Source organism: Iodobacter fluviatilis, from assembly GCF_900451195.1.
In the GTDB taxonomy this organism is placed as follows: domain Bacteria; phylum Pseudomonadota; class Gammaproteobacteria; order Burkholderiales; family Chitinibacteraceae; genus Iodobacter; species Iodobacter fluviatilis.
On record NZ_UGHR01000006.1, the window covers coordinates 173,015 to 228,831 of the forward strand.

The 55,817-nt window shown below is 49.2% G+C and carries 60 protein-coding genes, 6 tRNA genes and 1 pseudogene (1 of these 67 cut by a window edge); 55 read left to right on the top strand and 12 right to left on the bottom strand.

Annotation, left to right across the window (positions count from 1 at the left end):
• Nucleotides 1-569 precede the first annotated feature (569 nt).
• The 9 genes and pseudogenes from dusB to pip all read left to right on the top strand — a co-directional run bounded on the left by dusB (nucleotide 570) and on the right by pip (nucleotide 8,847).
• A complete protein-coding gene (dusB, locus tag DYD62_RS22450) occupies nucleotides 570-1,607 on the top strand; it encodes a tRNA dihydrouridine synthase DusB (RefSeq protein ID WP_115230187.1) in 1,038 nt (345 codons plus the stop codon).
• A pseudogene (locus DYD62_RS22455) lies at nucleotides 1,604-1,942 on the top strand (helix-turn-helix domain-containing protein). Before dusB ends, DYD62_RS22455 begins: the two are co-directional and overlap by 4 nt.
• 18 nt (nucleotides 1,943-1,960) lie before the next feature.
• Entirely contained in the window at nucleotides 1,961-2,041 is an 81-nt protein-coding gene (locus DYD62_RS22465) for a helix-turn-helix domain-containing protein (RefSeq protein WP_115230189.1), read from the top strand.
• Nucleotides 2,042-2,105: 64 nt separating this feature from the next.
• The gene (gene purH / locus DYD62_RS22470) at nucleotides 2,106-3,668 is read left to right on the top strand and encodes a bifunctional phosphoribosylaminoimidazolecarboxamide formyltransferase/IMP cyclohydrolase (RefSeq protein WP_115230140.1); all 1,563 of its coding nucleotides are present in this window, start codon (nucleotides 2,106-2,108) and stop codon (nucleotides 3,666-3,668) included.
• A gap of 120 nt (nucleotides 3,669-3,788) precedes the next feature.
• On the top strand, nucleotides 3,789-4,346 hold the full coding sequence (locus DYD62_RS22475) for a hypothetical protein (RefSeq protein WP_115230141.1): 558 nt from the start codon (nucleotides 3,789-3,791) through the stop codon (nucleotides 4,344-4,346).
• Nucleotides 4,347-4,360: 14 nt separating this feature from the next.
• Entirely contained in the window at nucleotides 4,361-5,638 is a 1,278-nt protein-coding gene (gene purD, locus DYD62_RS22480) for a phosphoribosylamine--glycine ligase (protein ID WP_115230142.1), read from the top strand.
• A 127-nt stretch (nucleotides 5,639-5,765) separates the two neighbouring features.
• Nucleotides 5,766-6,062 (top strand): FeoA family protein, encoded by a 297-nt coding sequence (locus tag DYD62_RS22485; RefSeq protein WP_207916712.1) that lies wholly within the window; start codon nucleotides 5,766-5,768, stop codon nucleotides 6,060-6,062.
• The gene (gene feoB, locus DYD62_RS22490; protein WP_115230143.1) at nucleotides 6,059-7,825 is read left to right on the top strand and encodes a ferrous iron transport protein B; all 1,767 of its coding nucleotides are present in this window, start codon (nucleotides 6,059-6,061) and stop codon (nucleotides 7,823-7,825) included. Before DYD62_RS22485 ends, feoB begins: the two co-directional genes overlap by 4 nt.
• Before the next feature lie 65 nt (nucleotides 7,826-7,890).
• Nucleotides 7,891-8,847 (top strand): prolyl aminopeptidase, encoded by a 957-nt coding sequence (pip, locus tag DYD62_RS22495; protein ID WP_115230144.1) that lies wholly within the window; start codon nucleotides 7,891-7,893, stop codon nucleotides 8,845-8,847.
• Nucleotides 8,848-9,290: 443 nt separating this feature from the next.
• On the opposite strand, the gene DYD62_RS22500 is transcribed toward pip, so the two are convergent.
• From DYD62_RS22500 to DYD62_RS22530, 7 genes are all read right to left on the bottom strand, one after another.
• Complete coding sequence (locus DYD62_RS22500) at nucleotides 9,291-10,295, bottom strand: tyrosine recombinase XerC (RefSeq protein ID WP_115230145.1); 1,005 nt, start codon at nucleotides 10,293-10,295, stop codon at nucleotides 9,291-9,293.
• Nucleotides 10,295-10,987: a DUF484 family protein gene (locus DYD62_RS22505; RefSeq protein ID WP_115230146.1), complete on the bottom strand. Its 693-nt coding sequence runs from the start codon at nucleotides 10,985-10,987 to the stop codon at nucleotides 10,295-10,297. Before DYD62_RS22505 ends, DYD62_RS22500 begins: the two co-directional genes overlap by 1 nt.
• Nucleotides 10,977-11,828: a diaminopimelate epimerase gene (gene dapF / locus DYD62_RS22510; protein ID WP_115230147.1), complete on the bottom strand. Its 852-nt coding sequence runs from the start codon at nucleotides 11,826-11,828 to the stop codon at nucleotides 10,977-10,979. Before dapF ends, DYD62_RS22505 begins: the two co-directional genes overlap by 11 nt.
• Nucleotides 11,829-11,954: 126 nt before the next feature.
• On the bottom strand, nucleotides 11,955-12,710 hold the full coding sequence (locus DYD62_RS22515; RefSeq protein ID WP_165928752.1) for a DUF3658 domain-containing protein: 756 nt from the start codon (nucleotides 12,708-12,710) through the stop codon (nucleotides 11,955-11,957).
• A complete protein-coding gene (locus tag DYD62_RS22520) occupies nucleotides 12,707-13,057 on the bottom strand; it encodes a CoA-binding protein (protein ID WP_267896141.1) in 351 nt (116 codons plus the stop codon). The genes DYD62_RS22515 and DYD62_RS22520 overlap by 4 nt, the downstream gene beginning before the upstream one ends.
• Before the next feature lie 316 nt (nucleotides 13,058-13,373).
• A complete protein-coding gene (locus DYD62_RS22525; protein ID WP_115230191.1) occupies nucleotides 13,374-13,757 on the bottom strand; it encodes a Rid family detoxifying hydrolase in 384 nt (127 codons plus the stop codon).
• Between the two features lie 9 nt (nucleotides 13,758-13,766).
• Complete coding sequence (locus tag DYD62_RS22530; protein ID WP_165928751.1) at nucleotides 13,767-14,372, bottom strand: flavin reductase family protein; 606 nt, start codon at nucleotides 14,370-14,372, stop codon at nucleotides 13,767-13,769.
• Nucleotides 14,373-14,529: 157 nt separating this feature from the next.
• Between DYD62_RS22530 and DYD62_RS22535 the strand changes: the two genes are divergently transcribed.
• Nucleotides 14,530-15,795, top strand: coding sequence for an Hsp70 family protein (locus DYD62_RS22535; RefSeq protein WP_115230151.1), 1,266 nt, complete (start codon nucleotides 14,530-14,532; stop codon nucleotides 15,793-15,795).
• Nucleotides 15,796-16,147: 352 nt separating this feature from the next.
• On the opposite strand, the gene DYD62_RS22540 is transcribed toward DYD62_RS22535, so the two are convergent.
• Nucleotides 16,148-17,227: a class I SAM-dependent methyltransferase gene (locus tag DYD62_RS22540; protein ID WP_115230152.1), complete on the bottom strand. Its 1,080-nt coding sequence runs from the start codon at nucleotides 17,225-17,227 to the stop codon at nucleotides 16,148-16,150.
• Nucleotides 17,228-17,634: 407 nt separating this feature from the next.
• On the opposite strand from DYD62_RS22540, the gene DYD62_RS22545 reads away from it, so the two are divergent.
• The 5 genes from DYD62_RS22545 (at nucleotide 17,635) to pdxY (ending at nucleotide 24,712) form a co-directional block, all read left to right on the top strand.
• Entirely contained in the window at nucleotides 17,635-19,116 is a 1,482-nt protein-coding gene (locus DYD62_RS22545; RefSeq protein ID WP_115230153.1) for an APC family permease, read from the top strand.
• A gap of 36 nt (nucleotides 19,117-19,152) precedes the next feature.
• Nucleotides 19,153-21,066: a pyridoxal phosphate-dependent decarboxylase family protein gene (locus tag DYD62_RS22550; protein ID WP_115230154.1), complete on the top strand. Its 1,914-nt coding sequence runs from the start codon at nucleotides 19,153-19,155 to the stop codon at nucleotides 21,064-21,066.
• Nucleotides 21,067-21,186: 120 nt separating this feature from the next.
• Nucleotides 21,187-22,419 carry an amino acid permease gene (locus tag DYD62_RS22555; RefSeq protein WP_207916710.1) on the top strand — a complete coding sequence of 411 codons (1,233 nt, stop codon included), beginning with the start codon at nucleotides 21,187-21,189 and terminating at the stop codon, nucleotides 22,417-22,419.
• Between the two features lie 9 nt (nucleotides 22,420-22,428).
• Nucleotides 22,429-23,706, top strand: coding sequence for a tyrosine--tRNA ligase (tyrS, locus tag DYD62_RS22560; protein WP_115230155.1), 1,278 nt, complete (start codon nucleotides 22,429-22,431; stop codon nucleotides 23,704-23,706).
• Nucleotides 23,707-23,848: 142 nt separating this feature from the next.
• Complete coding sequence (pdxY, locus tag DYD62_RS22565; protein WP_115230193.1) at nucleotides 23,849-24,712, top strand: pyridoxal kinase PdxY; 864 nt, start codon at nucleotides 23,849-23,851, stop codon at nucleotides 24,710-24,712.
• Nucleotides 24,713-24,762: 50 nt separating this feature from the next.
• Here pdxY and DYD62_RS22570 read toward each other — a convergent pair whose 3' ends face one another.
• The 4 genes from DYD62_RS22570 to DYD62_RS22585 form a co-directional block, all read right to left on the bottom strand.
• Entirely contained in the window at nucleotides 24,763-25,128 is a 366-nt protein-coding gene (locus tag DYD62_RS22570; RefSeq protein WP_115230156.1) for a hypothetical protein, read from the bottom strand.
• A gap of 46 nt (nucleotides 25,129-25,174) precedes the next feature.
• Nucleotides 25,175-25,876: a GntR family transcriptional regulator gene (locus tag DYD62_RS22575; RefSeq protein WP_115230157.1), complete on the bottom strand. Its 702-nt coding sequence runs from the start codon at nucleotides 25,874-25,876 to the stop codon at nucleotides 25,175-25,177.
• Between the two features lie 181 nt (nucleotides 25,877-26,057).
• Nucleotides 26,058-26,133 (bottom strand) — tRNA-Phe (locus tag DYD62_RS22580).
• A 54-nt stretch (nucleotides 26,134-26,187) separates the two neighbouring features.
• Nucleotides 26,188-26,263 (bottom strand) — tRNA-Phe (locus tag DYD62_RS22585).
• Nucleotides 26,264-26,700: 437 nt separating this feature from the next.
• Here DYD62_RS22585 and DYD62_RS22590 point away from each other — a divergent pair.
• From DYD62_RS22590 to infA, 40 genes are all read left to right on the top strand, one after another.
• A tRNA-Tyr gene (locus DYD62_RS22590) sits at nucleotides 26,701-26,786 on the top strand.
• Nucleotides 26,787-26,845: 59 nt separating this feature from the next.
• A tRNA-Gly gene (locus DYD62_RS22595) sits at nucleotides 26,846-26,919 on the top strand.
• Nucleotides 26,920-26,933: 14 nt separating this feature from the next.
• Nucleotides 26,934-27,008 (top strand) — tRNA-Thr (locus DYD62_RS22600).
• A gap of 41 nt (nucleotides 27,009-27,049) precedes the next feature.
• Entirely contained in the window at nucleotides 27,050-28,240 is a 1,191-nt protein-coding gene (tuf, locus tag DYD62_RS22605) for an elongation factor Tu (protein WP_115230158.1), read from the top strand.
• Between the two features lie 47 nt (nucleotides 28,241-28,287).
• Nucleotides 28,288-28,363, top strand: a tRNA-Trp gene (locus DYD62_RS22610).
• Nucleotides 28,364-28,431: 68 nt separating this feature from the next.
• Complete coding sequence (gene secE / locus DYD62_RS22615; protein ID WP_099396493.1) at nucleotides 28,432-28,785, top strand: preprotein translocase subunit SecE; 354 nt, start codon at nucleotides 28,432-28,434, stop codon at nucleotides 28,783-28,785.
• A 26-nt stretch (nucleotides 28,786-28,811) separates the two neighbouring features.
• Nucleotides 28,812-29,345 (top strand): transcription termination/antitermination protein NusG, encoded by a 534-nt coding sequence (nusG, locus tag DYD62_RS22620; protein ID WP_046351544.1) that lies wholly within the window; start codon nucleotides 28,812-28,814, stop codon nucleotides 29,343-29,345.
• 82 nt (nucleotides 29,346-29,427) lie between these two features.
• Nucleotides 29,428-29,859, top strand: coding sequence for a 50S ribosomal protein L11 (gene rplK / locus DYD62_RS22625; RefSeq protein WP_046351545.1), 432 nt, complete (start codon nucleotides 29,428-29,430; stop codon nucleotides 29,857-29,859).
• Entirely contained in the window at nucleotides 29,860-30,555 is a 696-nt protein-coding gene (gene rplA, locus DYD62_RS22630; protein ID WP_099396492.1) for a 50S ribosomal protein L1, read from the top strand. It abuts the gene before it with no gap.
• Nucleotides 30,556-30,829: 274 nt separating this feature from the next.
• Entirely contained in the window at nucleotides 30,830-31,372 is a 543-nt protein-coding gene (gene rplJ, locus DYD62_RS22635; RefSeq protein ID WP_115230159.1) for a 50S ribosomal protein L10, read from the top strand.
• Nucleotides 31,373-31,432: 60 nt separating this feature from the next.
• Nucleotides 31,433-31,801, top strand: coding sequence for a 50S ribosomal protein L7/L12 (gene rplL / locus DYD62_RS22640; protein ID WP_046351548.1), 369 nt, complete (start codon nucleotides 31,433-31,435; stop codon nucleotides 31,799-31,801).
• Nucleotides 31,802-32,020: 219 nt separating this feature from the next.
• Nucleotides 32,021-36,199, top strand: coding sequence for a DNA-directed RNA polymerase subunit beta (gene rpoB / locus DYD62_RS22645; protein WP_115230194.1), 4,179 nt, complete (start codon nucleotides 32,021-32,023; stop codon nucleotides 36,197-36,199).
• Between the two features lie 66 nt (nucleotides 36,200-36,265).
• A complete protein-coding gene (rpoC, locus tag DYD62_RS22650) occupies nucleotides 36,266-40,465 on the top strand; it encodes a DNA-directed RNA polymerase subunit beta' (RefSeq protein WP_115230160.1) in 4,200 nt (1,399 codons plus the stop codon).
• Nucleotides 40,466-40,846: 381 nt separating this feature from the next.
• Nucleotides 40,847-41,221, top strand: a complete 375-nt coding sequence (rpsL, locus tag DYD62_RS22655; protein WP_099396489.1) for a 30S ribosomal protein S12 — start codon at nucleotides 40,847-40,849, stop codon at nucleotides 41,219-41,221.
• A 110-nt stretch (nucleotides 41,222-41,331) separates the two neighbouring features.
• Nucleotides 41,332-41,802, top strand: coding sequence for a 30S ribosomal protein S7 (gene rpsG, locus DYD62_RS22660; RefSeq protein WP_046351551.1), 471 nt, complete (start codon nucleotides 41,332-41,334; stop codon nucleotides 41,800-41,802).
• A 27-nt stretch (nucleotides 41,803-41,829) separates the two neighbouring features.
• On the top strand, nucleotides 41,830-43,929 hold the full coding sequence (fusA, locus tag DYD62_RS22665) for an elongation factor G (RefSeq protein ID WP_115230161.1): 2,100 nt from the start codon (nucleotides 41,830-41,832) through the stop codon (nucleotides 43,927-43,929).
• Between the two features lie 26 nt (nucleotides 43,930-43,955).
• The gene (gene tuf / locus DYD62_RS22670) at nucleotides 43,956-45,146 is read left to right on the top strand and encodes an elongation factor Tu (RefSeq protein ID WP_115230162.1); all 1,191 of its coding nucleotides are present in this window, start codon (nucleotides 43,956-43,958) and stop codon (nucleotides 45,144-45,146) included.
• Between the two features lie 12 nt (nucleotides 45,147-45,158).
• A complete protein-coding gene (rpsJ, locus tag DYD62_RS22675) occupies nucleotides 45,159-45,470 on the top strand; it encodes a 30S ribosomal protein S10 (protein WP_046351554.1) in 312 nt (103 codons plus the stop codon).
• Nucleotides 45,471-45,626: 156 nt separating this feature from the next.
• Nucleotides 45,627-46,271, top strand: a complete 645-nt coding sequence (gene rplC, locus DYD62_RS22680; protein WP_099396486.1) for a 50S ribosomal protein L3 — start codon at nucleotides 45,627-45,629, stop codon at nucleotides 46,269-46,271.
• A complete protein-coding gene (rplD, locus tag DYD62_RS22685) occupies nucleotides 46,271-46,891 on the top strand; it encodes a 50S ribosomal protein L4 (protein ID WP_099396485.1) in 621 nt (206 codons plus the stop codon). Before rplC ends, rplD begins: the two co-directional genes overlap by 1 nt.
• On the top strand, nucleotides 46,891-47,193 hold the full coding sequence (gene rplW, locus DYD62_RS22690) for a 50S ribosomal protein L23 (RefSeq protein WP_197433117.1): 303 nt from the start codon (nucleotides 46,891-46,893) through the stop codon (nucleotides 47,191-47,193). Before rplD ends, rplW begins: the two co-directional genes overlap by 1 nt.
• A gap of 12 nt (nucleotides 47,194-47,205) precedes the next feature.
• Nucleotides 47,206-48,042, top strand: a complete 837-nt coding sequence (gene rplB, locus DYD62_RS22695) for a 50S ribosomal protein L2 (protein WP_099396484.1) — start codon at nucleotides 47,206-47,208, stop codon at nucleotides 48,040-48,042.
• 5 nt (nucleotides 48,043-48,047) lie between these two features.
• Nucleotides 48,048-48,323, top strand: a complete 276-nt coding sequence (gene rpsS / locus DYD62_RS22700; RefSeq protein WP_046351559.1) for a 30S ribosomal protein S19 — start codon at nucleotides 48,048-48,050, stop codon at nucleotides 48,321-48,323.
• A 9-nt stretch (nucleotides 48,324-48,332) separates the two neighbouring features.
• On the top strand, nucleotides 48,333-48,662 hold the full coding sequence (gene rplV, locus DYD62_RS22705) for a 50S ribosomal protein L22 (RefSeq protein WP_046351560.1): 330 nt from the start codon (nucleotides 48,333-48,335) through the stop codon (nucleotides 48,660-48,662).
• Nucleotides 48,663-48,671: 9 nt separating this feature from the next.
• The gene (gene rpsC / locus DYD62_RS22710) at nucleotides 48,672-49,379 is read left to right on the top strand and encodes a 30S ribosomal protein S3 (protein ID WP_099396483.1); all 708 of its coding nucleotides are present in this window, start codon (nucleotides 48,672-48,674) and stop codon (nucleotides 49,377-49,379) included.
• On the top strand, nucleotides 49,363-49,782 hold the full coding sequence (rplP, locus tag DYD62_RS22715) for a 50S ribosomal protein L16 (RefSeq protein ID WP_046351562.1): 420 nt from the start codon (nucleotides 49,363-49,365) through the stop codon (nucleotides 49,780-49,782). The genes rpsC and rplP overlap by 17 nt, the downstream gene beginning before the upstream one ends.
• A complete protein-coding gene (gene rpmC / locus DYD62_RS22720) occupies nucleotides 49,779-49,967 on the top strand; it encodes a 50S ribosomal protein L29 (protein ID WP_046351563.1) in 189 nt (62 codons plus the stop codon). Before rplP ends, rpmC begins: the two co-directional genes overlap by 4 nt.
• A gap of 2 nt (nucleotides 49,968-49,969) precedes the next feature.
• A complete protein-coding gene (gene rpsQ / locus DYD62_RS22725; RefSeq protein ID WP_046351564.1) occupies nucleotides 49,970-50,230 on the top strand; it encodes a 30S ribosomal protein S17 in 261 nt (86 codons plus the stop codon).
• Between the two features lie 187 nt (nucleotides 50,231-50,417).
• Nucleotides 50,418-50,786, top strand: coding sequence for a 50S ribosomal protein L14 (rplN, locus tag DYD62_RS22730; protein ID WP_046351565.1), 369 nt, complete (start codon nucleotides 50,418-50,420; stop codon nucleotides 50,784-50,786).
• 10 nt (nucleotides 50,787-50,796) lie between these two features.
• Entirely contained in the window at nucleotides 50,797-51,117 is a 321-nt protein-coding gene (rplX, locus tag DYD62_RS22735; RefSeq protein WP_099396482.1) for a 50S ribosomal protein L24, read from the top strand.
• Between the two features lie 13 nt (nucleotides 51,118-51,130).
• The gene (rplE, locus tag DYD62_RS22740; protein ID WP_099396481.1) at nucleotides 51,131-51,670 is read left to right on the top strand and encodes a 50S ribosomal protein L5; all 540 of its coding nucleotides are present in this window, start codon (nucleotides 51,131-51,133) and stop codon (nucleotides 51,668-51,670) included.
• A gap of 7 nt (nucleotides 51,671-51,677) precedes the next feature.
• Nucleotides 51,678-51,983 (top strand): 30S ribosomal protein S14, encoded by a 306-nt coding sequence (gene rpsN / locus DYD62_RS22745; RefSeq protein WP_046351568.1) that lies wholly within the window; start codon nucleotides 51,678-51,680, stop codon nucleotides 51,981-51,983.
• A gap of 15 nt (nucleotides 51,984-51,998) precedes the next feature.
• On the top strand, nucleotides 51,999-52,391 hold the full coding sequence (gene rpsH / locus DYD62_RS22750) for a 30S ribosomal protein S8 (RefSeq protein WP_046351569.1): 393 nt from the start codon (nucleotides 51,999-52,001) through the stop codon (nucleotides 52,389-52,391).
• 12 nt (nucleotides 52,392-52,403) lie between these two features.
• The gene (rplF, locus tag DYD62_RS22755) at nucleotides 52,404-52,937 is read left to right on the top strand and encodes a 50S ribosomal protein L6 (protein WP_115230163.1); all 534 of its coding nucleotides are present in this window, start codon (nucleotides 52,404-52,406) and stop codon (nucleotides 52,935-52,937) included.
• A 13-nt stretch (nucleotides 52,938-52,950) separates the two neighbouring features.
• The gene (gene rplR, locus DYD62_RS22760) at nucleotides 52,951-53,304 is read left to right on the top strand and encodes a 50S ribosomal protein L18 (RefSeq protein ID WP_046351571.1); all 354 of its coding nucleotides are present in this window, start codon (nucleotides 52,951-52,953) and stop codon (nucleotides 53,302-53,304) included.
• 20 nt (nucleotides 53,305-53,324) lie between these two features.
• The gene (gene rpsE, locus DYD62_RS22765; RefSeq protein ID WP_046351572.1) at nucleotides 53,325-53,840 is read left to right on the top strand and encodes a 30S ribosomal protein S5; all 516 of its coding nucleotides are present in this window, start codon (nucleotides 53,325-53,327) and stop codon (nucleotides 53,838-53,840) included.
• A complete protein-coding gene (gene rpmD, locus DYD62_RS22770) occupies nucleotides 53,837-54,022 on the top strand; it encodes a 50S ribosomal protein L30 (protein WP_046351573.1) in 186 nt (61 codons plus the stop codon). Before rpsE ends, rpmD begins: the two co-directional genes overlap by 4 nt.
• Complete coding sequence (gene rplO, locus DYD62_RS22775) at nucleotides 54,022-54,456, top strand: 50S ribosomal protein L15 (RefSeq protein ID WP_115230164.1); 435 nt, start codon at nucleotides 54,022-54,024, stop codon at nucleotides 54,454-54,456. The genes rpmD and rplO overlap by 1 nt, the downstream gene beginning before the upstream one ends.
• A 26-nt stretch (nucleotides 54,457-54,482) precedes the next feature.
• Nucleotides 54,483-55,787 carry a preprotein translocase subunit SecY gene (gene secY, locus DYD62_RS22780; protein ID WP_099396477.1) on the top strand — a complete coding sequence of 435 codons (1,305 nt, stop codon included), beginning with the start codon at nucleotides 54,483-54,485 and terminating at the stop codon, nucleotides 55,785-55,787.
• Nucleotides 55,788-55,799: 12 nt separating this feature from the next.
• Nucleotides 55,800-55,817, top strand: partial view of a translation initiation factor IF-1 gene (infA, locus tag DYD62_RS22785; RefSeq protein ID WP_046351576.1) — the 5' end (the start) only. It continues 201 nt past the right edge of the window; the window shows 18 of its 219 coding nt (coding positions 1-18); the start codon lies at nucleotides 55,800-55,802; the stop codon falls past the right edge of the window.

Below are 55,817 nucleotides of genomic sequence, written 5' to 3' on the forward strand. Positions count from 1 at the left end.
AATCCCATAGGCGTTGACCAATTTATTTTTTATTAGCAAACAACGAAAAAATACAACAATCACGCTCTCTGCATAGGGCTTAAAAATCCCCTTGAAGCACGCCGACGCGAGGAATAAGCGGATCGGGGTTTCGGAAAAGGGGTAGCGCGGGCTTGCTCCCGAGCAGCCTCTACGCCGAGCCGATTATCCGCAGTGACTTCGTGTTTTGAGGTTGTGGCTTGGCTTCGTTTCTTGGCCGCGCAAGAAAGGAAGGTCCAGCGGGACGCCCGCACCTAAATCAACGTGCCGAAGGCACTAAAACTTTGCTTAGCGCACATGGAGTACAACCCGCGTATTTTGCAGGTTGCACCCAGCCTACGAATGATGCAATGCTTGTAAAGCATCAACGATCACCAAAGCGTTGTATGCCGACTTTGTTATAACTCGCGGTTTCTTCGTGTTCTGCTTTTAAACTCCGTGTTCTCTGTGCTTACAGATTTAAGCTTTTTTCATAAAAATCCGCCTGAAGGTTGTTGCTTAAAAATTAGGCAGGCGTTAGAATGCGCGGCCTTTTACTGCGCCAGCAGCATATGCATATCGGCCCCTATCCCCTTGTAAATAATCTGATTGTCGCCCCCATGGCGGGTGTGACCGATCGTCCTTTCCGTATGCTTTGCAAGCGTTTTGGCGCAGGGCATGCGGTGAGCGAGATGATTACGGCCGACAGCAGCATGCGCTCGCACCAAAAAACCCTGCAGCGCGCAAATTTTGAGGGTGAGTTGGCACCGGTTTCCGCACAGATTGCCGGCTCTGATCCGGAGTTACTCGCAGCTGCAGCACGGCATAATGTGGCGCACGGCGCGCAAATCATTGATATCAATATGGGTTGCCCGGTTAAAAAGGTGTGCAACAAGCTGGCTGGCTCCGCCTTGTTGCAAAATGAAGACTTAGTTGCAAAGATTCTGCATGCCGTGGTGCGTGCCGTAGACGTGCCGGTTACACTGAAAACCCGCTTGGGCTTTGCCAATGGCGAAGAAAATATTATGCGTGTGGCCAAAATAGCTGAAGAGGCAGGGATTGCCGCGCTGGCTATTCATGGCCGAACGCGTGAAGATATGTACTTGGGTCATGCGCGCTATGCCTTGATTGCTCAGGTAAAACAATCGATTCAGATTCCTGTGATCGCTAATGGCGATATTGACAGCCCGCAAAAAGCCGCGCTGGTTCTTAAAGAAACCGGAGCAGATGCGATTATGATTGGGCGGGCTGCACAGGGCAGGCCGTGGATTTTCCGTGAAATTGCCCACTATCTGGCCAGCGGTGAGTTACTTCCCCCGCCGGAAGTGGTAGAAGTTCGCGATGTATTGCTCGGCCATCTGGATGATCTCTACGCCTTCTATGGTGAGTATTCTGGTTGCCGTATCGCTCGCAAGCATATCGCTTGGTATAGCAAGGGCTTACGTGGCAGTAATGAGTTTCGTCAGGCTATGTATGCTCAGGAATCTACGGCAGGGCAAGCGGATACTACCCGCCAGTATTTTGATGGTTTGCTCACTTTAGGTGAGCGGCTGCAGTACGAAGATATGTCAAAACAAAAAGAAAACCACAATGAATCGGGAGATTTATGAGTACTCAAACCGATCTGATCGCCGAGGCGATTTACGCTTCTCTCGACCAGTATTTCCAAGACTTGGACGGCGAACCGCCGTGTGCTATGTACGATATGGTCTTGGCTCGTGTTGAAAAGCCACTGTTGGAATTAGTTTTAGAGCGCGTAGAGGGCAATCAGACCCGAGCAGCCGATATGCTGGGTATTAACCGCAATACCCTGCGTAAGAAATTACAGATTTATGATTTGCTGTAATAGAACGCGCAGAGGGTAATTAAGACCCGAGCAGCCGATATGCTGGGTATTAACCGCAGTACCTTGCATCAGAAATTACAGATTTATGATTTGCTGTAATAGAGGGCGTAGAGGGTAATTAAGAACCGAACAGCCGATATGCTGGGTATTAACCGCAATACCCTGCGTACGAAATTACAGATTTACGATTTGCTGTAATGCGCAGATGCGCAGTTTTCACAAGAAACGAGTTTGTATCTTTATATACAGGGAAGCTGAAATCATGACCAAAATTACCCGTGCGCTAATCAGCGTATCCGATAAAACCGGTGTACTCGATTTTGCCAAAGCACTGGCAGCGCAAGGCGTCGAAATTTTGTCGACCGGAGGGACCGCTAAATTGTTTGCGGACAATGGCGTGCCAGTGATCGAAGTGGCTGATTACACCGGCTTTCCTGAAATGCTTGATGGGCGTGTAAAAACGCTGCATCCAAAAATCCATGGCGGTATTTTGGGCCGCCGCGATTTACCAGCACACGTTGCCACTATGGCAGAACACCAAATCGGCAATATTGATCTGGTCTGTGTGAATCTCTACCCATTTGAAGCCACTATTGCCCGCCCTGATTGCAATTATGAAGATGCAATCGAAAACATCGATATCGGTGGCCCGGCTATGGTGCGTTCTGCCGCAAAAAATCATGCTCATGTGGCGATTGTGACCGATGCCAGTGATTACGCAGATCTGATCAAAGAAATGCAAGCCAATGATGGCGCCCTATTACTGGCCACACGCAAAGTGCTGGCGAAAAAAGCCTTCAGCCACACCGCGGCTTACGATGGTGCAATTTCTAACTACCTGACTGCACTGACCGCAGACGGCGAGAAAAAAGCTTATCCAGACCGCCTGAATATGCAATTCGTTAAAGTGCAAGATATGCGCTACGGCGAAAACCCGCATCAAAGTGCTGCTTTTTACCGTGATATCGATCCGGCCATGGGTAGCCTTGCTGCTTATAAGCAATTGCAGGGTAAGGAATTAAGCTACAACAATGTGGCCGATTCTGATGCGGCTTGGGAATGTGTAAAACAGTTTGCTGAGCCAGCATGCGTGATTGTAAAACACGCTAATCCTTGCGGTGTGGCCGTAGGTACAGATAGCTACTCGGCTTATCGCCTAGCTTTTGCAACAGACACCACCAGCGCCTTTGGCGGCATTATTGCGTTTAACCAGACTGTTGATGTGGATACCGCCGAAGCGGTTTCCAAGCAATTTATGGAAGTACTGATTGCCCCTGCCTATACCGCCGAAGCCTTGGCATTGCTGGCTAAAAAGCAAAATGTCCGCGTACTGGAAGTCCCGGTTGAGCAGGGCGCAAATCGTTTTGATGTGAAGCGTGTAGGCGGCGGTTTATTGGTGCAAACACCTGATTCACACATTCTTACATTGAATGATCTGAAAGTGGTAACCAAACTGCAGCCAACCGAAACTCAGCTTAAAGATCTGCTGTTTGCCTGGAATGTGGCTAAATTTGTTAAATCAAATGCCATTGTATTCTGCGGCAAGGGTCAGACTTTGGGCGTGGGTGCAGGACAAATGAGCCGCGTGGATTCCACTAAAATTGCGGCAATTAAAGCTAAGGCTGCGGGCCTAGATTTACGTGGCTCGGTGGCGGCATCAGATGCCTTCTTCCCATTCCGCGATGGCGTGGATGTGATTGCAGAAAACGGTGTTTCAGCCATTATTCAGCCAGGTGGTTCGGTGCGTGATGATGAAGTGATTGCAGCAGCAGATGAGCATGGTATTGCGATGGTGGTGACAGGGATTCGTCATTTCCGTCATTAATCAAGTGATTTGATTATTTAAAAGCGGGGAAGAGATTCCCCGCTTATTGTGTTTATGGTGCTGTGTTTAATTGAGAGGCTGGCTGAGTTGCCGGTGCTTTGAAATATTTTGGTTGAGATAATGAAAAAACTGTTTGCCACCCTTTGCTTGCTGATGGCTTTACCCGCCTCTGCAATGGATTGCTCCAATATGTGGGATTGGGCGACGGCTGCTTGTCAGCGCGTGGATAAAATAAACCGGGAAGGTAAGAGTGATTTGCTGGTTTCGGGATATTCTTGGCACGATCGCTCAACCTATACCGCTGAAAAACTCGAAGACTTTCAAGAGTTTGCTTATGGTGGTGGCTTGGGTAAGCGCATTAGTGATGAAAACAATAATCAGGAATTTATCTACGGAATGATTTTTGCTGATTCGCATAATCAGCCGCAGTTGCAGGTCGGGTATATGCATCTTTGGTATTGGCCGATTATTGGGGAGTTATCAGCCGGCCTTGGCGTGTCATTGCAGCTTATTTCACGCCAAGATGTCATTGGTGGCGTTCCTTTTCCTGCTCCTTTGCCTATTGCGTCGGTTCGCTATGGCAAGGCATCTTTGATTGGTACCTTTATCCCAAGGCTGAATGGTCAGTTAAATAATGGCAATGTGGCTTATGTGTTTGGCCGCTACGAATTCGATTAACAGGAAACAGATTCATGAATATTTTGGTGATTGGTTCGGGTGGTCGTGAGCATGCACTGGCTTGGAAAATTGCCCAGTCAGAGCGCGTGGGCAAAGTGTTTGTGGCGCCGGGTAATGCGGGTACAGCACTGGAAAAAGATTTAATTAATATTGATATCTCGGCCATTGATGAGCTGATCGAGTTTGCAAAAGCCGAAAATATTGCCATTACCGTAGTAGGTCCGGAAGCGCCTTTGTCGCAAGGCGTAGTCGATGCATTTCGCGAAGCAGGTTTAAAAATCTTTGGACCAACTCGCGCAGCGGCACAGTTGGAATGGTCTAAAGACTTCGCTAAAGCGTTTATGCTGCGCCATGGTATTCCTACAGCGGCTTATCAGACCTTTGCCAATGCGGATGAAGCGCATGCATATATCAAGGCTCAAGGCGCACCGATTGTGATTAAGGCCGATGGTTTGGCGGCAGGCAAGGGTGTGGTGGTAGCGATGACGCTGGATGAAGCGCACGCCGCGGTTGACTCCATGCTATCGGACAATAAATTTGGCGATGCGGGCGCTCGGGTGGTGATTGAAGAGTGCTTGCTTGGCGAGGAAGCCAGTTTCATCGTAATGGTCGATGGCAAAAATGTACTGGCCATGGCATCCAGCCAGGATCATAAACGCCTCTTGGATGGCGATGAAGGCCCGAATACTGGCGGCATGGGCGCGTATAGCCCTGCACCCGTAGTGACGCCAGATGTACACGCCAAAGTGATGCGCGAAGTGATTTTGCCAACCGTGCAAGGCATGGCAAAAGACGGCACGGTATTCACGGGCTTTTTGTACGCGGGCCTGATGATCGATGCTTTGGGCAACCCAAAGGTTATCGAATACAACTGCCGCTTTGGCGATCCTGAAACTCAGCCAATTATGCTGCGTTTAAAGAGCGATTTTGTCACCCTGCTTGAGCATGGTGTGAATGGAACGCTGGATCAGATCGAAGCCGAATGGGACCGCCGTGTGGCCATGGGCGTGGTGATGGCTGCGGCCAATTACCCAGAAACCCCGCGTAAAGGCGATTTAATCTCGGGCTTGCCAACAGCGGCTTTAGAAGATGGCCATGTCTTTCATGCGGGCACAACGCTGAACGAGCAAGGTGAAGCCATCACCGCCGGCGGCCGTGTGCTCTGTGTGACCGCTTTTGGCGACAGCTTTAAAATGGCACAAAAACGCGCTTATCAAATATTGGCAGGCGTTTCATTTGCTGGCGCACAATACCGCAGTGATATCGGTTGGCGAGCAATTAGCCGCAAGTAAAGCCTGATGGGCTGCAAAAAAGCCATGCATTAGATTGCATGGCTTTTTTATTGCGTGAAAATAGTGTGCTGATGTAAGTCAATAAACCAAAGGGCTCGCATTGACTCTTGTTGATGTAAGGTAGATTATGAAGTTAACAAAAACCGTTCTCATTGCTAAAACCATGACTCTCGCCGATCTTCCGCTCAATACTTCCGCCAGAATTCTCTCTGCTCAGCTTGATGCTGATTTATGCCAACGCCTTGCTGCGCTTGGCTTGCATGTGCAGCGCGATATAGAGGTGATCCGCCGTGGCATGCTGGGCGGGCCTTTGCAGCTGCGGGTGGGCAGTACCGAATTTATGCTGCGTCGTAAAGATGCTAGGCAGATTTTGGTCGATATTTTGCCTCAAGCGGATAGCAGCCTGATCGCGGTGACAGCATGAAGCGTGTTGCCCTGGTGGGCATGCCCAATACCGGTAAATCGACCTTATTTAATCGTATTACTGGCGGCACAGCGCGTACCGCCAATTGGCCGGGGCTGACGGTGGAGCTGGCTTCCAGCCGTATCTTGCTGGGCGGATCTATGGTGCAGATGGTCGATCTGCCGGGGATTTATGATTTAAGTGGCGGGGCTGAAGACGAGCGTATTACTCAGGAATTTCTGAATAAAACTGAGTTGGATGCCGTTCTCCTAGTGCTGAATGCCACGCAGCTGGACAGGCAGCTGGTGCTGGCTTTACAGCTAAAGGCTCTGGGGGCACCGCTGATTATTGCACTCAATATGGGCGATGAAGCAAAGCAGGCCGGGGTGCAAATTAATCTGGAAGGGCTGGCTGCAGAGCTTGCCTGCCCGGTGCTGAAAATAAGTGCCAAGCATGGCCAGGGTGTGCCTGAGTTAAAAGAGGCACTCAATCGTCTGATCCGCCAGCAAGCGCCTAAGCAAATTGCACTGGCCCATGCGCCTGCATCAAACGCCCTGCATCAGGACGAGGCACGGCTGTATAGCCGCTTTATTCAGCGCCCCTCGGTTTTGCCTCCTGGGCCAACCGCCATGCTGGATCGCTGGGTTTTGCATCCGGTACTGGGTTTGCCTCTGTTTGTACTGATGATGTTTTGCTTGTTTCAGCTGACCTACGCCATTGGCGTGCCTTTGCAAGATTTAGCAAAAGATGGGCTGGAATGGTTTAAAACCGATATTTTAAAAATGGCCGCTGCTTCTTGGCCGCCATTTTGGTCAGGTTTTTTGGTCGATGGTGTGTTTGATGGCCTGAGTACGGTACTCACGTTTATCCCGATTATTTTTCTGTTTTTTTGCCTGATGGCCATTATCGAAGACTCGGGTTATTTCTCGCGTGCGGCTTTTATGATGGACGGGCTGATGGCGCGGCTAGGCATGGATGGCCGTGGCTTTGTGATGCTGATGATGGGCTTTGGCTGCAATGTGCCAGCGCTGATGGGCACGCGAGTGATTCGGGATAGAAAGGCGCGTTTATTGACTATGCTGGCGATTCCTTTCTCGCTTTGTTCGGCGCGTTTACAGATTTTTCTCTTTTTAACCGGCGCGTTGTTTAGCCCGCTGCAAGCACCCTGGGTGCTGTTGTCACTCTATTTTGCGAGTATTTTTATTTCTATGGGCACGGCGCTTTTGCTGCGTGGACGCTTTAAATCGACTGAGCCCTTTACGCTGGAGCTGCCGCCTTATCGCTTCCCTGTGCTGCGGCAAATCTTTTTACGTGGCTGGGGTGAGGCAGCGGGTTTTGTGCGGTTGGCATCTACCATGATTGTGATTGGTGTGGTCTTGGTTTGGCTGTTGAGCAATTACCCAAACCCACAACACAGTTATTCCACCATGATTGCCGGATTCTTTCAGCCGGTGCTATCCCCAATTGGTATTCAGGCCGAGCTATCAATCGCTTTGATGTTTGGCTTTGTGGCCAAAGAAGTGGTGCTTGGTGCTCTGGCGGTGATTGCCGGGCAGGATGGCCCCGCCTTGGCGCATCATTTATCTATTGTGCTTGATCCGGTATCGGCCTATAGCTTTATGTTGTTTTCATTGACCTATGTGCCCTGCGTTTCTACTATTGCGGCCATGCGCAAGGAATCTAACAGCGTAGCGCTGACTACTTTTTCTGTGGTCTATTCTTTATTACTTGCCTGGTTGCTGTCGTTTATCTTTTACCAGGGGGCCAGAGCTTTAGGTTTTTGATTGCAGTTGGCGTATGCAGGGGCAGCAATGCCCCTGTTTTGCATCCATCTTACAAAGGTTAATGAATGAGCGATTTATTGTTTCCTGAAATTCAGCCCCACCGCAGCGGCCGTTTGGCCGTAGATGATGTGCATACGCTTTATTGGGAAGAATGTGGCAATCCGGATGGCGTGCCGGTGCTATTTTTGCATGGCGGCCCCGGTGGCGGTATTTCGCCCATGCATCGACGCTTTTTTGACCCCGCCTATTACCGTATTGTGTTATTTGATCAGCGCGGCGCGGGGCAGTCGACGCCCTTGGGTGAGTATCGCAATAACTCCACCGCTCATTTAATCGCAGATATTGAAGTCTTGCGTCAGATGCTGGATATAAAGCAATGGCTGGTATTTGGCGGCTCATGGGGCTCTACGCTCGCACTGGCTTATGGCGAGGCGCACCCTGAGGCGTGTTCAGGCTTTATCCTGCGTGGGATTTTCCTGTGTACCAAGGCTGAGGTGGATTGGTTTGTAAATGGCATAGGTCATTTTTATCCTGAAGTCCACGCCGAATTTGCCGCGCATATTCCAGCGCCTGAGCGGGGTAATTTGCTCGAAGCCTATAGCCAGCGCTTGTTTAATGATGATCCGGAAGTCTATCTGCCCGCCGCCCGCCGCTGGAGCCGCTATGAAGGCAGTTGTCTGTTTTTAGAGCCACAAAGCAGCGCCATTGCCCAGTTTGAAACCGATGCTGTTTGCACCAGCTTAGGCCGCTTAGAGGCGCACTATATGCGCTACGGTGCTTTTATGGATGAAGACCAGTTGGTGCAGAATGTGGGCAAGATTCGCCATCTGCCCGCGGTGATTATCCAGGGCCGCTACGATGTGATTTGCCCGCCAAAATCGGCTTATCGCCTGCATCAGGCCTGGCCTGAATCCGCCTTACATATCATCCCAGATGCGGGCCATGCGGCGATGGAGCCGGGGATTGCTGCGGCTTTAATTAAAGCGACTGAGGAATTTAAATTGCAGGGGAAGTTTTCTTAAGTTCTGGTCGGGCGGGGGAATATCATGTGTGCTAAGCAATGTGGTTCTTTGTAGCAAACAAAGAAAGAAGATAACGACTACGCTCTTTGCACGGGGCTTTAAAGTCCCCTTGAAATACGCCGGAGTGAGGAACAAGCGGGGCGGGGTTTCGGCAAGGGAGCGAGGCAGCGAGCCAATCCCGCCCGCCGCCGACTCGATTGTCCGCAGCGCAGGGGCCTTCGTGTTTCGTGGGGTGGCCTTCTTTGGCTTCGTTTCTTGGCCACACAAGAAAGGAAGGTCCAGCGGGACGCCCGCACCTAAATCAACGTGCCAAAGGCACTCAAAAGACCTTTTTTGACTTTACTTAGCACTCATGCTTAATCTCCACTCCTGTTTTCCTCAGTGAAACTCCGCGTTCTCTGTGCCCTCCGTGTTTCAGGATGTGGGTTCACCCAGCAACAAAACTACTTCCCCTCTTCATTCTCTGGCTTTTTAGCCCTTGGATGAGTTCGGTCGTATTCTTGTGCTAGGTGTTGGTAATCAAGGTGGGTATAGACTTGGGTGGTGGCGATGCTGGCGTGGCCGAGCAGTTCTTGCACCGCACGCAGATCGTGTGAGCTTTGGAGTAAGTGGCTGGCACAGCTGTGGCGTAATTTGTGCGGGTAGAGTGGTTCGGCGATATTGAGTTTGGTTTCCCAGTATTTGATGCGCAGCTGCACCGCGCGAGTGCTGAGCGAGCTGCCGTTTTTGCCGATAAATACTGTGTTATCTCTCGGTGCTAGTTTGGGACGTTCTACCAGCCAGCGGCGGATGGCTTCACAGGCCACACTGCCAACGGGCAGTTGCCGCGTTTTGCCGCCCTTACCTGTAACCACTGCCATCCCGAGGTTAAGGTCTAAATCCGGCAGGGTAATTGAAACTAACTCTGCCACGCGCAGGCCCGAAGAGTAAGCGAGCTCAAAAATCGCTTTATCGCGGCAGCCCAGAATTTCGTCGTCGGGCATGTTTTCTAAGAAGCCGCTGGCATCATCAATGGTCATTGCTGCCGGCAGCTTTTTACTGGATTTAGGTGGCTTTACCCCATCAGCGGGGTTCATTGGCCAGTGATAATCACGGCACATCAGGCGGTAAAAGGTACGCCAGGTAGAAAGTGTGCGGGCGATGGTTCTGGCCGACAGGCTTTGGCCGGTGAGCTTTCGCACATAACCGCGAATCTCTTTGGGCGTGAGTGCAGATAAATCGAGGCCGGTAGCGCATTCCAGCAGGGTGGCCATATCGCGGGCATAAGCTGCACGAGTATGTTCACCTGCGCCTTTTTCGCCTTCCAGATATTGCACAAAATGGGCAAGCATGGCGTTTTTTGCACTGATTTGCTCCGGGCTGTCGCCTGCATCTGCTGCGGCCAGTTTTTTACTGGCCGCTTTTTCATCCCCGCTCAGAGAAATTAAACGCTCTGTTGCTGCTTGCATCACACTTCTTCGGTGAGCAGCATGGGCTCGTCATCGGGCGCGAATTGGGGTACGGCGCGGCGAATTGATGCGGAGACTAAATCAGACAAACGCTGCAAATAGAGCGTACCCATATCGGGATAGAAGCGCTCGATATCTTCGCTGGCCATGACCAACACACCAAAGGGCTCGCCCCCGGTGCGTAGGGCAAATTGGGCAAAGGATTTCAGCGTGTTGGCTTCAACATCAAACCAAGACAGCACTTCATCGGTGACATAAGGGCCGCAGTAAGGGGATACTAAATTTTGGGCCAGTTTTTGTACTGCTTCACCCACGGGGGCAAATTCGCGCAGATTACAATCGCTGTCCAGCCATAGCCTTAATGCGATATGCGGCACGCCAAAGCGATGCTGCAAATGGTATTCCAGAGTACCAATCATGCTGGCTAAGTCGTCTGCCTGCATCAGGCTGACACTCAGTTGGTGTAGTTTTTCCGAGATATGGTCGTTTTCTTCGCCAAATTGCAGCAAATCGCCTAAGCGCAGCTCCAGCGAGCGGTTTTTTTCGCGCAGGGTCAGCAATTGCCGCTCTGCGAGTGAAATAGCCTGGCCTCGATGTGTGTGCGGTACATAAATTTCGGCTAGCTCGTCAGCATATTGCTCAAAAAAGTCTGGGTTGTTCTTAAGCCAGGTAACGATTTCATCAGGCTGCATATTCTTCTCCCTGGAGGTTGATAGTGCCGTCAAATACGCTGACAGCCGGGCCGGTCATCCAAACTGCGGCTGAGCCACCTGCCCAGGCAATGGTCAGCTCTCCGCCATGTGTGTGCACACGAACACGTGGGTTAAGTAAGCCACGGCGAATCCCCGCGACAACCGCTGCACAAGCACCGGTGCCACACGCCAGTGTTTCACCCGCAGCACGTTCAAACACGCGCAGCCTGATTTCATCACGGCTGATGATTTGCATAAAGCCAGCATTCACTTTAGCCGGAAAGCGCGGGTGGGTTTCAATTTTTGGCCCGATACTGGCAACAGGTGCGACATCAACATCGGCAACAACTTGTACGGCGTGGGGGTTGCCCATTGATACCACGCTGATTGCAAAGCTTACGCCATCAATATCCAGTGGGTGAATAATGAGGTCGCTGTCAGCAATAAATGGGATTTCCTGCGGGGCAAATTGCGGCACGCCCATATTTACGCTGACATTGCCATCGTCTTCCAGCCGGGGGTAAATCACGCCTCTTGCTGTTTCAACGGCAATCTCTTTTTTAAGACTCAGTCCTTTATCGTGCACAAAGCGTGCAAAGCAGCGTGCGCCATTGCCGCATTGCTCAACCTCGCCACCATCATTATTAAAAATACGGTAGCTGAAATCGATATCGGCCCGCGAGGCGGGCTCTACCAGCAAAAGCTGGTCAAAACCAATACCAAAATACCGGTCCCCAAGCTGGCGTATGGTGCTGGTGCTCAGCCTGACCTGCTGATTTACCCCATCAATCACCATAAAATCATTACCCAAGCCTTGCATCTTTGTGAATTGAAGTTTCATATATCTGGCGCCGCTGAAGAGTTTGACTAAAGGTAAACGTAGCTACAGTTTAAGGCAATGCGTTAGCCCATATTTTCTGTGTTTTTGGGTTAAATTCCTCATTCGGGCGCTGAGGAGGGAAGGGGCCTATTTTCTTCGTACTTTAAACGCAAATAATTCGTGCTGATCCGGGTGGCTTTCCATTTCGATTTTGTCTTGTGCTGCTAAGCTGCGTAAGCGCCACATCGCTAAGACATCACTGCGAAAAAAGCCTTTGGCAGACTGCATCCAAAGCAGTGCAATCTGGCGGCAAGGTAAGTAATTAGTGGAGATTAAAGCCAGCATTTCGCTGTCAAGCGTGCTTGCATCCAGATGCTGGAATGTCTCTCCATTCCAGCCGCGAAACATGCTGGTTTGCTGGGTGAACTCTTGCCATTCTTGGGCTAATTTGTGTAATTGGGCTGGGGGAATTAGTTCGCTGCTGGCCGATTCGATTTGTTCTGGGCTAATCAGGCTGAGTGGCACCTGGCCTGCAATATAGCTGTCAGCCCCGGTGGTGTTGGGCATAGCCAGTTTAAAACTTTGTCCTTTTTGATAGCGCCACCACGCTAGGCGGCGCAGCAATAGCGCTTCGCCGCAGGAAGTGCCAGCCCAGAAAGTAAGATCTTCCGGCAGCGCCGCAAGCTGGGCATTGCCCGCGGGCAGTGCATCACTAAAGTCAAAGCTGGAGAGCGGGAAGACGTCATTCCAAAAATGGATTCTGGCTGCGGGATAAACGTGGTCGATATCGTTGAGCGGGCCAAGTGCTAAGTCGTCCTGGTGAATGCGGATATCGGCATAGGGGCCAAGTGCTTGGCGTAACAGATCCGCCGCAAAGTCCCCTAAAACCAGATGGCAGCTCACAGACAAAGCCTCAGATAATCAATCTTGATACATCTGTCCATTACTACAAACAGCCCTGCCGCCTTGGCGCGCTCTGCCGCGGCCTCATTAATAATGCCTTGCTGAATCCAGATTGCCGGAATATTCAGTGCAATCGCTTCATCCACAATAGCGTCGATCTGATCGGCGGCCCGGAACACATTGACCAAATCCACCTTGCCCGGCACATCGTTCAGGCGGGCAAAGGCCGGCTCGCCGAGTACGCTTTCGGTAAACGGGCGCACCGGTACAATTTGCATGCCCGCCTGCTGCATCACCTTCGCTACTGCAAAGCTGGGCCGGTCGGGCTTTGGAGAGAGGCCAAGCACCGCGATGCGGTGGATGCTGAGCAGAAACTGGCGAATGGCTTGGTCATTAGGATTTTGAAAAATAGCGGTTCTCCGAAGGCGTATTGATTGTGATGTTATGTAGAAACGATTAGTGCCTCTGGCAGGTTGATTGAGCTGTCGGAGCCCCTGCGGGGTATAAGTATTTACACAACTTAGGCGGTGTTTCTGATGGAGCTTCCCCCTTTGTGAAAGGGGGGAACAAGTACATCAAAGTTTTATAGGGTTTCCTCTGTAAAACTCCGCGTTCTCTGTGGCCCCCGTGTTTCAAGATTTGGGTTTTACTGCGCGGTATCAGTTACAAATCTAAAACCATCACTCCATCCGCCTCAACCAGCGCGCCCTTTGGTAGCGCTGCGGCCTGAATGGCGGCTCGGGCGGGGTAGGGCTCGGTAAAATATTGCCCCATGATGTCGTTGAGAGTGGCAAAGTTGCTCAGGTCGGTAACAAATACACCTAGCTTAGCTATGTTTTGCAAGTCACCACCTGCTGCCTGACATACCGCGCGCAGGTTTTGAAAGACTTGATGCGCTTGGGCATTAAAGCCCTCGGCCAGAATACCCGTGCTTGGGTCTAAGCCAATCTGGCCGGATAAATACACGGTACTGCCGATTTTGACGGCTTGCGAGTAAGTGCCGACGGCTTTAGGCGCGTGATCACTATGGATGATCGATTTGTTTATTGTGCTCATTTATTTAGGCCTTTGAATAATAAAACGCTCGCCAACAACGGCGTAATCTGGCCCGCCAAGGCGGGAGAGCGGATCGAGAGGCTCGGGGTGGACGCGGCCGTCTCTGAGTAAATCGTCCGCCACACCAAGGTGGATGACTTCCAGCAAAATTAAATCAGCGACTACAGGATCACCTACTTCTACATGCATATGCAGGCGGCACTCCAGCGCAATGCCGCAGTCTGCAAGGCGGGGCGGTTTGACTGCGGTAGAGGGCGTCAGTGCCAGCCCAAGTGCCGTGGCTTCACTTTCATTGGGAGCAAAAGATGCTGCAGAAGCGTTAACTTGCGGGGCATGCCCGCGTGAGGGCAGATGCACAACGCATTCGCCAGTTTGCAAAATATTGCGCGCAGTATCTTTAAGCAGGGCATTATCGTGGCGGCGATTAATGCTCACCGACACAATCATGGGCTCATTCGAAACAATATTGAAATAAGAAAAAGGCGCTACATTGACAATGCCGCTGGTGCTTTGGGTGTTAATCCATGCAATCGGGCGTGGTACAACACAATCGCTAATCAGCGCGTATTTTTCGTCGGGCGAGAGCGCCGAGATTGTTAATTCCATGCTTGTGCTGCCCATTCTGGCTTTAGTATGAATCGTAAATGGGGGCAAAACTGATTAACTCAATACAAATAAGCAAAGATAAGATAATGATTCAAAATTGTTTTGTTTGCCTTTGGCGGGTAGAATTACGCCCCTTTTTGCCGCCCGGAACAGGCCTGTGACTACTCCTAATTTTGCTCGTGCCTGCGGCATCGATTTTGGTACCTCCAATTCTACGGTGGGCTGGGTTCGCCCCGGCCACAGTACGCTGATTTCCTTGGAAGATGGCAAGGCCACATTGCCTTCTATGGTGTTTTTTAATGCCGAAGAAGATTCGGTCTGCTTTGGCCGCGCGGCCATGGGGGAGTATCTGGAAGGCTATGAAGGCCGCCTGATGCGATCCTTAAAAAGTCTTTTGGGCAGCAGCTTGATTGACGCACAAACCGAAGTAAATGGCCGTGCTTTGCCACTACGCGGCCTATTAGCTAAATATATTGGCGAATTAAAACTGCGTGCAGAGCACGCTGCTGGCCGGCCTTTCGAGCAGGCGGTATTTGGCCGTCCCGTACATTTTGTTGATGATGATACGGCGGCCGATGCGCAAGCCGAGAAAACGCTGGCCGAGATTGCCTATCAGGTTGGCTTTAAAGAAATTAGCTTTCAGTTTGAGCCGATTGCCGCTGCTTTTCATTATGAGTGCAGCATTCAAAAAGAAGAGCTGGTGCTGATTGTGGATATTGGCGGCGGTACTTCCGACTTCTCACTGGTACGTTTATCGCCAGAGCGCGCTAAGGTTTTAGACCGCCGGGAAGATTTATTAGCCAGCGCCGGTGTGCATATTGGTGGCACGGATTTTGATAAAGCCTTAAGCCTTGCGGGTGTAATGCCTTTACTGGGCTATAAAACGCGGCTGAAGAATAACTCGGAAGTCCCATCGGGCACCTTTTTTAATCTGGCCACATGGCACACGATTAACTTTGCCTACACCCGCCGCTCTTGGAGTGATCTGGCCGATGTTTACCGCGATGCCATGGAGCGCGATAAGCTGGATCGCTTAATGAGCCTGATCGAGCAGCGAGCCGGGCACTGGCTGGCACTGCAAGTTGAAGACGCCAAAATTGCGCTCTCTGCTAGCGATAAAACCACCATCTCTTTGGAGCGATTAGAAGACGATCTGACCCACGATCTGACCCGCGCCGATTTTGATAATTCAATCTCACGTCTTGTAGATACAGTAGAAAAAACCGTGACCGGGCTGTTAAACACGGCAGGCATCGGTGTTGAGCAAGTCGACACCGTATTCTTTACCGGCGGCTCCAGCGGCGTGCCGCTGCTGCGCGCCCAAGTCGGCGCACTATTGCCCAATGCACGTCATGTAGAAGGCGATTTATTTGGCAGTATTGGTACAGGTTTGGCGGTGGAAGCGGCAAGACGGTTTGGCTGATCAGTCTTTGCTGCGTGGACACAGCCAGATCGTGCCTATGTGTGCGGGTGTGGTGTTATTCGCAGGGCGGGTGAAACCCGCCGGGTTTCACCTATAGGCGCTAAGCAAAGTCAAAAAGACCTTTTTAGTGCCTTCGGCCCGTTGATTTTGGAGCGGTTGGCCACCGCGGGGGCCTTCCTTTCTTGAACGGCCAAGAAACGAAGCCAAAGAAGGCCGCCCCAAACAGCACGAAGGCCCCTCATCTGCGGACAGCGGCGGCTGCGGAACTCGCTTCGCTCAAACAGGCATCAAAGAAACCCCGCCCGCTTGTTCCTCGCTTTTAAGGTTTTCTCCGTGTCTACAGATCTTAGGTTTACCGCTTCGCTTTGATAATCACAAATTTGGCGTTCTGGGCGATTAACTCAATCTGCCTGAAGTTTTTCTTTAGCGCGGCCTGATAGTTTAAGTGCCGGTTTGCCACGATCCATAATTCGCTGTTGGCGCTCATACATTGTTTGGCTTGGGCAAACATGCTGAGGGCAATATCGGTGGTGATAGTATTCTGCTGGTGAAATGGCGGGTTGATGAGGATTAGGTCAAAAGTTTGTCCGTCTGCCACCGCGCTAGCGAGGCCATCACCGTGCTGAATCTGGCGGCTAGCATCTGGGAAATTGGCTGCAAAGCTAAGCTGGGCCGATTCAACCGCTGCCAAAGATTCATCAAATAAATGCAAATCGCTCTTGGGGTGCAGGCGATGATAGGCAAGGGACAGCAGGCCATTGCCGCAGCCCACGTCGGCCACGGTCTCTGCGCTTGGCAAGCGATCAAAATGTTCGATAAAAAAGCGCGAGCCTATATCTATTTTTTGCTCGGCAAATACTCCTGGCGCATTGTGGAGTGTAAGGTTCAGCTCAGGCACCGCTTGCAGATAGGGTGTGGCGATCTGTTGGCCTGGCCGCAGGCGGGCGGCGTACATGCGCGCTTTTCGCTGCGTGGGCAAGTATTCAACTTCATCACAGCAAGATTTAATCATCTCCAAATGCCCGCTGCTGACATGCTTTTGCATCCCTGAGAAATATAAGGGGAGTGGTTCGCTTAAATGCCGCGCCACCTCTTGTAGCTGGGCTTCAAATAAAGACAAAGACTTGGGCAGTTTAACGAGGCCATAAGCCAGCGCTTGGCCGGAGTAGGGCGTATAGCTTTGCTGGCTGTTGATTTCTATCGCGTGACGCGAGCACCAGGAATCATTGATATGAAACGCGTTTACACCCACGGCACAGTGCAGCGCGCCAAAAGCATCGTTGATAAGTAAGACGGATGCATCTGTGCGGATAAACTCTGCAAGGTATTCATCGCTCGCATCCCATGCACGTAAATCTTTAGCGTGCTTTGCCGGGTAGCGCAGTAAATTCAGCGCGGCAAAATCAATCAAATTTTTCGGGCTTGCAGACATATATTCTTTATTTGATAAGGCCAAAGCTTTGGCTAAGGGGGCGATTCTAGCAGTTGCCCGCTTGCCTGTGACAGCGCAGACACTCCGCACCCTCTTGATGAGGGTTTTTTTACGCCCGCTGGTTTGGATGCAATCGCTGGCCCGGCAATTTTTTGGAGTGGATTCTTACAAATAAAGCGCAGTGTTTCTATGATTTGCTTTTTGGAGTTTTTTTGTAATTCATTGTATTTAAATTGATTTATTTATTTTTGGAAGGAGGAATAAGCGATCTCGCGCCTGATACGCCGATTTAATCAGCACGGCAAGGCATTAGTTGCTTACAGCATATTGATCTTTATCAAGCCTCTTTTTAGTCGAAAATATACAATATTTCGAAATTATTTAAATATTCGACAAAGAGGCCGAGCATGTCTGGTAGTGAAGCTAGCCCCAAAATTGGGGTGTCAACTTTTGTCATGATCACCGCTGCCGTTGTAGTGAGCGTACGTACGCTGCCTATGACAGCGCAGCCTGGGATGATGACAATTTTCCTAACTCTGGCTGCGGCCTTGTTATTTTTAGTTCCTACCGCCTTGGTGGCGGCCGAGCTGGCCACCGCTTGGCCACAGGATGGCGGGATTTTTATTTGGGTGCGTGAGGCATTTGGCGAGCGTTTAGGTTTTGTCGCCGTGTGGATGCAGTGGATTCAAATGGTGTTCGGGATGACTTCTATCATCATGATCATCGCCGCAACCATCGCCTATGTGGTTGATCCGGCACTGGCAACCAATAAGTACTTTATGTTGGGAATGATTCTGGCGGTGTGGTGGGGTTGCACACTGGTGAATCTGCAAGGGGTTAAAACCCTAGGCTGGGTTTCTACGATTTGTGTGAGCTTGGGTGTGTTCTTGCCAGGTATTGTGCTGATTGTAGCTGGTGTTGCTTATGTATTAGGTGGCAATCCGATCATGACCGATGTGTCTTTCAGCATGTCGAATATGATTCCGCATTTTAGCGATGCCGGTACTTTAGGTCTGTTTATTGGCTTTATCTTCGTCGTAATGGGGATGGAAGTCTCTGCTTCAAATGTGTCTTCTATTAAAGACGCAAAACGTAATTATCCGATTGCCATCGTTCTGGTGTCGATCATCATGGTTTTCCTTTCTGTTGTTGGCTCTGCCGCCATCTTCGTGGCGATTCCTAAAGAAGAAATCTCCATGACTGCCGGTTTGATGCAGGCCTTTGAGCTGTATTTCAGCAAATGGGGCATGCCTTGGCTTGCACCTGTGATGGGTTTATCCATTGCCCTTGGCTTGATTGGTCAGGTGAATTCTTGGGTGTTGGGTCCGGTGCGTGGCCTGCAAGCGACGGCTAACTCCGGTGTTTTGCCAGAGATTATGCAAAAAACCAATAAACATGGTGTGCCCGTTACTTTGGTCATGATCCAAGCCGTTGCCATTAGCTTGGTAGGCATTCTGATTACCGTGATTCCAGACGTCGATAACTTCTACTTCATGTTGATGGGTCTGACGGGGCTGGTTTATCTGGTGGCCTATCTGTTTATGTTTGCTGCGGCTATTTGGCTTCGTTACAAGCATCCGGAAGTAGAACGCAGCTTCAAAGTTCCTGGCGGCAATTTTGGTATGTGGCTTGTGTCCGGAATGGGTTTTGCGATGTCTTTACTCGCCGCTTACCTCGCTTTTGTTCCACCAGGCAGCTTTAAAGGTTCGGCATCAGGTTACTTCATGTTCCAACTGATGGGGCTGATTGTGATGTTTGTGATTCCTTTCTTTGTGTATGCCTACGGCCAGAAAGATAAAGCACGCCAAGCCAAGAAAGCAAAGCTTGCCCCTAAGGCAACTCGTGTCGAGCTGGATGCTCATCAGGATAACGCAGCTGCTGCGCACTAAGCGCCGGCTAATAAATTTCAATATCAGGAGTTTAAAATGTTTAAGACCACTATGAATGTTGATGCGCTGTTTCTGGGCCCTAAATCAGAAAATCGTGAATTCTTTAAAGAAATGGTTGATTACGCAGTAGATGAGCACATCCACTGGCGTGCAGATTTTCACCCGGAAGATGCCCCATTATTGTCGCCAATGGATCAGCATCAGCCTGATTTCCGTAATACGCTTTATCGCACTGAAGGCATTTTGCGTCAGTTGTCTTCCAAGCTGAAAACCACATCCGTGCCTTGGTTCTCGCCGCGTTATTTGGGTCATATGAATGCCGATACGCTGATGGTTTCAAATATCGCGTATGTAATGACCATGCTTTATAACCCAAACAATTGTGCGCATGAAGCATCTCCAACCACCACCGAGCTTGAATTGGAAGCAGGCCGCGATCTATGTGCGATGTTTGGTTACGACGTGCAAAAATCATGGGGCCATATTACTTCTGGCGGTACGGTTGCTAATTACGAAGGCGTTTGGGTTGCCCGTAATCTGAAATCTCTGCCTTTAGCCATTGCTCAACACGAAAAAGCCAAAGATTTAGTGGCTGGCATGAGCGAAAAGCAATTGCTGAATATGTCGCCCACAGCCATTCTGGATTTATCTGATGAGCTGAAAAAACGCGAGTTGTTTGAAGAAGTGCGTGCGCTGACTGTACGTGGTGTGGGTGTTAAACAAGGCCAGCTGGGTAAATTCCTTGTGCCGATGTCCAAGCATTACTCATGGATGAAAGCCATGGATGTGATGGGTATTGGTCAAGAGCATATTGTTCCGCTGCCAGTGGATGAAAACTACCGCACCGACGTTGAAACAATGCGTGCCATTACCTTTAAATTGATCGAAGAGGGTACGCCTATCCTCGGTATGGTGGCCGTAGTGGGCACAACCGAAGAAGGCTCGATCGATCATGTGGATGAAGTGATCAAGCTGCGCCGTGAATGCGAAGAAAAATACGGCGTGTCTTTCTATGTACACGTGGATGCAGCTTACGGTGGTTATGTGCGTTCGATGTTCCTTGATGAAAACAGCAAATTCATGGAATACGATGCTCTGATCGCCCGTTATCGCGCCGAAGATATTATCCCTGAAGGCGTAACTTGGCCTAAGCGTGCGGTGTATGAAGGCTTTAAAGCGATGTCTGAAGCCGATTCTATTACGGTTGATCCGCACAAAGCTGGCTTTATTCAATACGCTGCCGGTGCGGTATGTATGAAAGACAAGCGCATTGTTGATCTGATCTCCTACCACGCGGCCTATGTATTTGAAGAAGCCGATGATGCGGGTGAAGAGCAAAATGTGGTGCTGGGCTCGTCTATTATGGAAGGCTCTAAAGCCGGTGCAACGGCTGCCGCAGTATGGGCAGCGCATCGCTTAGTGCCGCTCAATGTTTCAGGCTACGGCAAGGTCATTGGTCGCGGTATTGTGACGGCCGATTGGTTTGCACAAAAGCTATCGATGGCAAAACCGATTGTGGTGGGTAATCGCCGCTTTGAATTGCGCCCATTGATGCACCCAGATTTCCATATGGTGAACTTCACCTTTAAGGAAATCGGCAATCCAAGCTTGGAAGACCATAACCGTCTGAATCAACGCATGTACGAAGTGTGCTCTTACTCATCGGGCCGCACTTACAGCAATGATTTCCTGACTTCATCCACTTCGCTCGCCTTTGACGAATACGGTGATACCCCTTGGATTTACGCTGAAAGCCGTGGTTTCAGCCGCAGAGAGTGGGATAAAACCCAAAGCGTTTACATCTTGCGTGCTGCGGTGATGACTCACTTCCTGCGTGATCCACAAGGCTTTGAAGACTACTGGACTAATTTGCGCGCCATTTTTGCAGAAAAACTAGGCCATATCATCGATATGGAAGCCAAAGAAGCCAATCAATTAAAAGCTGCTTAATGCAAAAAAACCCGCCTCAGCCGAGGTGGGTTTTTTGCTATCGAAGAGATCAATGTTTCTATTTAAGTTAATTATCAGATCAATCCGCTTATTTGTGCGGGATGATTAAAAGGTTGGGCTATGTTTGCGATTAACTACAAAGCGGTGGGTGCTACTTTGCTGATTTCCGGCACCATGCTGGGAGCAGGAATGCTGGCTTTGCCCCTAGTTTCCTCTGGAATGGGCTATACCTACGCCAGTCTTGCGCTCGTTTGTATCTGGCTGCTGATGACCTATACCGCGCTGATGCTATTGGAAGTTTCGCTGGCTTTTCCGGCAGGCAGCGGTTTTGATGTAATGGCACAAAGTTTGTTTGGCAACAAAGGTTTGTGGATTATCAACGCCTCCTTGTTACTGCTTTTATATGCACTGTCTGGTGCTTATATCTCTGGTGCGGCTTCGTCTTATACCTCAAATATTAAACAGTATTTGGGAATAGACGTTCCTTCTGCCGTGGTTGCGGCAATCTTTACCCTGCTGATCGGCTCTATTGTTTATATGAGCACGGGAGCCGTGGACCGCGTTAATCGCGTGTTGTTTAGTTTGAATGTTTTTATCTTCTTTGCAATGGCCATCACCATTCAGCCCTATGTGAATCAGGGTAATTTAAATAGCACACAAGACTCCAGCCGCTATATCTATGCGGCATTTCCGGTGTTTATTACGGCATTTGGTTTTCATGGCAGCATTCCCAGCATGGTGAAATATATTGGCCGCGATAAGCCACAAACGCTGCGCAATATTTTTATCCTTGGCGGCTTAATTCCGCTCCTGGTGTACGCGATTTGGGAATATTGCAGTCTCGGTCTTGTGCCCAGAATAGGGGAGAATAGCTTTTTGACCCTTGCAGAAAACCAGGGCTCGGTGGGAATGTTTCTTGATTATATCCATGCCAGCACCAGCAATCATTGGATACCCAGTCTGATTAGCTTGTTTTCATCGATCGCATTATTTACCTCCTATTTATGTGTGTCCTTAGGATTATTTGATTCGGTGGCAAGCAGCATAGGCTGGAAAGATTCTAAGCATGATCGCTTAATTACGGCGCTGGCTACTTATCTACCCCCCTTTGTATTTGCGTGGATATACCCGGAAGGTTTTGTTTTAGCCCTTGGGGCGGCGGCTATTTTCTTATCGATTCTGGCGATTTTATTTCCCGCTCTGGCGCTTTATAAATTACGCGCCCGGGACAGCTATCAGGCTGGCTGGCGCGTTCCATGCAATACCTGCTCGTTTTGTACCGTAACGATGATGGGCGCTTGCATTATCGTTTTCCAAATTATGAAAATGCAGAATTTATTACCGATTTGCTAGGAGCACGTAATGAAAGAAAAAAATTTAATCAGTCAGCTGCAAGAGCGCGGGCTGATTGCTCAAGTCACCGACGCTGCGGCGCTGGATGCCATCCTCGCGCAGAAATCCGTTACGCTCTATTGTGGTTTTGATCCGACTGCAGACAGCTTGCATCTGGGCCATCTTGTCCCATTATTGGCTTTAAAGCGTTTTCAAATGGCAGGCCATCGCCCCTTGGCTTTGGTGGGCGGTGCCACCGGTATGATTGGCGATCCTAGCTTTAAAGCCACTGAGCGCTCACTCAATACCCCTGATGTGGTTGCTGGCTGGGTAGATAAAATTCGCAAGCAAGTCTCTCCATTTCTGGATTTTGACTGTGGCGCTAATAGCGCAGCTATGGTGAACAATAACGACTGGTTTGCGGGCATGGACGTGCTGAGTTTCTTGCGCGATATCGGCAAGCATTTCTCAGTGAATGCCATGATTAATAAAGAATCGGTCAAGCAAAGACTGAACCGCGATGAAGTGGGTATTTCGTTTACTGAGTTTGCCTACAGCCTGCTGCAAAGTTATGACTTTGCCGTATTAAATAAGAGCCATGATTGCCAGCTGCAATTGGGCGGCTCGGATCAATGGGGCAATATTACGGCAGGGGTCGATCTGACCCGCCGCATGAACCAGCAGCAGGTGTTTGGTATTACCATGCCGCTGATTACTAAATCTGACGGCACTAAGTTTGGTAAGAGCGAAGGCAATGCGATCTGGCTGGATCCAAGCAAATGCTCGCCTTATAAGTTTTACCAGTTCTGGCTAAGCACATCGGATGACGATGTTTACCGCTTTATGAAGTACTTTACCTTTATGACTTTGGCTGAAATCGATGCGATTGAAGCGGCAGACCGTGCCAGCGGCGCAGCGCCAAGTGCACAGCGTATCTTGGCTGATCATGCGACTGAATTAGTGCATGGCAAGGCTGCTTTGGAAGCCGCTAAACGCATCAGCCAGAATCTATTTGCAGAAGATCAAAGTGCACTGACCGAAAGTGATTTCCAGCAATTAGCGCTGGATGGCGTGCATCATATTGAGCTGGATTATACCGAAACGAGCCTTGTAGATGCGCTGGTTCAATCTGCATTAGCCAGCTCAAAAAGCCAGGCGCGTGGCTTTATTGAGAGTGATGCGGTGAGTATAAATGGCCAGAAGGTCAGTGATCTTACTTACCATATGGGCACAGTGGATCACCGTTTCAGCCGATATACTCTGCTAAGACGCGGCAAAAGAAATCATTGCCTGATTATCTGGAAGTAATCGTTTTCAGAAGGTCCGTGCTGGGCAGAGGGTAATGCAGGTTTATTTCTGTGTTACTGCTGACTGGCCCATTAAATCATCACTTTCACTGAGCTCGGAAGTGGTGATTTTTTTATGCAGCTATTTCACTATTGGATCTCATATGAATATTTTATCTATTCAATCACATGTGGTATTTGGCCATGCAGGAAATAGTGCTGCAGTGTTCCCTATGCAATGCATGGGTGCGAATGTCTGGCCATTGCATACCGTACAGTTTTCTAATCACACGCAATACGGGCATTGGGCAGGCATGGTGATGCCAGAGGCGCAAATCAGCGAGCTAACAGCAGGCATTGCCCAAACCGGGCAGCTGGCTCAATGTAATGCGTTGTTGTCTGGTTATATTGGCAGCGCGGCTCAGGGTGAGCATATTCTGGCTGCTTTGCAGATGCTCAGAGCCGCCAACCCTTTGGCGATCTATCACTGCGATCCCGTGATGGGCCACCCGCTTAAAGGCTGCATTGTGGCGCCGGGTGTGGCGGAGTTCCTGATTGAAAAAGCGATACCAGAGGCAAATATTGTGTCGCCCAATCAGCTTGAGCTTGAAATGATCGTGGGCCGCTCATTAAGCAGCCTGTCTGAGATTGTAGTGGCTTGCCATGAGGTGCTGGCCAGAGGGCCGCAAACCATCCTGATTAAACATTTGCATTATCAGAGCAAGGATCCAGCCTGCTTTGAAATGCTGGCGCTTAGCAACGATGAGGCTTGGTTGATTCGCCGCCCAATTCTTGCTTTTGATAAAGAGCCGGTCGGGGTAGGGGATATGACTTCGGCGCTGTTTTTAGCCAGCTTGCTGACAGGCAAGTCTATATCTGCTGCGCTGGAGCACACCACTGCAGCGGTGTACGGCGTGCTGCTGGAAACCGCCAGCCAGTCGCGTTATGAGCTGGCCGTGGTTGACGCAAGACAGGAATACACAAAGCCAAGCCATGCTCTGCAGGCTATCAGGCTCTGGCCTGAGTAATCTATCTTGAGCAGAAGCTTCTTGTGGCGGGAAGCTTCTGGCACTGATGTTTAGTTGAACGAGTTAATTTTTCTAAGCATGACTAAAGCGTTTTCTTCTTCCTTGCCGCCCGCTGCAATGCAGTTCTCCAGCCCACCATTTTCCTGCCAGTGATTGCTGCCGTCTTCCGTGTAAAACGACACATATTTGCACTCGTCTATTACATCGTTAAATCCATTCATTGCGGTGTATTTAACTTTAACGATAAACGCGGTTTGTTTGCCCCTCAGCTTACCTTGCCAGATGACGTCACCTGTTTTGAGTGTGAAGCTTTCAGGTTTTTTGAGTGTCTGTTTAATGATGGCGCTGGCGTCATCTACTTCAGATGAGCCACAGGCAGACAAAAATAAAGCCAGGCATAAAGCAATCTTTCTCATTTCTAATCTTTATATTCGTGTAGACAAATAGCGTGTGTGCTAAAGCTTAAACGCTGGATGGGCTGTGTTTAACGCGCTCCGAAAACTTTTCCGGGCTTAAAGTCTCTGCTAAATCAATCACGTGCTGGTAGTGTGCTTCAATCAGGACCAATGCTTTTTGCAAGTCTCTGGCAAGCACGGCATCCATGATTGCTTTGTGCTCGCCGTGATCGTGATAGCGCGTGACCTCGTCTAATTCAACATTGAGCCAGATATGGCGATAGCGTTCCAGCTGGTTATAAATATTTTCTAAAGTGGAAAGCATCATCGGCGAGTTGCACGCTTTGATGAGGGCCATATGAAAATCCATATGGCGCTCGCCCCATTCTTCGTAATCGACGCCAGGCTGATCTAACTGAATACGCTCCATGCGGTGGAAGGCTGTAATAATGCTCAGCTCCCATTCTTCACTGCCCCGCTGCATGGCTTTTTCCAGAGCAAGGCCTGCGATAGCCCGCCGGGTAGCCAGAATATCGCGTAACTCATTCAGAGATACGGGCGCAACCCTAAACCCTTTTTGTGGCTCCATTACCACAAAATGCTGCCAGACCAATTGTACTAAAGCTTCACGAATAGGTGTGCCGCCTACCTGATAATGCTGCTTTAATTCATTCATTTGCAGCTTTTCACCGGGTAAAAAAGTACCCAGTAAAATATCACGGCGTATGGCCTTAACCATCTGATCTGAAAGGGTTGTACTGTTTGACATGGGGATTTATGACTTCGCTCTTTGCATTAAGACAGCGCAATGACAGCCATTGCAAGCAGCGAACATGATAGCGTAATCACGGGGCCTGCCACAGGCAATAACCACAAATAAAAGAGGGGAACTATTTAAAAGCGGAAATGAAAAACGGCCCCAATTTTCATTGGAGCCGTTCTTTTTAAACTGGTGGCCCGTCTCGGAATCGAACCAAGGACACGCGGATTTTCAATCCGCTGCTCTACCAACTGAGCTAACGGGCCGCATAAAGCGGTTTTAAAGCCAACCAGACGATAAAATCTGATCTTAAAAAAACTTGGTGGCCTGTCTCGGAATCGAACCAAGGACACGCGGATTTTCAATCCGCTGCTCTACCAACTGAGCTAACAGGCCGCTGAGAGGTCGCTATTAAAGCCCATTTGTAATGAGTCGTCAACCTTTATTATGAATAATATTCGAAAATAGCTTAATTTTTATATTTCGCTATATAAGATTAGTTTACTTGAAATAGGGGTGTTTTTAGCGTGCATTTGGCGCGCGCGCCTAGCAGTGTGCTCGAGATGTTGGGTGGGGAGGCTATTGCACAGAATTAAAAGTCAGGATTTTTGGTTTTTAACATCAATGTGACCATGTTTCTGCTTTGTTTGACGTATGAGTTATCCATTTTATAAAAAATCAAAATAAAAAACGGTCATTCTGAAATTGCTTAATCTATGTTTTTAAAAGAAATTAGTCTTTTTACATAAAAAAATTAGCGATAAATTTTGAAAATTTTCTACTGCTGGGCTTGACGCAAGGAAGAACCTTGCCTAGAATGCGCTTCTCTTGTCGGGGGGGTTACCCCAGCGGTCAACGGGTCCGGACTGTAAATCCGGCGGCTTAGCCTTCGAAGGTTCGAATCCTTCCCCCCCCACCAGAATAATGTATGCGTAGTGAAGAATCTGCGTAGAGGTTGTAAGGTTGGATTAAAATAATGCGGGTGTAGCTCAATGGTAGAGCAGAAGCCTTCCAAGCTTACGACGAGGGTTCGATTCCCTTCACCCGCTCCAAAAAAGATTAGTGTGCCGTTGTAGCTCAGGGGTAGAGCACTCCCTTGGTAAGGGAGAGGTCGCGGGTTCAATTCCCGCCAACGGCTCCAATCGCTTGGTATATTTTCAAGTTCTCGAGATAGGAAATATCATGGCAAAAGAAAAATTTACGCGCACGAAGCCACACGTAAACGTTGGTACAATTGGTCACGTTGACCATGGTAAAACCACTTTGACTGCGGCTATTTCGACTATCTTGTCGAAAAAATTCGGCGGCGAAGCGAAAGATTATTCGCAAATTGATAGTGCGCCTGAAGAAAAGGCTCGTGGTATTACGATTAATACCTCGCACGTTGAGTACGAAACAGAAACTCGTCACTACGCACACGTAGATTGCCCGGGTCACGCAGATTACATTAAGAACATGATTACCGGTGCTGCGCAGATGGATGGCGCGATCTTGGTTTGTTCGGCTGCTGATGGTCCTATGCCGCAAACACGTGAGCACATCTTGTTGGCTCGTCAGGTTGGTGTTCCATACATCGTTGTTTACCTGAATAAGGCTGACTTGGTTGACGATGCAGAATTGCTTGAATTAGTAGACATGGAGGTTCGTGAGCTGCTAAGTAAATATGATTTCCCAGGTGATGATACGCCGATTGTTGTTGGTTCTGCTCGTTTGGCGCTGGAAGGCGACCAATCAGAACACGGCGAGCCATCTATCTACCGTCTTGCTGAAGCACTTGATTCGTACATTCCATTGCCAGAGCGTGCTGTAGATGGCGCGTTCCTGATGCCAGTTGAAGATGTTTTCTCGATCTCTGGTCGCGGTACTGTGGTAACTGGTCGCGTAGAGCGCGGTGTAGTTAAAGTTGGTGAAGAAATCGAAATCGTTGGTATCACTACAACTGTTAAGACAACATGTACTGGTGTTGAAATGTTCCGTAAGCTGCTGGACCAAGGTCAAGCTGGCGATAATATCGGTGCGTTGCTGCGTGGTACTAAGCGTGAAGATGTTCAGCGTGGTCAAGTTCTGGCAAAACCAGGTTCGATCACTCCGCACACTAAGTTCGAAGGTTCTGTTTACGTTCTGTCGAAAGATGAAGGTGGTCGTCACACTCCATTCTTTAACGGCTACCGTCCACAGTTCTTCTTCCGCACGACTGACGTAACAGGTTCGGTTGATTTGCCTGCAGGTACCGAAATGGTGATGCCAGGTGATAACGTTGAAGTTACCGTTAGTCTGATTGCTCCGGTTGCGATGGAGCAGGGTCTGCGCTTCGCGATTCGCGAAGGTGGCCGTACTGTTGGTGCTGGTGTTGTTGCAAAAGTTATTGAATAAATAGGTTTACAAAAGAGGGTTGAATTGTTATAGTTCTGCCCTCCCGTAGGTGAGTAGCTCAATTGGTAGAGCACCGGTCTCCAAAACCGGGGGTTGGGGGTTCGACACCCTCCTCGCCTGCCACGGTTTAGACATCAGAGCCGTTTCCATAGGGAACGGCTCTGTTTTATCCAAGTTTCCGAATCGGACAAATGGTTAGCATCGACAAAATCAAGATCGCAGCATCATTGCTGTTGGTTGCATTGGGCGTTACTGGGTTTTACCTGGTTCCGGCTGATCAAGGAATTGTTCGCTCATTGCCTGTAGTGCTTAGTTTGGCGCTTGCAGGCTTTGTGCTATGGTTTTCGAATCCTGGTCGTGCGTTTGTAGATTACGCGCGTGACTCGATTAAAGAAGCGCAGAAGGTTGTGTTTCCTACTCGAAAAGAAACCTGGCAGATGACGGGCGTTGTGTTCCTGTTCGTTGGGGTGTTGTCCCTCTTTATGTGGGGCGTTGACTCCGGTCTGACATGGGTGTTCTATGATCTGATCTTAGGTCGTGGCTAAAGTAAACAGGAATGCGGAGTATCTGAATGTCTATGCGTTGGTATGTGGTACACGCCTATTCCGGCTTTGAAAAAAGTGTGCAAAAGGCGCTGATTGAGCGGATTGAACGTGCTGATATGCAGCATTTGTTTGGTCAGATCTTAGTGCCTGTTGAAGAAGTGATGGAAGTGAAGGCCGGCACTCGTAAGCTGACCGAGCGGAAACTCTTCCCGGGTTATGTATTTGTTGAAATGGAAATGGGTGATGAAACTTGGCACTTAGTTAAGAGTACAGCTAAGGTGAGTGGTTTCATTGGTGGTGTGGGTAATCGTCCTACACCTTTGCCTGAGCGTGAAGTTAAATCTATGCTGCAACAGGTTCAAGAAGGGGTTGAAAAACCTCGTCCGAAAATCTTGTTTGAGGTGGGTGAAGAGCTTCGTGTTACAGAAGGCCCGTTTGCTGATTTCAATGCAACTGTTGTTGATGTTGATTACGACAAAAGCCGGATTAAAGTGTCTGTGCTTATTTTTGGTCGCGCAACACCAGTTGAAGTCGATTTTGCACAGGTCGAAAAAACCTGATCTGTGTAGTGTAATGCCCTAGGGCATTTTGGTAGGGGAGCGAGTGTTTTGCTCGCGTTTGACCCGAATTTAGGAGTTTTAAATGGCTAAGAAAATTATTGGCTATATCAAGCTGCAAGTGCCAGCTGGTAAAGCAAATCCATCGCCACCGATTGGTCCAGCTCTGGGTCAACGTGGTCTGAATATTATGAATTTTTGTAAGGAATTCAACGCGGCTACTCAAGGTATCGAGCCAGGTCTGCCAATTCCTGTAGTTATCACTGCTTTTGCAGATAAATCATTCACCTTTGTGATGAAGAGCCCACCAGCAACGATCTTGCTGAAAAAAGCTGCTGGTATCACTAAGGGTAGCGCTAAGCCACATACTGACAAAGTTGGTGTTGTGACTCGTGCTCAGCTTGAAGAAATCGTTAAGACCAAGAATGCTGACTTGACTGGCTCTGATATCGACGCAGCAGTGCGCACTATCGCTGGTTCCGCTCGTTCGATGGGTCTGACCGTGGAGGGTGTGTAAATGGCTAAGCTATCTAAACGCCTGAAGGCTCTGAACGCAACTGTTGATTCTAACAAGCTGTACGCTATTGACGAAGCCATCGCGCTGGTTAAAGCGGCTGCAACTGCTAAATTCAACGAATCAATTGATGTATCTGTAAATTTAGGTATTGACGCACGTAAGTCGGACCAAGTGGTTCGCGGCGCTGTTGTATTGCCTAAAGGTACTGGTAAGTCAGTTCGCGTAGCTGTTTTTGCACAAGGTGCAAATGCTGAAGCTGCTCGTGCTGCTGGTGCAGAAATCGTTGGTTTCGATGATTTAGCTGAATCCATCAAAGCCGGTAATATGGACTTCGACGTTGTTATTGCTTCTCCTGATGCAATGCGCGTTGTTGGTCAGTTAGGTCAGATTCTGGGTCCACGCGGCTTGATGCCTAACCCGAAAGTGGGTACTGTGACTCCTAACGTTGCTGAAGCAGTTAAAAATGCTAAAGCTGGTCAGGTTCAATACCGTACTGATAAAGGTGGCATCGTTCACGCTACATTAGGTCGTGCAACTTTCGAAGCTGCTGATCTGAAAGAAAACTTGTTAGCGCTGGTTGATGCGCTGCAAAAAGCTAAACCAGCTTCTTCAAAAGGTGTATACCTTAAGAAGATCGCTGTATCGAGCACAATGGGTGTCGGCGTTCGCGTTGAAACCGCTTCGGTAGTAGCTTAAGTATTTAATGGAGTCAGCCTTTGGGCTGACTCAGTCGACTTTGGGCTTGGCGGAATATTGCCAAGGTTGTCAAAGACCGTAGGTGCCATAAGATTTCTTGTGGCTTAATCCGGCTCCCAAAAGCCAGCCTACGCAGACGGTGCGCCCGAATCTATAGGCTCTAGTAGCATCACCATTATGGTGTTGTTGTTTTAAGTCTCCTGAAGCAAAGGTCGCCGTTTGATTGGGTGGTGTGATTTATTCGCACTGAACTACTAACCAATGGAGGTAGACCTTGAGTCTCAATCTTGAAGACAAAAAGGCGGTAGTCGCTGAGATTACAGCAGAAGTTGCTAAAGCTCAGACGGTTATTATCGCTGAATACCGAGGTATCGGCGTTGCAAGCATGACTACACTGCGCAAACAAGCGCGTGAGTCAGGTGTGTACCTGCGTGTTCTGAAGAACACACTGGCACGCCGTGCGGTTGCAGGAACTCCGTTCGCTGAGTTGGCTGACCAAATGGTTGGCCCGCTGGTGTACGGCATTTCCGAAGACCCAGTTGCTGCGGCAAAGGTCTTGAACACATTCTCTAAGAAAGACGAGAAAATCGTGATCAAGGCTGGTTCTTATGATGGTAAGGTAATGAATGCAGAAGAAGTAGCTGTTCTTGCATCCATTCCAGGCCGTGAAGAACTGTTGTCCAAGCTGCTGTACGTTATGCAAGCACCGATGGCTGGTTTCGCACGTGGCCTTGCCGCGCTGGCAGAGAAGAAGTCCGAAGGCGTTGCCGCACCGGTGGAGGCTGCAGAAGCCCCAGCCGAAGAAGCAACCGCATAAACGATTACTTAAACACGATTGTTGTATTAAAACAGACAAGATTTTCAGGAGTATTAATAAATGGCTCTGACTAAAGACGATATCCTCGAAGCAGTATCTGCTTTAACCGTAATGGAATTGAATGAGCTGGTTAAGGCATTCGAAGAAAAGTTTGGCGTTTCTGCTGCTGCTGTTGCAGTTGCTGGCCCAGCTGCAGCTGGTGCTGCTGTTGAAGAAAAAACAGAATTCGACGTAATTCTGACTGGCGCTGGCGCTAACAAAGTTGGCACGATCAAGATCGTTCGCGAACTGACAGGTCTTGGCCTGAAAGAAGCGAAGGACCTGGTTGACGGCGCTCCTAAGTCTCTGAAAGAAGGCATTTCTAAGGCTGATGCAGAAGCTATGGTTAAGAAACTCGTTGAAGCTGGTGCAACAGCTGAGATGAAGTAAGCATCCTTTAGGATGTAGTGAAGGCAGGCGGAGGAATCCGCCTGCCCTTTTGCGTTTGTGTCTATTGCTTAGCTTACAGCTGATCCCGATATTTGTCGGTTAGCGGAATCCAGCTTGTGTTCTTTGCAAGCAGTTGTCAAACCGGAAACCGCTCACAAACACGTTGGCGGGCGTTTGCGGTTTGTCCTTTGCGCCCCACTCCATGGAGAGTTTATGAGTATGAAATACTCGTTCACTGAGAAAAAACGCATTCGTAAAAGTTTTGCGAAACGGAAGAGCGTCCTTGAGGTGCCGTTCCTGCTCGCAACACAGATCGATTCTTATAGCGAATACCTGCAATTAGGGGTTCCGGCCGATTCGCGCCGGATGATCGGTTTACAGGCAGCGTTTAATTCGATTTTCCCTATCGTCTCTCATAACGAAAACGCTCGATTGGAGTTTGTGCATTACTCCCTCGGCGATCCTGCTTTTGATGTGCTTGAGTGTCAGCAGCGAGGTATTACCTTCGCCGCTCCACTGCGCGCGCGCGTACGTCTCGTGATCATGGATCGCGAAGCGTCTAAGCCAACGATCAAAGAAGTAAAAGAACAAGATGTGTACTTTGGCGAAGTGCCATTGATGACACGTACCGGTTCTTTTGTGATCAATGGTACAGAGCGGGTTATTGTTAGCCAGTTGCATCGCTCTCCTGGCGTATTCTTTGAACACGACAAGGGCAAGACTCATTCTTCAGGCAAGCTTCTGTTCTCGGCACGGATTATTCCGTACCGTGGCTCTTGGCTGGATTTCGAGTTTGATCCAAAAGATCTGTTGTTCTTCCGTATCGACCGTCGTCGCAAGATGCCGGTAACCACCCTGCTGAAAGCACTGGGCTATAACCCAGAACAAATCTTGGCTGGTTTCTTCGATACCGATACTTTCCTGATGGACGAAGATGGCCTGTGCTTAGAGCTAGTGTCAGAGCGCCTAAAAGGTGAAGTTGCGAAGTTCGACATCATTGCAGATGATGGCAAAGTACTCGTTCAAAAAGATAAGCGTATTACAGCTAAAACCATTCGCGATATTAATGCGTCTGGTCTGCAAAAGATTCCAGTGCCACTGGACTTCTTCTACGGCCGTATTCTGGCGCACAACGTTGTTGACCCTATTACCGGCGAAGTGCTGGCTAAGGCTAATGAAGAAGTGACCGAAGATCTGGCTGTTAAGCTGGATATGGCAGATGTGAAGTCTGTGAAAGTGCTGTACGTGAATGATCTGGATCAAGGCGCGTTCCTGTCCCAGACATTGCGCTCAGACGATGTAGCTGATCAGTATGGTGCTCGCGTTGCAATCTATCGCATGATGCGCCCTGGTGAGCCGCCAACCGAAGATTCAGTTGAAGCGTTGTTTAAGGGCCTGTTCTTCGCCCCTGAGCGTTACGATCTGTCTGCTGTTGGCCGTATGAAGTTTAACCGCCGTGCTTATCCTGATCGCTTAGAAGAAAAAGCACCGGGCTGGCAACGTCGTTTCTACGAAGAAGCGGGTCCGCGTGGTGTTGAAGGTGCAGGTATTCTGTGCACAGAAGACATCATCGCTGTGATCGGTATCCTCTTAGAATTGCGTAACGGCCGTGGCGATATCGATGATATCGATCACTTGGGTAATCGTCGTGTGCGCTCGGTAGGTGAATTGGCAGAAAACCAATTCCGCGCTGGTTTGGTTCGTGTAGAACGTGCTGTTAAAGAGCGTTTGTCACAAGCAGAATCAGATAACCTGATGCCGCATGATTTGATTAATGCCAAACCTGTTTCGGCTGCAATCAAAGAATTCTTTGGTTCATCCCAGTTGTCGCAGTTTATGGATCAAACCAACCCATTATCAGAAATCACGCACAAGCGTCGTGTTTCTGCCCTTGGGCCAGGCGGTTTGACTCGTGAGCGCGCTGGCTTTGAAGTTCGTGACGTGCACCCGACGCATTACGGTCGTGTTTGCCCGATCGAAACGCCGGAAGGTCCAAACATTGGTCTGATCAACTCGCTCTCTTGCTATGCGCGTACCAACAGCTACGGCTTCTTGGAAACGCCTTACCGCAAAGTGATCGATTGTAAGGTTACTGATGAAATTGAATACTTGTCCGCGATTGAAGAGGGTAAGTACGTTGTAGCTCAGGCGAATGCCGAGTTCGACGAAGAAGGTCGTTTGACTGACGAGCTCGTAACTTGTCGTTCGAATGGCGACACGATCGTGGCTACGCCGGATCGCGTACAGTACATGGATGTGGCGCCTAGCCAGATCGTATCGGTTGCGGCTTCCTTGATTCCATTCTTGGAACACGATGACGCCAACCGTGCGTTGATGGGTGCCAACATGCAGCGTCAGGCTGTTCCTTGCTTACGTGCACAAGCACCGTATGTAGGTACAGGTATTGAGCGTACATGTGCCACTGACTCGGGTACTGCAGTGACTGCATTGCGCGGCGGTGTGGTTGATTATGTTGATGCAGCGCGTGTTGTTATTCGTGTAAACGATGACGAAGCGATTGCGGGTGAAACAGGTGTAGATATTTACAACCTGATTAAATTTACTCGTTCTAACCAGAACACCAACACCAACCAGAAGCCAGTCGTTGTTCGTGGCAGCATTATTGCCAAGGGCGATGTCATTGCGGATGGCGCATCAACTGACTTGGGCGAAATGGCTCTGGGTCAGAACATGACTATCGCGTTTATGCCATGGAACGGTTTCAACTTCGAAGATTCGATTTTGATCTCTGAAGACGTGGTTGCCAACGATCGCTACACTTCGATTCACATCGAAGAGCTGAACGTGATGGCGCGTGACACCAAGCTGGGTGCTGAAGAAATTACCCGTGATATTTCCAATCTGTCAGAGCGCATGCTGGGCCGTCTGGATGAATCTGGCGTGGTTTACATTGGTGCTGAAGTAGAAGCGGGCGATGTATTGTGCGGTAAGGTAACACCTAAGGGTGAAACTCAGCTGACTCCTGAAGAAAAGCTCTTACGTGCGATCTTCGGTGAAAAAGCATCCGACGTTAAAGATACTTCACTGCGCGTGCCGTCAGGCATGGTCGGTACAGTTATCGACGTACAAGTGTTTACTCGTGAAGGCGTGGAGCGCGATCGTCGCGCCCAGTCCATCATTGATGATCAATTACGTCGCTATCGCCAAGATCTGAACGATCAATTACGTATTGTACAAAGCGATTTGTTTGAACGTATTGAACGTATGATCGTGGGTAAAGTAGCAAACGGTGGCCCAATGCGCCTTGCTAAGGGCGTTGAAATCACCAAAGAATATTTGCTTGGTTTACCAGCAAAAATTGATTGGTTTGATATCCGCTTGGCAGACGAAGAAGCCGCTCGCCAGCTAGAAGCCATGAAAGACCTGATTGGCCAAATGCGCACTGAGTTTGACCTGCGTTTCGAAGATAAAAAACGCAAGCTGACTCAAGGTGACGAATTGCCACCTGGCGTGATCAAAATGGTTAAGGTGTATGTGGCCGTTAAACGCCGCCTGCAGCCTGGCGATAAGATGGCCGGCCGTCACGGTAACAAGGGTGTGGTTTCCAAGATTCTACCGATCGAAGATTTGCCATATATGGCAGATGGTAAAACAGTAGACATCGTTCTGAACCCATTGGGCGTACCTTCGCGTATGAACATTGGTCAGATTCTGGAAATGCACTTGGGTTGGGCAGCTAAGGGTATTGGTCAGCGTATTGATGCGATGCTCCGCGAGCAACGCAACGGTATGTTGGTTGATATGCGTGCTTACTTGAACAAGATCTATAACACCAGTGGTAAGACCGAAGATATCGACGGCCTCTCTGATGAAGAACTGATCGAGTTGGCCAACGGCCTGCGCAACGGTATGACTTTTGCAAGCCCGGTATTTGACGGTGCGAAAGAGTCTGAAATTTATCAGATGTTGGACTTAGCTTACCCAAGCGAAGATCCACACACCCAGTTACTGGATTTCAATAGCAGCAAGACACAGATGCAGCTATTTGATGGTCGTAACGGTGAGCCATTTGAGCGCAAGGTAACGGTTGGTGTAATGCACTACTTGAAACTGCATCACTTGGTTGACGATAAGATGCATGCTCGTTCCACGGGTCCTTACTCACTCGTTACGCAACAACCACTGGGCGGTAAAGCTCAGTTTGGTGGTCAGCGCTTCGGGGAGATGGAAGTTTGGGCGTTGGAAGCATACGGTGCAGCTTACACCTTGCAAGAAATGCTGACTGTGAAGTCAGATGATGTAAATGGTCGTACTAAGGTGTATGAAAACATCGTGAAGGGCGATCACCGGATTGATGCGGGCATGCCGGAATCCTTCAATGTGCTTGTGAAGGAAATCCGCTCACTCGGTATCGATATCGATCTGGAAACGTATTGATTCGTGGGGTAGTAGATGGCGGGCAGAGTGCCCGCCATACCCCGAACGCCTCACTGGAGTCAAAGAATGAAAGGCTTACTCGAACTCTTCAAGCAAGTTGCTGCAAATGAAGAATTTGATGCGATTAAGATCGGTCTGGCATCGCCAGAAAAAATCCGCTCTTGGTCGTTCGGCGAAGTAAAAAAGCCGGAAACCATTAACTACCGTACATTTAAGCCAGAACGTGATGGCTTATTTTGCGCGCGTATTTTTGGCCCAATCAAAGATTACGAATGCCTGTGCGGTAAGTACAAACGCCTGAAGCACCGTGGTGTGATCTGCGAGAAGTGCGGTGTGGAAGTGACCCTGTCTAAGGTTCGTCGCGACCGCATGGGGCACATCGAGCTGGCTAGCCCGGTTGCACACATCTGGTTCTTGAAATCCCTGCCATCGCGCTTGGGTATGGTGCTTGATATTCCATTGCGTGATATCGAACGCGTACTTTACTTCGAAGGTTTTGTGGTGATCGAGCCAGGCATGACGCCGCTGACCCGTGGCCAATTGCTGACTGAAGAAGATTACTTCAATAAAGTTGAAGAGTATGGTGACGAATTCGTAGCCCTGATGGGCGCGGAAGCGGTGCGTGAACTCTTGAAGAGCATGGATGTAGAAGACCAAATCACCACCTTGCGTGCTGAATTGTCCTCCACCGGCTCCGAAACCAAAATCAAGAAGATTTCCAAGCGCCTGAAAGTGCTGGAAGCCTTCCAACGTTCCGGTATCAAGCCAGAATGGATGGTTCTGGAAGTTCTGCCTGTATTGCCGCCTGAATTACGTCCTTTAGTACCATTGGATGGTGGTCGTTTCGCGACTTCAGATCTGAACGATTTGTATCGCCGCGTGATTAACCGTAATAATCGTCTGAAACGTCTTTTAGAATTGCGCGCGCCAGAAATTATCGTGCGTAATGAAAAACGTATGTTGCAAGAAGCGGTTGATTCCTTGCTCGATAACGGCCGTCGCGGTAAAGCGATGACTGGTGCGAACAAGCGTCCTCTTAAATCCTTGGCCGATATGATCAAGGGTAAGGGCGGTCGTTTCCGTCAGAACTTGTTGGGTAAGCGCGTAGATTATTCTGGTCGTTCGGTTATTACCGTGGGCCCGACACTGCGTCTGCATCAGTGCGGCTTGCCAAAACTGATGGGTCTGGAGCTGTTCAAGCCATTTATTTTCCACAAGCTTGAAGTGCTTGGTCTTGCGACCACCATTAAAGCGGCCAAGAAAATGGTTGAAGCCCAGGATCCAGTGGTTTGGGACATCTTGGAAGACGTGATTCGCGAACATCCGATTCTCTTGAATCGTGCGCCAACACTGCACCGCTTGGGTATTCAAGCGTTTGAGCCTGTGTTGATCGAAGGTAAAGCGATTCAACTGCACCCACTCGTCTGCGCGGCATTCAATGCCGACTTCGACGGTGACCAGATGGCTGTTCACGTTCCGCTGAGCCTTGAGGCACAGATGGAAGCACGCACGCTGATGCTGGCTTCTAACAACGTATTGTCGCCAGCTAACGGCGAGCCAATTATCGTTCCTTCGCAGGATATCGTGCTGGGTCTGTATTACATGACTCGTGAACGTATCAATGCCAAGGGCGAGGGCATGAACCTGATCGACGTAAGCGAGGCAATGCGTGCTTATGCGAGCAAGGAAGTGACCTTGCAAACACGCGTTGATATCCGTTTGAAAGAATGGGTAAAAGACGAAGACGGCGAATGGCAAGCTCAGATGGTGCGTCGTAGCACTACTGTTGGCCGTGCGATCTTGTCTGAAATCCTGCCTAAGGGCCTCGATTTCAGCCATATCGACAAAGCCTTGAAAAAGAAAGAAATTGGTAAGCTGATTAACGCTTCATTCCGCCGTTGTGGTCTGAAAGATACCGTTATTTTTGCTGACCAACTGATGTACACCGGTTTTGCTTATTCGACACGCGGTGGTATCTCGATTTGTGTTGATGATATGGTTGTGCCGGATAAGAAGGTTCAGCTCTTGGCTGAATCCTACGCTGAAGTACGTGAGATCGAGCATCAGTACAGCTCCGGTCTGGTAACTCAGGGTGAACGTTACAATAAGGTTGTGGATATCTGGGGCCGTGCCGGTGACCAGATTGCCAAGGCGATGATGGATCAGCTCGGTAAAGAGAAGGTCATCAACCGCGAAGGCAAGGAAGTTGATCAAGACTCGTTCAACTCGGTGTTTATGATGGCCGATTCCGGTGCCCGCGGTTCTGCAGCGCAGATTCGCCAGCTGGCCGGTATGCGGGGTTTGATGGCTAAACCGGACGGTTCGATTATTGAAACGCCGATTACCACTAACTTCCGTGAAGGTCTGACCGTTCTTCAGTACTTTATCTCGACTCACGGTGCACGTAAGGGTCTGGCAGATACGGCGCTGAAAACAGCGAACTCCGGTTACCTGACACGTCGTCTGGTTGACGTTACACAAGACTTGGTTGTGATCGAAGACGATTGCGGCACTAAGAACGGTGTAGTGATGAAGGCGGTTGTACAGGGTGGTGATGTAATTGAAGCCCTGCGTGATCGTATTCTGGGCCGCGTTGTTGTGCTTGATGTGATCGATCCTGTTACTCACGAAACAGTGTTCCCGGTGGGTACATTGCTAGGTGAAGACGAAGTAGACGAAATCGAACACCTTGGTGTTGATGAAGTTAAAGTTCGCACTCCACTGTCTTGCGAGACGCGCTATGGCCTGTGCGCCAAGTGTTACGGTCGTGACTTAGGTCGTGGTCACCTGGTCAATACAGGTGAAGCTGTGGGTGTTATTGCAGCCCAGTCGATTGGTGAGCCGGGTACCCAGCTGACCATGCGTACTTTCCACATCGGGGGTGCGGCTTCTCGTGCTGCTGCTGCAACGCAAGTTGAAGCGAAGTCCAGCGGTAATATCGCGTACAGCCCTAATATGCGCTACGTGACCAATGCCAAGGGCGATCCAGTTGTGATTGCACGTTCTGCTGAAGTGATTGTTGTCGATGACAACGGTCGTGAGCGTGAACGTCATAAAGTACCGTACGGTGCAACACTGACTGTTAAAGATGGCGATAGCATCAAAGCAGGTGGCGTACTGGGTACGTGGGATCCGCACACTCGTCCAATTATTTCGGAATACGCCGGTCAGGTGAAGTTCGATAATGTGGAAGAGGGTATTACCGTAATGAAGCAGGTCGATGATGTGACCGGTCTTTCGACCCTGGTTGTTATCGATCCTAAGCGTAAAGGCGGTAAGGCGACTGGCGTACGTCCAATGGTTAAGTTGTTGGATGAGCGCGGCGGCGAAGTTAAAATGGCGGGTACTGATACCACCGTTATGATCGGTTTCCAAGTGGGTTGTATTATCACGGTGAAAGACGGTCAAGTGGTTGGTGTGGGTGATGTATTGGCACGTATTCCACAAGAATCTGCTAAGACTCGCGATATTACCGGGGGTCTTCCACGCGTTGCTGAGTTGTTTGAAGCGCGTATTCCGAAAGATCCAGGTATGCTGGCTGAAATTACCGGTACAGTTTCCTTCGGTAAAGAAACCAAGGGTAAACAGCGTTTAGTCTTAACAGATCTGGAAGGTGCACCGCACGAATACCTGATCTTGAAAGAAAAACACGTACTGGTTCACGATGGTCAAGTTGTTAACCGTGGTGAAAGTATTGTTGACGGTGCGATTGATCCGCACGACATCTTGCGTCTGCAAGGTATCGAAGCATTGTCTCGCTACGTTGTACAAGAAGTGCAGGAAGTTTACCGTCTGCAGGGTGTGAAGATTAACGATAAGCACATTGAAGTAATTCTTCGCCAAATGTTGCGTCGTGTTGTGATCACTGATTCTGCTGATTCTGCCTTCATCCAAGGTGAGCAAGTTGAGCGTGCTGAAGTACTGACAGTGAACGATAGGTTGATTGCTGAGGGTAAGTTACCAGCAAGCTATGATAATGTTCTGTTGGGTATTACTAAGGCATCTCTGTCGACTGATTCGTTTATTTCAGCGGCTTCCTTCCAGGAAACCACGCGGGTACTGACTGAAGCAGCCATTATGGGCAAAGTTGATGACTTGCGCGGTCTGAAAGAAAACGTCATTGTTGGTCGCTTGATCCCAGCAGGTACTGGTTTAGCTTACCACCGTAGTCGTAAGCGTCAGGCACCGGTGAGTGATCAGTTGTCTGATATTTTTGCACCAGCTGCAGAGGCTGAAACCGCTGCAAGTGGTGAAGTTGGGGTCTAACGATCATCGGCTTGTCTTGACGACAAGCACTTGATTTCAATAGAATCCTGTACTTTTACACAACGCTCAGCTTAGCTGGGCGTTGTGTACTTCTTTTACGCAGTCAGTATTGAAGTTTTTTTTCGCACTAAAAAAGAAGAAACAAGCCGGTGGTGGTCGGCAAAAGCCTGACTGATAATTGGCTTAATGTTTTGATTTTATTGTGAAAATTTATTTTCGCTGGCTATTTGAAAGAAGTGGTTGTGAGTAGTGCCGCAGTAAAACAAAGAAACAAACATGTGGTGGTCAGCGTAAGCAGGACTGATAATGTGTTTAATGCTTTGTATGAAATGATAAGACGCAAGTGCCCCAAAGGGGCTTTTTAACCTAAGGAAGTAATCAATGCCAACGATTAACCAGCTCGTCCGTAAAGGTCGTGTGCAGGAAAAAGCAAAGAGCAAGGTTCCCGCTCTTGAGTCTTGCCCGCAAAAACGTGGCGTATGCACTCGTGTATACACAACCACTCCTAAGAAGCCTAACTCCGCGCTTCGTAAAGTTTGTAAAGTTCGCTTAACTAATGGTTTCGAAGTGATTTCGTACATTGGTGGTGAAGGCCATAACCTGCAGGAACACAGCGTTGTGCTGATCCGCGGCGGTCGTGTTAAGGATTTGCCGGGTGTGCGTTACCACACAGTACGCGGCTCTCTGGATACAGCCGGCGTTAAAGATCGCAAACAATCGCGCTCCAAGTATGGTACTAAGCGTCCTAAGGCTTAATTGCCACTGGACGGTCGGCGAGACCCATTCGGGCCGTCGAGTAAGTGGTCGTCTTGATGGGCGGCCGAGGGGGAAACCCCGACTGAATGAAATATTAAGGATAGAGAATTATGCCTAGACGCAGAGAAGTACCGAAACGTGACGTTTTACCGGATCCAAAATTCGGTAGCCAAGAACTGACCAAGTTCATGAACGTTGTCATGATGGATGGCAAGAAAGCGGTTGCAGAGCGTATTGTTTACGGTGCACTTGTGCAGATCGAGAAAAAAACTGGCAAATCACCGCTGGAAGTGTTCTCCGCTGCAATCGGTAACGCCAAGCCAATGGTTGAAGTTAAAAGCCGTCGTGTTGGTGGTGCAAACTATCAAGTACCAGTCGAAGTCCGTCCTAGCCGTCGTTTGGCATTGGCGATGCGTTGGGTTCGTGATGCGGCTCGTAAACGTGGTGAAAAATCGATGGATCTGCGTCTGGCAGGCGAACTCCTCGATGCGGCTGAAGGCCGCGGTGGCGCGATGAAGAAGCGCGACGAAGTACACCGTATGGCAGAAGCGAATAAAGCATTCGCTCACTACCGCTTCTAATCGCGTAACCCGGATAAGGAATCTCCCGTGGCACGTAAGACTTCTATTGAGCGCTACCGTAATATTGGTATTTCTGCTCACATCGACGCCGGTAAAACGACGACGACCGAACGCGTTCTGTTCTACACCGGTGTAAACCACAAGATCGGTGAAGTGCATGATGGCGCCGCAACAATGGACTGGATGGAGCAAGAGCAGGAACGTGGTATTACCATTACTTCTGCCGCTACAACTACGTTCTGGAAAGGCATGGCGCAACAGTACCCAGAACACCGCATTAACATCATTGACACCCCAGGCCACGTTGACTTCACTATTGAAGTTGAGCGCTCAATGCGCGTTCTGGACGGTGCATGTATGGTTTATTGCGCTGTGGGTGGTGTTCAGCCTCAGTCTGAAACCGTATGGCGTCAAGCTAATAAATACAAAGTTCCACGTCTTGCTTTCGTAAACAAGATGGACCGTCAAGGCGCTAACTTCTTCCGCGTTGTAGAGCAGATGAAGATTCGCCTGAAAGCAAATCCAGTACCAGTTGTAATTCCAGTTGGCGCTGAAGATGGCTTTACCGGTGTGGTTGATCTGATCAAGATGAAATCCATCTTGTGGGATGAAGCATCGCAAGGTATGAAGTTTGAGTATGGTGATATCCCTGCTGAATTAGTAGAGATCGCTCAAACTTGGCGCGAAAACATGGTTGAAGCCGCTGCTGAATCATCTGAAGAGATGATGAACAAATACCTTGAAGAAGGTGATTTGAGCGAAGCTGAAATCATTGAAGGTTTGCGCATCCGTACTTTAGCGTGCGAAATTCAGCCTATGCTGTGTGGCAGTGCGTTCAAGAACAAGGGCGTACAACGTATGCTCGACGCTGTAATCGACTTTATGCCTTCACCGGTTGAAGTTGCTGCGATTACTGGCGTGGATGAAAAAGAACAACCTATTACTCGTGAAGCTTCAGATACTGCTCCGTTCTCGGCGCTGGCATTTAAGCTGATGAGCGATCCTTATGTTGGTCAATTGACCTTCTTCCGTGTTTACTCTGGTGTTGTGAAGTCTGGCGATACCGTACTGAACTCGGTTAAGGATAAGAAAGAGCGTATCGGCCGTATCGTGCAAATGCACGCAAACGATCGTCAGGAAATTGATGAAGTTTATGCTGGCGATATCGCTGCTGCGATTGGCTTGAAAGAAGTTACAACAGGTGAAACATTGTGTGCACCAAGTGACTTCATTATCTTGGAACGCATGATATTCCCAGAGCCAGTAATTCACGTTGCTGTTGAGCCAAAAACAAAGCAAGACCAAGAAAAAATGGGTATTGCTCTGAATCGTCTTGCTAAGGAAGATCCATCTTTCCGCGTGCGTACAGACGAAGAAACCGGCCAGACAATTATGTCTGGTATGGGTGAGCTGCACTTGGAAATTCTGGTTGACCGTATGCGCCGTGAGTTTGGCGTTGAAGCAAATGTGGGTGCTCCGCAAGTTGCATACCGCGAAACAATTACCCGTATCGCTACCGATATCGAAGGTAAGCATGCTAAACAGTCTGGCGGTAAAGGTCAGTACGGTCACTGCGTGATTACTGTAGAGCCTTCGGGTGAAGGTAATGGTTATGCGTTCATCGACGAAATCAAGGGTGGTACAATTCCTCGTGAATTTATCCCTTCGGTGGATAAGGGTATCCAGAACACATTGAAAGCAGGTGTGTTGGCGGGCTTCCCGGTTGTTGACGTTAAGGTTCGCCTGACGTTTGGTTCGTACCACGATGTTGACTCTTCACAAATTGCGTTTGAGCTTGCGGGTTCGATTGCGTTTAAAGAAGCGATGCGTCGTGCTGGTGCCGTTATTCTTGAGCCTATGATGGCCGTAGAAGTCGAAACACCAGAAGAGTACATGGGTGACATCATGGGCGATATCTCGTCCCGCCGTGGTATCTTGCAAGGTATGGATGATAATCCTGCTGGTGGCAAGATGGTTAAGGCAGAGTTACCTCTTTCCGAGATGTTTGGTTACTCGACTCGTTTGCGTTCTATGTCGCAAGGTCGTGCAACTTACTCTATGGAATTCAAGCATTACTCCGAAGCGCCGAAGCATGTGGCTGACGCGATTATTGCGAACAAAAAATAATCAAATAATTTAAAGGATATATAGCAATGGCAAAAGAAAAATTTACGCGCACAAAGCCACACGTTAACGTTGGTACAATTGGTCACGTTGACCATGGTAAGACCACTTTGACAGCGGCTATTTCGACTATCTTGTCGAAAAAATTCGGTGGCGAAGCGAAAGATTACTCACAAATCGACAGCGCTCCTGAAGAAAAAGCACGTGGTATTACTATTAATACTTCACACGTTGAGTATGAGACAGAGACTCGTCACTACGCTCACGTTGACTGCCCAGGTCACGCGGATTACATCAAGAACATGATTACTGGTGCTGCGCAGATGGATGGCGCGATCTTGGTATGTTCAGCTGCTGATGGTCCTATGCCACAAACGCGTGAGCACATCTTGTTGGCTCGTCAAGTTGGCGTTCCATACATCATTGTTTACCTGAACAAAGCTGACTTGGTTGATGATGCTGAGTTGCTTGAGCTGGTTGACATGGAAGTTCGTGAATTGCTAAGCAAGTACGATTTCCCTGGTGACGATACTCCAATCGTTGTTGGTTCTGCTCGTTTGGCGCTGGAAGGCGATCAATCAGAACACGGCGAGCCATCGATTTTCCGTTTGGCTGAAGCGCTTGATTCATACATTCCGTTGCCAGAGCGTGCTGTAGATGGCGCGTTCCTGATGCCAGTTGAAGATGTGTTCTCGATCTCTGGTCGCGGTACTGTGGTAACTGGTCGCGTAGAGCGCGGTGTAGTTAAAGTTGGTGAAGAAATCGAAATCGTTGGTATCACTACAACAGTTAAGACAACATGTACTGGTGTTGAGATGTTCCGTAAGCTGCTGGACCAAGGTCAAGCTGGCGATAACATCGGTGCGTTGCTTCGTGGTACTAAGCGTGAAGATGTTCAGCGTGGTCAAGTTCTGGCAAAACCAGGTTCGATCACTCCGCACACTAAGTTCGAAGGTTCTGTTTACGTTCTGTCGAAAGATGAAGGTGGTCGTCACACTCCATTCTTTAACGGCTACCGTCCACAGTTCTTCTTCCGCACCACTGACGTAACAGGTTCGGTTGATTTGCCAGAAGGTACTGAAATGGTGATGCCAGGTGATAACGTTGAAGTTACCGTTACCCTGATCGCTCCAGTTGCAATGGAACAAGGTCTGCGCTTCGCGATTCGCGAAGGTGGTCGTACTGTTGGCGCGGGTGTTGTTTCCAAAGTCCTCGTTTAATAGGTCCCTAAAATGCAAAACCAAAAAATTCGTATCCGTCTGAAAGCATTTGACTACGCTTTGATCGATCGTTCGGCGCAGGAAATTGTTGATACGGCTAAGCGTACTGGTGCTGTTGTAAAAGGCCCAGTTCCGCTTCCTACAAAAATTGAGCGTTTTGACATTCTGAGCTCCCCACACGTTAATAAAATGGCGCGTGATCAGATGGAAATTCGTACGCATCTGCGTTTAATGGATATTGTCAATCCAACAGACAAGACCGTTGATGCACTGATGAAGCTGGATTTACCAGCTGGTGTAGACGTAGAAATCAAGCTGCAGTAATCGACAATTGAGATTTTTTTGCTGTGATGTGCGCTAAGTACTTGCGGTAAAAGAAAAATCTTGCTAAAGTCGCGGGCTTGCCACTTAAGGGTGGCAAGCCTTTTTTACTTTAGGTTTAGCCGGTCAATCGTAATCGGCCCTGAAAGGGATATAACTATGAGCTTAGGACTTGTCGGACGTAAAGTCGGCATGACCCGCGTATTTGCTGAGGATGGTGCTTCCATTCCGGTAACTGTGCTGGACATGTCAGCTAATCGCGTTACGCAAATCAAGACGCCGGAAACTGATGGCTATGCAGCTGTTCAGGTTACTTTCGGTGCAAAGAAAGCTAGTCGTGTTAACAAGGCTCAAGCAGGCCACTTTGCGAAAGCAGGTGTGGAAGCTGGTTTGGGTTTAGTTGAATTTAACGTTACTGCTGAGAAATTAGCAGAATTGAAGGCTGGTGATCAGCTTTCAGTTGAAATGTTTGCGGCTGGTTCTTACGTTGATGTAACTGGTACAACTCTGGGTAAGGGTTTTGCTGGTGTAATTAAACGTCACCATTTCTCTTCCAACCGTGCCTCCCACGGTAACTCGCGCTCGCACAATACGCCGGGTTCCATTGGTCAAGCGCAGGATCCAGGTCGTGTTCTACCTGGTAAGCGCATGGCAGGTCAACTGGGTAACGTACAACGTACAACCCAGAACTTGGAAATCGTCCGTGTCGATGCCGAACGTCAATTGCTGTTAGTTAAGGGCGCAGTCCCTGGCTGCAAGGGCAATGATGTGGTTGTTCGTCCGAGTGTGAAGGCAGGTGCGTAATGGATCTTAAAGTCATCAATGCTGCCGGCGAGGCGCAAGCCGCTGTCGCTGGTTCGGATGCGCTGTTCGCACGCGAATTCAACGAAGCGCTGGTTCACCAAGTTGTGACAGCTTACTTCGCGAATGCTCGTAGCGGCAATCGTGCTCAAAAAGGTCGTGATAACGTAAGTCACACGACCAAAAAGCCTTGGAAGCAGAAGGGTACAGGCCGTGCTCGTGCAGGTATGAGCTCCTCCCCGCTGTGGCGTGGTGGTGGTCGTGCTTTCCCGAATAGCCCGGACGAGAACTTCTCGCAAAAGGTTAACCGTAAGATGTTCCGTGCTGGTATCGCGACCATTCTGTCGCAACTGGTTCGTGAAGAGCGTCTTGTGGTGGTGGAAAGCTTTACTGCTGAAACACCAAAAACTAAGGCTTTCGCGCAGAAATTGGCTGCTATGCAGTTGGATTCTGTGTTGATTATCACCAAAGAGCTGGATGAGAATCTGTACCTCGCGTCGCGCAATCTTGCGCACGTTCTGGTGCTGGAGCCATCGCAAGCTGATCCAGTGAGCCTCGTTCGTTTTAAGAAAGTGGTTATCACTCGCGAAGCACTGCAAGCTTTTGAGGAGTTGTACGCATGATGCAATTCTCTGAAAATCGTCTGCTTCAAGTTCTTTTGGCACCTATCGTGTCAGAAAAGACCACTTTTGTGGCTGAAAAGAATGACCAAGTTGTTTTCCGTGTATCCACGGACGCTACTAAGGCTGAAATCAAGGCCGCTGTTGAGCTTCTCTTTAAAGTGAAGGTTGAAGGCGTGTCGACATTGAATGTCAAGGGCAAGGGCAAGAAATTTGGTCGTACCGTAGGTCGTCGCAAGGACTGGAAAAAGGCTTATATCAGCCTTGCTGCAGGCCAAGAACTCGACCTCGCGGCAGCGCAGTAAAGGAGACTGAAAATGGCATTGGTAAAAGTAAAACCGACGTCCCCCGGTCGCCGCGCCGTCGTCAAGGTTGTGACCCCAGATCTACACAAGGGTGCGCCATACGCTCCTTTGCTCGAGTCGCAAAGCAAGACAGCTGGTCGTAACAACCGTGGTGTGATTACAACCCGTCATATGGGTGGTGGTCACAAGCAGCATTATCGTCTTATCGACTTTAAGCGCAATGACAAGGATGGTATCGTCGCTCGTGTAGAGCGTCTTGAATACGATCCTAACCGTACCGCTAACATCGCGTTGCTTTGCTACGCAGATGGTGAGCGTCGTTATATCATTGCTCCAAAAGGCCTGAAAGCTGACATGACCGTGATTTCCGGCTCGGATGCGCCGATTAAGGTGGGTAATACCCTCCCGATCCGCAATATCCCAGTTGGTTCCACGATTCATTGCATTGAACTGCAACCGGGCAAAGGCGCTCAGTTGGCTCGTTCTGCTGGTGCAGCTGTTCAGTTGCTGGCTCGCGAAGGTGCTTACGCTCAATTGCGTTTGCGCTCTGGCGAAATCCGCAAGGTTCACGTTGACTGCCGCGCAACAATCGGTGAAGTGGGTAATGAAGAGCATAATCTTCGTTCCTACGGTAAAGCAGGTGCTAAGCGTTGGTTGGGTATTCGCCCAACAGTACGTGGTACTGCAATGAATCCGGTTGATCACCCGCACGGTGGTGGTGAAGGTCGTACTGGTGAAGGTCGTGTTCCAGTAAGTCCATGGGGCCAGCCTGCTAAGGGCTATCGCACTCGTCGCAACAAACGCACAAGCAATATGATCGTGCGTCGTCGTCCCGCGAACAAGAGGTAATGTAAATGGCACGTTCTATTAAAAAAGGCCCATTCGTTGACCTGCACCTGATTAAAAAGGTGGAAACTGCCCGCGCGGCGAACGACAAGCGTCCAGTGAAAACTTGGTCACGCCGTTCTACTGTGTTGCCAGACTTCGTTGGTCTGACAATTGCGGTTCACAATGGTAAGCAGCACGTTCCAGTTTATGTGAACGAAAACATGGTTGGACACAAGCTGGGTGAGTTCGCTCTTACCCGCACGTTCAAAGGCCATGCTGCGGACAAAAAAGCCAAGCGATAAGGTGAAGACATGCAAGTATCTGCTGTATTAAGCAACACTCGCCTCTCCGCCCAAAAAGCGCGGCTGGTCGCTGACCTAGTCCGTGGCAAGCCGGTAGAGCAGGCGTTGAACATCCTGGCCTTCTGCCCTAAAAAGGGTGCAGTATTAATTAAGAAGGTTCTGGAATCCGCTATTGCCAATGCTGAGCACAATGAAGGCGCCGATATCGACGCACTCAAAGTGACCACAATTTTTGTGGATAAGGGACCTTCTCTTAAGCGTTTCAGCGCACGTGCCAAAGGCCGTGGCAATCGTATCGAGAAGCAAACTTGCCATATCACATTGATTGTTGGCGATTAAGGAGCGACTATGGGTCAGAAAGTTCATCCGACGGGTTTTCGTCTCGCCGTCACTAAGAACTGGGCTTCGCGTTGGTACGCCAACAGTAGCAATTTTGCCGGTATGCTCAATGAAGATATCGCAGTACGCGATTATCTGAAAAAGAAACTGGCCAGTGCTTCAGTGAGTCGTGTCGTAATCGAGCGTCCGGCTAAGAATGCCAAAATCACTATTTTCACGGCTCGCCCTGGTGTAGTGATTGGTAAAAAGGGCGAGGATATTGAGCAGCTTAAAAAAGCGCTGCAAAAGATCCTGAATGTGCCCGTGCATGTAAATATCGAAGAAGTGCGTAAGCCTGAAATCGATGCACAAATTATTGCTGACAGCATTTCTGCGCAACTTGAAAAGCGCGTAATGTTCCGTCGTGCAATGAAGCGTGCAATGCAAAACGCAATGCGTCTTGGTGCTCAAGGTATCAAGATCATGTCGTCAGGTCGTTTGAACGGCATCGAAATTGCACGTACAGAATGGTATCGTGAAGGCCGTGTGCCTTTGCATACTCTGCGTGCAGATATTGATTACGCAACTTCTGAAGCCAAAACCACCTACGGTATCATTGGTATCAAGGTTTGGGTTTATAAAGGCGAAATGAAGCCGGGCGAAAAGGCTGCTGAACCAGCACCTGAAGCTCAGAAGAAAAACGCACGGAAGGGGCCTCGCAATGCTGCAGCCAACTAGACTTAAGTATCGCAAGGTCCAGAAGGGCCGTAACACGGGTATCGCTACTCGTGGTAACAGCGTTGCTTTTGGTGTGTTTGGGCTCAAGGCCACTAGTCGTGGTCGTCTGACAGCTCGTCAGATCGAATCCGCACGTCGTGCGATTACCCGTTATATTAAACGTGGTGGTCGTGTATGGATTCGTACGTTCCCAGATAAGCCAATCTCTACCAAGCCCGCTGAAGTGCGTATGGGTAATGGTAAGGGTAGCCCGGATTACTGGGTTGCTGAGATTCAACCAGGCAAAGTATTGTATGAGTTGGATGGTGTAGATGAAGCAGTTGCTCGTGAGGCTTTCCGCCTTGCATCTGCTAAATTGCCATTCGCGACTACCTTTGTCACTCGTCAGGCGGGACAACGATGAAAGCTGCTGAACTACATCAGAAATCTGTTGAAGAGCTGAAGGCTGAGTTGACCGCATTGTTGAAGGCGCAGTTTAGCTTGCGTATGCAGCATGCGACGGGTCAACTGGCAAAGCCAAGCGAACTCAACCGTGTGCGCAAAGATATTGCGCGCGTTCATACCATCATGGCTCAGAAGGCGGCTTAACGATGTCTGAAGCTAAACTGAAGCGCGAACTGACAGGCCGTATCGTCAGCGACAAAATGGATAAGACTGTTACCGTGTTGGTAGAGCGTCTGGTTAAACACCCGCTCTACGGCAAGATGATGCGTCGTTCCAAAAAATACCATGCACACGACGAAAGTAATCAGTATCACGAAGGTGATTTGGTTACAATCCAAGAAATTCGTCCACTGTCCAAGACTAAAAACTGGGCTGTGACGACGCTGGTAGAAAAAGCTCGTAATTAATATTTAATACGTGCTTGCGCGGGTATTGTGCTTTATGTACAATGCCCGCTTTCTTATCCATATATAACATCTTGTTGTGTATGGAGTTCTTCCCTACGGGATCCAAAACTAGCTGCTAATGCTCGGTTTTGCCGAGCGACTCGGTCTTGCCGAGATTATAGGCGGAAAAAGTTGGAGGTTTGTTTCAATGATTCAAATGCAAACTAGGCTTGAAGTTGCTGATAACACTGGTGCACGTTCAGTAATGTGCATTAAGGTTCTTGGTGGTTCCAAGCGTCGCTACGCTTCGGTGGGCGATATTATCAAGGTTGCCATTAAAGATGCTGCCCCTCGTGGCCGCGTTAAAAAAGGTGACGTATATAGCGCCGTAGTGGTTCGTACCGCTAAGGGTGTACGCCGTGCTGATGGTTCGCTTATCAAGTTTGATGGCAACGCTGCAGTTCTCCTTAACGCCAAGCTTGAGCCAATTGGTACCCGTATTTTTGGGCCAGTGACTCGTGAGCTGCGCAATGAACGATTCATGAAAATCGTTTCACTTGCGCCAGAAGTGTTGTAAGGGGACGGGCATGAACAAGATTCGCAAAGGCGATGAAATCATCGTTATCACAGGCAAGGACAACGGCAAGCGCGGTACAGTGCTGCGCGTAATCCCGGCTGAAGATCGTGTCGTGGTTGAAGGCGTTAATGTGGTGAAAAAACACCAAAAGCCTAATCCAATGCGCGGTGTACAGGGCGGTATTGTCGAAAAGACTATGCCGGTTCACATTTCTAATGTTGCCTTGTTTAACACTGCAACGGGCAAGGCTGATCGCGTTGGCTTCAAGACTTTAGAGGATGGCCGTAAGGTTCGTTTCTTTAAGTCTAGTGGCGAAGTGGTTGGCGGCTAAGGGGTGATGAAAAATGGCTCGTCTGCAAGAGTTTTATAAAGAACAAGTAGTGCCGAAACTGGTTGAACAGTTTGGCTACAAATCCATCATGCAAGTTCCACGCATCGACAAAATCACCATTAACATGGGTGTTGGCGAAGCGATTGCGGATAAAAAAGTGATGGATCATGCTGTTGGTGATTTGGTGAAAATCGCTGGTCAAAAACCAGTTGTTACTGTAGCTAAAAAGTCGATTGCTGGTTTCAAAATTCGTGAAGGTTATCCGGTTGGCTGCAAAGTGACTTTGCGCCGCGAACGTATGTTCGAATTTCTGGATCGTCTGGTAACGATTGCTCTGCCACGTGTGCGCGATTTCCGCGGCGTGAGCGGTAAGTCGTTTGACGGTCGTGGTAATTTCAACATGGGTGTTCGTGAGCAGATCATTTTCCCAGAAATCGAATACGACAAGATTGACGCTTTGCGTGGTATGAATATTACGATTACCACTACAGCTAAATCCGATGAAGAAGCGCGTGCATTACTCGCTTGCTTCAAGTTCCCATTCAAGAGTTGAGGCAACCATGGCTAAAGTCGCAGTGATTAAGCGTGAGGAAAAGCGTCGTGCAACCGTCGCCAAGTACGCCGCCAAGCGTGAAAAGCTGATGGCGGTCATCAATGACCAGAATGCATCTGACGAAGAGCGTTTTGCTGCTCGTTTGCAATTCCAGCAGCTTCCGCGTAATGCAAGCCCGGTACGTCTAGTAAATCGTTGTTCGATTACTGGTCGCGGTCGTGGCGTGTATCGCAAATTCGGACTCGGCCGTATCAAGCTACGTGAACTCGCCTTCAAGGGTGAAGTTCCTGGCATGGTCAAGGCTAGCTGGTAATAGGAGAGATAAAACATGGCAATGCATGATCCTATCGCCGATATGCTAACCCGTATTCGCAACGCACAACGCGCGGACAAGGCACAAGTTACAATGCCATCGTCCACGCTGAAGTTAGCTATTGCTGGCGTGTTGCAAGATGAAGGTTATATCGAATCGTTTGAAGTCGCAGGTGAAGTTAAACCTGTTTTGACCATCGAACTCAAGTACTACGCTGGTCGTCCGGTTATCGAGCGTTTGGACCGCGTGTCCAAGCCGGGTCTGCGCATCTATAAAGGTGCAACAGAAATCCCAACGGTGATGAACGGTCTGGGTGTGGCTATTTTGTCCACCTCCAAAGGCGTAATGACAGATCGCAAAGCACGTGCCAATGGTATTGGTGGCGAGCTTCTGTGCGTCGTCGCTTAAAGAGGTGAATCGATGTCTCGCGTAGCAAAAAACCCAGTAGTTATTCCGGCAGGCGTTGAAGTACAGTTCGCTGCTGGTGAAATCGTTGTGAAGGGCCCACACGGCACAATGACGCAAACTCTTTGCGTTGATGTCGATGTTAAGGTTGAGGACAATGCAGTTCAATTTGCCGCTAAGGGTGCATCTAAGCATGCTCGCTCTATGTCCGGTACTTTGCGCGCATTGGTAAATAACATGGTAACAGGTGTTTCTAAAGGCTTTGAGCGTAAGCTCTTGCTGGTAGGCGTTGGTTACCGTGCTCAGGCTCAGGGCGATATCCTGAACCTGACTCTCGGCTTTTCCCACCCTGTTGCGCATTCAATGCCAGCAGGTGTGAAGGTGGAAACTCCGACACAAACCGAAATCGTCCTTAAGGGCGCCGACAAGCAGCTGGTTGGTCAGGTTGCAGCCGAAATTCGTGAGTACCGTAAACCTGAGCCATATAAAGGCAAGGGCGTACGCTATTCCGATGAGGTTGTCGTATTGAAAGAAACCAAGAAGAAGTAATCGAGGCTGAATCATGGACAAGAACCAAGCTCGACTCCGCCGCGCACGTAAAACCCGTGCAAAGATTTCGGAGCTCAAGATGTTGCGTCTGTCGGTGCACCGCACCAACAGTCACATCTACGCCCAGATCATCGACGAAACCGGTAGCAAAGTACTGGTTTCTGCTTCAACTCTTGAAGCTGATGTTCGTGGCCAAATCAAGAATGGCGGCTCTGTTGATGCCGCAGTCGTGATTGGCAAGCGTATCGCTGAAAAAGCGAAAGCTGCAGGTGTCGAAACGGTTGCATTTGACCGTTCCGGCTTCAAATATCACGGCCGTGTTAAGGCCTTAGCTGATGCTGCCCGTGAGGGCGGCCTCGTCTTCTAATTGAGTTTGGAGTTGATATAATGGCTAAGAACGATATGGAAGAACGCGGCGACGGCCTTCGTGAAAAGATGGTCGCTGTAAATCGCGTAACCAAGGTCGTCAAGGGTGGTCGTATCCTTGGTTTCGCCGCACTGACAGTAGTTGGTGATGGTGATGGCGGCGTTGGTATGGGTAAGGGCAAGTCGAAAGAAGTGCCTGTAGCCGTACAAAAAGCAATGGAAGAAGCCCGTCGTAAGTTGCAAAAAGTTACTTTGCGCAACGGTACGATTCACCACACAGTATTCGGCAAACATGGCGCTACTACAGTGTTCATGCAGCCTGCTGCTGATGGTAAGGGTATTATTGCTGGTGGTCCAATGCGTGCTGTGTTCGAAGTTATGGGTATCCATAATATCTCGGCAAAGTGCCACGGTTCGACCAACCCGTACAACATCGTACGTGCAACATTAGATGGTCTTTCTAAGCTTCACACACCAGCAGATATTGCTGCGAAGCGTGGTAAGTCTGTTGAAGAGATTCTGGGAGCTGCTAAATGAGCGACTCTAAGAAATTCAAAGTAACTTTAGTTAAAAGTCTGATTGGTCGCCTGGAAGCTCACAAGGCATGTGCCCGTGGCTTAGGTCTCCGTCGTCTTAATAGTAGCTCTGAAGTGATCGATACCCCGGAAAATCGTGGTATGGCTAACAAGATCAGCTACCTACTGAAGGTGGAAGGCTAATGGAACTTAATAACCTGAAACCAGCTGCTGGTTCTACTCACGCTAAGCGTCGTGTAGGCCGCGGTATTGGCTCTGGCTTAGGCAAAACGTCTGGTCGTGGTCACAAAGGTCAGAAATCACGTACTGGTGGTTTTCATAAGGTCGGTTTTGAAGGCGGTCAAATGCCTTTGCAACGCCGTCTGCCAAAACGTGGTTTTGTTTCACTCACACGTGGTGATACCGCTGAAGTTCGCTTGTCGGACATCAACGATTTGCCATTGAGCGAAATTACCTTTGAAGCACTGCTTCAAGCTGGGGTGGTATCTCAGCATGCTCTGCGCGGTAAAGTTGTACTTTCCGGCATTATCGAGCGTGCAGTTGTACTCAAGGGCTTGGCTGTAACTAAGGGTGCCCGTGCTGCTATTGAAGCAGCTGGTGGCAGCATCACCGAGTAATTCGGTAAACTGAGGATAAGGCAGTAATGGCAAATCCCGCTCTGGCTAGTTCTGCAAACAAGTTTGCGGATCTTAAAAGCCGGATTTGGTTCCTGATCGGGGCGCTGATCGTATATCGTATCGGCGCACACATCCCGGTGCCAGGCATCAATCCAGCTGAACTGGCAAAATTGTTTGAGTCGTCGCAAACCGGTTTATTGAACATGTTCAATATGTTTTCCGGTGGTGCTCTCTCTCGCTTTACCGTGTTCGCTATCGGGATCATGCCTTACATCTCGGCATCGATTATTTTACAGCTCGCTGCCGAGGTGCTGCCATCTCTGAAGCAGATGAAAAAAGAGGGAGAAGCAGGTCGTCGTAAAATTACGCAATATACGCGTTATGCGACGCTGCTTCTTGCTACTGCACAGAGCTTTGGTATTGCAATGATGCTGTTCAAACAGCCTAATCTGGTGGTTGTAGCACAGGCTCAGTTTGTGTTTACAACGATCGTTACGCTGGTGACTGGCACCATGTTCCTGATGTGGTTGGGTGAGCAGATTACTGAACGAGGTATCGGTAACGGTATTTCTATCTTGATCTGTTCTGGTATTGCTTCTGGTTTGCCTTCGGCAATCGGTAAGACATTATCACTGGCTAATCAAGGCGCATTACCTATTTTGCTTGTGTTGTTTCTCTTTGTTGGTGTTGTGCTATTAACTGCGGCGGTTGTGTTCGTAGAACGTGGCCAACGTAAAGTTCCTGTTCATTATGCGAAGCGCCAAGTTGGCAACCGCATGATGCAGGCACAAAGCACTCACCTTCCACTGAAACTGAATATGGCGGGCGTGATCCCTCCGATTTTTGCTTCGTCAATTATCTTATTCCCCGCAACTTTACTGTCGTGGACTGGTAATAGTGATAAATTGTCTTGGTTGAAATCGATCGGTGACATGCTGCATCCTGGTCAGCCGCTCTATGTGCTGTTGTATGCGACTGCGATCATTTTCTTCTGCTACTTCTACACTGCTTTGGTCTTCAATCCGAAGGAAACGGCAGACAATCTGAAGAAGAGTGGGGCAATGATTCCGGGTTACCGCCCGGGAGACCATACTGCGAAATACATCGAAAAATTGATTTTAAAACTCACATTAATCGGTGCTGTCTATATTACGGTAATCTGCTTGATTCCGGAGTTCCTGATCCTGAAGTGGAATGTTCCATTCTATTTTGGTGGTACTTCTCTGTTGATTCTTGTAGTCGTAACAATGGACTTTATGTCGCAAATGCAGTCTTACGTGCTCTCACATCAGTACGAGAGTCTGCTCAAGAAAGCTAACTTCAAGGGCTAGGCGTAACAGGCTATGGCGAAAGACGAAGTC

Excerpts from the sequence above, each read along its gene's own strand:
- dusB (WP_115230187.1), top strand. The coding sequence starts at position 570 with ATGCATATCGGCCCCTATCCCCTTGTAAATAATCTGATTGTCGCCCCC.
- purH (WP_115230140.1), top strand. The coding sequence starts at position 2,106 with ATGACCAAAATTACCCGTGCGCTAATCAGCGTATCCGATAAAACCGGT.
- DYD62_RS22475 (WP_115230141.1), top strand. The coding sequence starts at position 3,789 with ATGAAAAAACTGTTTGCCACCCTTTGCTTGCTGATGGCTTTACCCGCC.
- purD (WP_115230142.1), top strand. The coding sequence starts at position 4,361 with ATGAATATTTTGGTGATTGGTTCGGGTGGTCGTGAGCATGCACTGGCT.
- DYD62_RS22485 (WP_207916712.1), top strand. The coding sequence starts at position 5,766 with ATGAAGTTAACAAAAACCGTTCTCATTGCTAAAACCATGACTCTCGCC.
- feoB (WP_115230143.1), top strand. The coding sequence starts at position 6,059 with ATGAAGCGTGTTGCCCTGGTGGGCATGCCCAATACCGGTAAATCGACC.
- pip (WP_115230144.1), top strand. The coding sequence starts at position 7,891 with ATGAGCGATTTATTGTTTCCTGAAATTCAGCCCCACCGCAGCGGCCGT.
- DYD62_RS22500 (WP_115230145.1), bottom strand. The coding sequence starts at position 10,295 with ATGCAAGCAGCAACAGAGCGTTTAATTTCTCTGAGCGGGGATGAAAAA.
- DYD62_RS22505 (WP_115230146.1), bottom strand. The coding sequence starts at position 10,987 with ATGCAGCCTGATGAAATCGTTACCTGGCTTAAGAACAACCCAGACTTT.
- dapF (WP_115230147.1), bottom strand. The coding sequence starts at position 11,828 with ATGAAACTTCAATTCACAAAGATGCAAGGCTTGGGTAATGATTTTATG.
- DYD62_RS22530 (WP_165928751.1), bottom strand. The coding sequence starts at position 14,372 with ATGGAATTAACAATCTCGGCGCTCTCGCCCGACGAAAAATACGCGCTG.
- DYD62_RS22540 (WP_115230152.1), bottom strand. The coding sequence starts at position 17,227 with ATGTCTGCAAGCCCGAAAAATTTGATTGATTTTGCCGCGCTGAATTTA.
- DYD62_RS22545 (WP_115230153.1), top strand. The coding sequence starts at position 17,635 with ATGTCTGGTAGTGAAGCTAGCCCCAAAATTGGGGTGTCAACTTTTGTC.
- DYD62_RS22550 (WP_115230154.1), top strand. The coding sequence starts at position 19,153 with ATGTTTAAGACCACTATGAATGTTGATGCGCTGTTTCTGGGCCCTAAA.
- DYD62_RS22555 (WP_207916710.1), top strand. The coding sequence starts at position 21,187 with ATGTTTGCGATTAACTACAAAGCGGTGGGTGCTACTTTGCTGATTTCC.
- tyrS (WP_115230155.1), top strand. The coding sequence starts at position 22,429 with ATGAAAGAAAAAAATTTAATCAGTCAGCTGCAAGAGCGCGGGCTGATT.
- pdxY (WP_115230193.1), top strand. The coding sequence starts at position 23,849 with ATGAATATTTTATCTATTCAATCACATGTGGTATTTGGCCATGCAGGA.
- DYD62_RS22570 (WP_115230156.1), bottom strand. The coding sequence starts at position 25,128 with ATGAGAAAGATTGCTTTATGCCTGGCTTTATTTTTGTCTGCCTGTGGC.
- DYD62_RS22575 (WP_115230157.1), bottom strand. The coding sequence starts at position 25,876 with ATGTCAAACAGTACAACCCTTTCAGATCAGATGGTTAAGGCCATACGC.
- tuf (WP_115230158.1), top strand. The coding sequence starts at position 27,050 with ATGGCAAAAGAAAAATTTACGCGCACGAAGCCACACGTAAACGTTGGT.
- secE (WP_099396493.1), top strand. The coding sequence starts at position 28,432 with ATGGTTAGCATCGACAAAATCAAGATCGCAGCATCATTGCTGTTGGTT.
- nusG (WP_046351544.1), top strand. The coding sequence starts at position 28,812 with ATGTCTATGCGTTGGTATGTGGTACACGCCTATTCCGGCTTTGAAAAA.
- rplK (WP_046351545.1), top strand. The coding sequence starts at position 29,428 with ATGGCTAAGAAAATTATTGGCTATATCAAGCTGCAAGTGCCAGCTGGT.
- rplA (WP_099396492.1), top strand. The coding sequence starts at position 29,860 with ATGGCTAAGCTATCTAAACGCCTGAAGGCTCTGAACGCAACTGTTGAT.
- rplL (WP_046351548.1), top strand. The coding sequence starts at position 31,433 with ATGGCTCTGACTAAAGACGATATCCTCGAAGCAGTATCTGCTTTAACC.
- rpoB (WP_115230194.1), top strand. The coding sequence starts at position 32,021 with ATGAAATACTCGTTCACTGAGAAAAAACGCATTCGTAAAAGTTTTGCG.
- rpoC (WP_115230160.1), top strand. The coding sequence starts at position 36,266 with ATGAAAGGCTTACTCGAACTCTTCAAGCAAGTTGCTGCAAATGAAGAA.
- rpsL (WP_099396489.1), top strand. The coding sequence starts at position 40,847 with ATGCCAACGATTAACCAGCTCGTCCGTAAAGGTCGTGTGCAGGAAAAA.
- rpsG (WP_046351551.1), top strand. The coding sequence starts at position 41,332 with ATGCCTAGACGCAGAGAAGTACCGAAACGTGACGTTTTACCGGATCCA.
- tuf (WP_115230162.1), top strand. The coding sequence starts at position 43,956 with ATGGCAAAAGAAAAATTTACGCGCACAAAGCCACACGTTAACGTTGGT.
- rpsJ (WP_046351554.1), top strand. The coding sequence starts at position 45,159 with ATGCAAAACCAAAAAATTCGTATCCGTCTGAAAGCATTTGACTACGCT.
- rplC (WP_099396486.1), top strand. The coding sequence starts at position 45,627 with ATGAGCTTAGGACTTGTCGGACGTAAAGTCGGCATGACCCGCGTATTT.
- rplD (WP_099396485.1), top strand. The coding sequence starts at position 46,271 with ATGGATCTTAAAGTCATCAATGCTGCCGGCGAGGCGCAAGCCGCTGTC.
- rplW (WP_197433117.1), top strand. The coding sequence starts at position 46,891 with ATGCAATTCTCTGAAAATCGTCTGCTTCAAGTTCTTTTGGCACCTATC.
- rplB (WP_099396484.1), top strand. The coding sequence starts at position 47,206 with ATGGCATTGGTAAAAGTAAAACCGACGTCCCCCGGTCGCCGCGCCGTC.
- rpsS (WP_046351559.1), top strand. The coding sequence starts at position 48,048 with ATGGCACGTTCTATTAAAAAAGGCCCATTCGTTGACCTGCACCTGATT.
- rplV (WP_046351560.1), top strand. The coding sequence starts at position 48,333 with ATGCAAGTATCTGCTGTATTAAGCAACACTCGCCTCTCCGCCCAAAAA.
- rpsC (WP_099396483.1), top strand. The coding sequence starts at position 48,672 with ATGGGTCAGAAAGTTCATCCGACGGGTTTTCGTCTCGCCGTCACTAAG.
- rplP (WP_046351562.1), top strand. The coding sequence starts at position 49,363 with ATGCTGCAGCCAACTAGACTTAAGTATCGCAAGGTCCAGAAGGGCCGT.
- rpmC (WP_046351563.1), top strand. The coding sequence starts at position 49,779 with ATGAAAGCTGCTGAACTACATCAGAAATCTGTTGAAGAGCTGAAGGCT.
- rpsQ (WP_046351564.1), top strand. The coding sequence starts at position 49,970 with ATGTCTGAAGCTAAACTGAAGCGCGAACTGACAGGCCGTATCGTCAGC.
- rplN (WP_046351565.1), top strand. The coding sequence starts at position 50,418 with ATGATTCAAATGCAAACTAGGCTTGAAGTTGCTGATAACACTGGTGCA.
- rplX (WP_099396482.1), top strand. The coding sequence starts at position 50,797 with ATGAACAAGATTCGCAAAGGCGATGAAATCATCGTTATCACAGGCAAG.
- rplE (WP_099396481.1), top strand. The coding sequence starts at position 51,131 with ATGGCTCGTCTGCAAGAGTTTTATAAAGAACAAGTAGTGCCGAAACTG.
- rpsN (WP_046351568.1), top strand. The coding sequence starts at position 51,678 with ATGGCTAAAGTCGCAGTGATTAAGCGTGAGGAAAAGCGTCGTGCAACC.
- rpsH (WP_046351569.1), top strand. The coding sequence starts at position 51,999 with ATGGCAATGCATGATCCTATCGCCGATATGCTAACCCGTATTCGCAAC.
- rplF (WP_115230163.1), top strand. The coding sequence starts at position 52,404 with ATGTCTCGCGTAGCAAAAAACCCAGTAGTTATTCCGGCAGGCGTTGAA.
- rplR (WP_046351571.1), top strand. The coding sequence starts at position 52,951 with ATGGACAAGAACCAAGCTCGACTCCGCCGCGCACGTAAAACCCGTGCA.
- rpsE (WP_046351572.1), top strand. The coding sequence starts at position 53,325 with ATGGCTAAGAACGATATGGAAGAACGCGGCGACGGCCTTCGTGAAAAG.
- rpmD (WP_046351573.1), top strand. The coding sequence starts at position 53,837 with ATGAGCGACTCTAAGAAATTCAAAGTAACTTTAGTTAAAAGTCTGATT.
- rplO (WP_115230164.1), top strand. The coding sequence starts at position 54,022 with ATGGAACTTAATAACCTGAAACCAGCTGCTGGTTCTACTCACGCTAAG.
- secY (WP_099396477.1), top strand. The coding sequence starts at position 54,483 with ATGGCAAATCCCGCTCTGGCTAGTTCTGCAAACAAGTTTGCGGATCTT.